At 46.9% G+C, this 57,671-nt stretch carries 53 protein-coding genes (1 of these 53 running past the window's edge); 20 read left to right on the top strand and 33 right to left on the bottom strand.

Annotation, left to right across the window (positions count from 1 at the left end; translation table 11 throughout):
• From ACWYU8_RS20230 to ACWYU8_RS20220, 3 genes are all read left to right on the top strand, one after another.
• Positions 1–191 carry the 3' portion of a serine/threonine protein kinase gene (locus ACWYU8_RS20230; protein ID WP_457521565.1) on the top strand. The gene continues 796 nt to the left of window position 1, outside the view, so 191 of the gene's 987 nt are visible here — the last part of the coding sequence; the start codon falls outside the window, past its left edge; it ends in the stop codon at positions 189–191.
• 35 nt (positions 192–226) lie between these two features.
• A complete protein-coding gene (locus tag ACWYU8_RS20225) occupies positions 227–829 on the top strand; it encodes a thiol:disulfide interchange protein DsbA/DsbL (RefSeq protein WP_457521544.1) in 603 nt (200 codons plus the stop codon).
• A gap of 127 nt (positions 830–956) precedes the next feature.
• Positions 957–1,913, top strand: coding sequence for a DUF2860 domain-containing protein (locus ACWYU8_RS20220; RefSeq protein ID WP_457521543.1), 957 nt, complete (start codon positions 957–959; stop codon positions 1,911–1,913).
• 28 nt (positions 1,914–1,941) lie between these two features.
• Here the strand turns inward: ACWYU8_RS20220 and ACWYU8_RS20215 are convergent, their stop codons facing one another.
• Positions 1,942–3,465 carry a YifB family Mg chelatase-like AAA ATPase gene (locus tag ACWYU8_RS20215; protein ID WP_457521542.1) on the bottom strand — a complete coding sequence of 508 codons (1,524 nt, stop codon included), beginning with the start codon at positions 3,463–3,465 and terminating at the stop codon, positions 1,942–1,944.
• A 468-nt stretch (positions 3,466–3,933) separates the two neighbouring features.
• Between ACWYU8_RS20215 and ilvG the strand changes: the two genes are divergently transcribed.
• The 4 genes from ilvG to ilvA all read left to right on the top strand — a co-directional run bounded on the left by ilvG (position 3,934) and on the right by ilvA (position 9,503).
• Positions 3,934–5,580, top strand: a complete 1,647-nt coding sequence (ilvG, locus tag ACWYU8_RS20210; protein WP_457521541.1) for an acetolactate synthase 2 catalytic subunit — start codon at positions 3,934–3,936, stop codon at positions 5,578–5,580.
• 11 nt (positions 5,581–5,591) lie between these two features.
• Positions 5,592–5,876: an acetolactate synthase 2 small subunit gene (ilvM, locus tag ACWYU8_RS20205; RefSeq protein WP_457521540.1), complete on the top strand. Its 285-nt coding sequence runs from the start codon at positions 5,592–5,594 to the stop codon at positions 5,874–5,876.
• A gap of 235 nt (positions 5,877–6,111) precedes the next feature.
• Entirely contained in the window at positions 6,112–7,953 is a 1,842-nt protein-coding gene (ilvD, locus tag ACWYU8_RS20200; RefSeq protein WP_444496094.1) for a dihydroxy-acid dehydratase, read from the top strand.
• 2 nt (positions 7,954–7,955) lie between these two features.
• Complete coding sequence (gene ilvA / locus ACWYU8_RS20195) at positions 7,956–9,503, top strand: threonine ammonia-lyase, biosynthetic (RefSeq protein WP_457521539.1); 1,548 nt, start codon at positions 7,956–7,958, stop codon at positions 9,501–9,503.
• Positions 9,504–9,541: 38 nt separating this feature from the next.
• Here the strand turns inward: ilvA and punR are convergent, their stop codons facing one another.
• Positions 9,542–10,444: a DNA-binding transcriptional activator PunR gene (gene punR, locus ACWYU8_RS20190; RefSeq protein WP_457521538.1), complete on the bottom strand. Its 903-nt coding sequence runs from the start codon at positions 10,442–10,444 to the stop codon at positions 9,542–9,544.
• Between the two features lie 153 nt (positions 10,445–10,597).
• On the opposite strand from punR, the gene punC reads away from it, so the two are divergent.
• On the top strand, positions 10,598–11,803 hold the full coding sequence (gene punC, locus ACWYU8_RS20185) for a purine nucleoside transporter PunC (protein ID WP_457521537.1): 1,206 nt from the start codon (positions 10,598–10,600) through the stop codon (positions 11,801–11,803).
• Between the two features lie 59 nt (positions 11,804–11,862).
• On the opposite strand, the gene glmU is transcribed toward punC, so the two are convergent.
• The 23 genes from glmU to ACWYU8_RS20070 form a co-directional block, all read right to left on the bottom strand.
• Complete coding sequence (gene glmU / locus ACWYU8_RS20180) at positions 11,863–13,224, bottom strand: bifunctional UDP-N-acetylglucosamine diphosphorylase/glucosamine-1-phosphate N-acetyltransferase GlmU (RefSeq protein ID WP_457521536.1); 1,362 nt, start codon at positions 13,222–13,224, stop codon at positions 11,863–11,865.
• 149 nt (positions 13,225–13,373) lie between these two features.
• On the bottom strand, positions 13,374–13,796 hold the full coding sequence (locus ACWYU8_RS20175) for a F0F1 ATP synthase subunit epsilon (RefSeq protein ID WP_457521535.1): 423 nt from the start codon (positions 13,794–13,796) through the stop codon (positions 13,374–13,376).
• A gap of 18 nt (positions 13,797–13,814) precedes the next feature.
• Positions 13,815–15,218 (bottom strand): F0F1 ATP synthase subunit beta, encoded by a 1,404-nt coding sequence (gene atpD / locus ACWYU8_RS20170; protein WP_457521534.1) that lies wholly within the window; start codon positions 15,216–15,218, stop codon positions 13,815–13,817.
• Between the two features lie 35 nt (positions 15,219–15,253).
• Positions 15,254–16,120, bottom strand: coding sequence for a F0F1 ATP synthase subunit gamma (gene atpG, locus ACWYU8_RS20165; protein ID WP_457521533.1), 867 nt, complete (start codon positions 16,118–16,120; stop codon positions 15,254–15,256).
• Positions 16,121–16,164: 44 nt separating this feature from the next.
• Positions 16,165–17,706: a F0F1 ATP synthase subunit alpha gene (gene atpA, locus ACWYU8_RS20160; protein ID WP_457521532.1), complete on the bottom strand. Its 1,542-nt coding sequence runs from the start codon at positions 17,704–17,706 to the stop codon at positions 16,165–16,167.
• Between the two features lie 13 nt (positions 17,707–17,719).
• Complete coding sequence (gene atpH, locus ACWYU8_RS20155; RefSeq protein WP_457521531.1) at positions 17,720–18,253, bottom strand: F0F1 ATP synthase subunit delta; 534 nt, start codon at positions 18,251–18,253, stop codon at positions 17,720–17,722.
• 14 nt (positions 18,254–18,267) lie between these two features.
• Entirely contained in the window at positions 18,268–18,738 is a 471-nt protein-coding gene (atpF, locus tag ACWYU8_RS20150; RefSeq protein ID WP_457521530.1) for a F0F1 ATP synthase subunit B, read from the bottom strand.
• A 71-nt stretch (positions 18,739–18,809) separates the two neighbouring features.
• Positions 18,810–19,064 carry a F0F1 ATP synthase subunit C gene (atpE, locus tag ACWYU8_RS20145; RefSeq protein ID WP_002540812.1) on the bottom strand — a complete coding sequence of 85 codons (255 nt, stop codon included), beginning with the start codon at positions 19,062–19,064 and terminating at the stop codon, positions 18,810–18,812.
• Between the two features lie 55 nt (positions 19,065–19,119).
• Entirely contained in the window at positions 19,120–19,932 is an 813-nt protein-coding gene (gene atpB / locus ACWYU8_RS20140) for a F0F1 ATP synthase subunit A (RefSeq protein WP_014233417.1), read from the bottom strand.
• 8 nt (positions 19,933–19,940) lie between these two features.
• Complete coding sequence (locus ACWYU8_RS20135; protein WP_444496083.1) at positions 19,941–20,330, bottom strand: F0F1 ATP synthase subunit I; 390 nt, start codon at positions 20,328–20,330, stop codon at positions 19,941–19,943.
• 189 nt (positions 20,331–20,519) lie between these two features.
• Positions 20,520–21,401, bottom strand: coding sequence for a ParB/RepB/Spo0J family partition protein (locus ACWYU8_RS20130; protein ID WP_457521529.1), 882 nt, complete (start codon positions 21,399–21,401; stop codon positions 20,520–20,522).
• A gap of 24 nt (positions 21,402–21,425) precedes the next feature.
• Positions 21,426–22,199, bottom strand: coding sequence for a ParA family protein (locus tag ACWYU8_RS20125; RefSeq protein WP_444496081.1), 774 nt, complete (start codon positions 22,197–22,199; stop codon positions 21,426–21,428).
• 10 nt (positions 22,200–22,209) lie between these two features.
• Positions 22,210–22,845, bottom strand: coding sequence for a 16S rRNA (guanine(527)-N(7))-methyltransferase RsmG (gene rsmG / locus ACWYU8_RS20120; RefSeq protein WP_457521528.1), 636 nt, complete (start codon positions 22,843–22,845; stop codon positions 22,210–22,212).
• On the bottom strand, positions 22,845–24,740 hold the full coding sequence (mnmG, locus tag ACWYU8_RS20115; protein WP_457521527.1) for a tRNA uridine-5-carboxymethylaminomethyl(34) synthesis enzyme MnmG: 1,896 nt from the start codon (positions 24,738–24,740) through the stop codon (positions 22,845–22,847). The genes rsmG and mnmG overlap by 1 nt, the downstream gene beginning before the upstream one ends.
• A 477-nt stretch (positions 24,741–25,217) precedes the next feature.
• Complete coding sequence (mioC, locus tag ACWYU8_RS20110; RefSeq protein WP_457521526.1) at positions 25,218–25,652, bottom strand: FMN-binding protein MioC; 435 nt, start codon at positions 25,650–25,652, stop codon at positions 25,218–25,220.
• Between the two features lie 102 nt (positions 25,653–25,754).
• Positions 25,755–27,116, bottom strand: coding sequence for a tRNA uridine-5-carboxymethylaminomethyl(34) synthesis GTPase MnmE (gene mnmE, locus ACWYU8_RS20105; RefSeq protein WP_457521525.1), 1,362 nt, complete (start codon positions 27,114–27,116; stop codon positions 25,755–25,757).
• Between the two features lie 382 nt (positions 27,117–27,498).
• Positions 27,499–29,121 carry a membrane protein insertase YidC gene (gene yidC, locus ACWYU8_RS20100; protein WP_457521524.1) on the bottom strand — a complete coding sequence of 541 codons (1,623 nt, stop codon included), beginning with the start codon at positions 29,119–29,121 and terminating at the stop codon, positions 27,499–27,501.
• A gap of 2 nt (positions 29,122–29,123) precedes the next feature.
• Complete coding sequence (gene yidD / locus ACWYU8_RS20095; protein WP_005378822.1) at positions 29,124–29,381, bottom strand: membrane protein insertion efficiency factor YidD; 258 nt, start codon at positions 29,379–29,381, stop codon at positions 29,124–29,126.
• Positions 29,348–29,671, bottom strand: coding sequence for a ribonuclease P protein component (rnpA, locus tag ACWYU8_RS20090; protein WP_020333575.1), 324 nt, complete (start codon positions 29,669–29,671; stop codon positions 29,348–29,350). Before rnpA ends, yidD begins: the two co-directional genes overlap by 34 nt.
• Positions 29,672–29,717: 46 nt before the next feature.
• Positions 29,718–29,852, bottom strand: a complete 135-nt coding sequence (gene rpmH, locus ACWYU8_RS20085) for a 50S ribosomal protein L34 (protein ID WP_005378825.1) — start codon at positions 29,850–29,852, stop codon at positions 29,718–29,720.
• A 242-nt stretch (positions 29,853–30,094) separates the two neighbouring features.
• Positions 30,095–30,832, bottom strand: a complete 738-nt coding sequence (locus tag ACWYU8_RS20080; protein WP_457521523.1) for an amino acid ABC transporter ATP-binding protein — start codon at positions 30,830–30,832, stop codon at positions 30,095–30,097.
• Positions 30,829–31,500, bottom strand: a complete 672-nt coding sequence (locus ACWYU8_RS20075; RefSeq protein ID WP_014230420.1) for an amino acid ABC transporter permease — start codon at positions 31,498–31,500, stop codon at positions 30,829–30,831. Before ACWYU8_RS20075 ends, ACWYU8_RS20080 begins: the two co-directional genes overlap by 4 nt.
• A gap of 112 nt (positions 31,501–31,612) precedes the next feature.
• The gene (locus tag ACWYU8_RS20070; protein WP_014230421.1) at positions 31,613–32,359 is read right to left on the bottom strand and encodes an amino acid ABC transporter substrate-binding protein; all 747 of its coding nucleotides are present in this window, start codon (positions 32,357–32,359) and stop codon (positions 31,613–31,615) included.
• Between the two features lie 427 nt (positions 32,360–32,786).
• Here ACWYU8_RS20070 and dnaA point away from each other — a divergent pair, with 427 nt between their 5' ends.
• The 5 genes from dnaA to ACWYU8_RS20045 all read left to right on the top strand — a co-directional run bounded on the left by dnaA (position 32,787) and on the right by ACWYU8_RS20045 (position 39,886).
• Positions 32,787–34,193: a chromosomal replication initiator protein DnaA gene (gene dnaA, locus ACWYU8_RS20065; RefSeq protein ID WP_457521522.1), complete on the top strand. Its 1,407-nt coding sequence runs from the start codon at positions 32,787–32,789 to the stop codon at positions 34,191–34,193.
• Between the two features lie 63 nt (positions 34,194–34,256).
• The gene (gene dnaN, locus ACWYU8_RS20060; protein WP_457521521.1) at positions 34,257–35,357 is read left to right on the top strand and encodes a DNA polymerase III subunit beta; all 1,101 of its coding nucleotides are present in this window, start codon (positions 34,257–34,259) and stop codon (positions 35,355–35,357) included.
• A 9-nt stretch (positions 35,358–35,366) separates the two neighbouring features.
• A complete protein-coding gene (gene recF / locus ACWYU8_RS20055) occupies positions 35,367–36,446 on the top strand; it encodes a DNA replication/repair protein RecF (protein ID WP_457521520.1) in 1,080 nt (359 codons plus the stop codon).
• Positions 36,447–36,459: 13 nt separating this feature from the next.
• A complete protein-coding gene (gyrB, locus tag ACWYU8_RS20050) occupies positions 36,460–38,877 on the top strand; it encodes a DNA topoisomerase (ATP-hydrolyzing) subunit B (protein ID WP_457521519.1) in 2,418 nt (805 codons plus the stop codon).
• 571 nt (positions 38,878–39,448) lie between these two features.
• Positions 39,449–39,886, top strand: a complete 438-nt coding sequence (locus ACWYU8_RS20045; RefSeq protein ID WP_457521518.1) for an Hsp20 family protein — start codon at positions 39,449–39,451, stop codon at positions 39,884–39,886.
• A gap of 88 nt (positions 39,887–39,974) precedes the next feature.
• Here ACWYU8_RS20045 and ACWYU8_RS20040 read toward each other — a convergent pair whose 3' ends face one another.
• The 4 genes from ACWYU8_RS20040 to glyQ all read right to left on the bottom strand — a co-directional run bounded on the left by ACWYU8_RS20040 (position 39,975) and on the right by glyQ (position 46,769).
• Positions 39,975–41,228, bottom strand: coding sequence for a valine--pyruvate transaminase (locus ACWYU8_RS20040; RefSeq protein ID WP_457521517.1), 1,254 nt, complete (start codon positions 41,226–41,228; stop codon positions 39,975–39,977).
• A gap of 228 nt (positions 41,229–41,456) precedes the next feature.
• Positions 41,457–43,541 carry an alpha-amylase gene (locus tag ACWYU8_RS20035; RefSeq protein ID WP_457521516.1) on the bottom strand — a complete coding sequence of 695 codons (2,085 nt, stop codon included), beginning with the start codon at positions 43,539–43,541 and terminating at the stop codon, positions 41,457–41,459.
• Positions 43,542–43,767: 226 nt separating this feature from the next.
• Positions 43,768–45,834: a glycine--tRNA ligase subunit beta gene (gene glyS / locus ACWYU8_RS20030; RefSeq protein ID WP_457521515.1), complete on the bottom strand. Its 2,067-nt coding sequence runs from the start codon at positions 45,832–45,834 to the stop codon at positions 43,768–43,770.
• Between the two features lie 14 nt (positions 45,835–45,848).
• Positions 45,849–46,769, bottom strand: a complete 921-nt coding sequence (gene glyQ / locus ACWYU8_RS20025; protein ID WP_457521514.1) for a glycine--tRNA ligase subunit alpha — start codon at positions 46,767–46,769, stop codon at positions 45,849–45,851.
• A 483-nt stretch (positions 46,770–47,252) separates the two neighbouring features.
• Between glyQ and ACWYU8_RS20020 the strand changes: the two genes are divergently transcribed.
• Both ACWYU8_RS20020 and ACWYU8_RS20015 read left to right on the top strand, forming a co-directional pair.
• On the top strand, positions 47,253–47,807 hold the full coding sequence (locus ACWYU8_RS20020; RefSeq protein WP_457521513.1) for a TMEM165/GDT1 family protein: 555 nt from the start codon (positions 47,253–47,255) through the stop codon (positions 47,805–47,807).
• A 209-nt stretch (positions 47,808–48,016) separates the two neighbouring features.
• Positions 48,017–48,277 (top strand): hypothetical protein, encoded by a 261-nt coding sequence (locus tag ACWYU8_RS20015; protein ID WP_457521512.1) that lies wholly within the window; start codon positions 48,017–48,019, stop codon positions 48,275–48,277.
• A 33-nt stretch (positions 48,278–48,310) separates the two neighbouring features.
• On the opposite strand, the gene tusA is transcribed toward ACWYU8_RS20015, so the two are convergent.
• On the bottom strand, positions 48,311–48,559 hold the full coding sequence (gene tusA, locus ACWYU8_RS20010) for a sulfurtransferase TusA (protein ID WP_457521511.1): 249 nt from the start codon (positions 48,557–48,559) through the stop codon (positions 48,311–48,313).
• A gap of 140 nt (positions 48,560–48,699) precedes the next feature.
• On the opposite strand from tusA, the gene ACWYU8_RS20005 reads away from it, so the two are divergent.
• Together ACWYU8_RS20005 and ACWYU8_RS20000 are read left to right on the top strand one after the other, a co-directional pair.
• A complete protein-coding gene (locus ACWYU8_RS20005; protein ID WP_457521510.1) occupies positions 48,700–48,882 on the top strand; it encodes a hypothetical protein in 183 nt (60 codons plus the stop codon).
• 164 nt (positions 48,883–49,046) lie between these two features.
• A complete protein-coding gene (locus tag ACWYU8_RS20000) occupies positions 49,047–49,988 on the top strand; it encodes a LysR family transcriptional regulator (RefSeq protein WP_457521509.1) in 942 nt (313 codons plus the stop codon).
• 44 nt (positions 49,989–50,032) lie between these two features.
• On the opposite strand, the gene acuI is transcribed toward ACWYU8_RS20000, so the two are convergent.
• The 3 genes from acuI to fadB form a co-directional block, all read right to left on the bottom strand.
• Positions 50,033–51,013, bottom strand: a complete 981-nt coding sequence (gene acuI, locus ACWYU8_RS19995) for an acrylyl-CoA reductase (NADPH) (RefSeq protein ID WP_457521508.1) — start codon at positions 51,011–51,013, stop codon at positions 50,033–50,035.
• A gap of 257 nt (positions 51,014–51,270) precedes the next feature.
• Positions 51,271–52,446 carry an acetyl-CoA C-acyltransferase FadA gene (fadA, locus tag ACWYU8_RS19990; protein ID WP_457521507.1) on the bottom strand — a complete coding sequence of 392 codons (1,176 nt, stop codon included), beginning with the start codon at positions 52,444–52,446 and terminating at the stop codon, positions 51,271–51,273.
• Between the two features lie 15 nt (positions 52,447–52,461).
• Positions 52,462–54,633, bottom strand: a complete 2,172-nt coding sequence (gene fadB / locus ACWYU8_RS19985) for a fatty acid oxidation complex subunit alpha FadB (RefSeq protein WP_457521506.1) — start codon at positions 54,631–54,633, stop codon at positions 52,462–52,464.
• A 273-nt stretch (positions 54,634–54,906) separates the two neighbouring features.
• On the opposite strand from fadB, the gene ACWYU8_RS19980 reads away from it, so the two are divergent.
• The 3 genes from ACWYU8_RS19980 to hemG are packed head-to-tail and all read left to right on the top strand — an operon-like array spanning position 54,907 to position 57,571.
• A complete protein-coding gene (locus tag ACWYU8_RS19980) occupies positions 54,907–55,530 on the top strand; it encodes a YigZ family protein (RefSeq protein WP_457521505.1) in 624 nt (207 codons plus the stop codon).
• A gap of 46 nt (positions 55,531–55,576) precedes the next feature.
• Complete coding sequence (locus ACWYU8_RS19975; RefSeq protein WP_457521504.1) at positions 55,577–57,034, top strand: TrkH family potassium uptake protein; 1,458 nt, start codon at positions 55,577–55,579, stop codon at positions 57,032–57,034.
• Positions 57,035–57,043: 9 nt separating this feature from the next.
• Positions 57,044–57,571, top strand: a complete 528-nt coding sequence (gene hemG, locus ACWYU8_RS19970; protein ID WP_457521503.1) for a menaquinone-dependent protoporphyrinogen IX dehydrogenase — start codon at positions 57,044–57,046, stop codon at positions 57,569–57,571.
• Positions 57,572–57,671 lie beyond the last annotated feature (100 nt).

Genomic DNA, 57,671 nt, shown 5'->3' with positions numbered 1-57,671 from the left:
TTGAGCCACTTCGCGGTCTACGAATGGTGCATTACATGGCATGGTTAGCAAAACGTTGGCATGACCCTGCATTTCCGTTGGCATTCCCATGGTTTAATGAGCCAAAATACTGGGAGGGTCAGGTCCTTGCATTTAAAGAGCAGATTGCTAACTTGGAAGAAGCGCCCCTTTCTTTAATGCCTCAATGGTAAAGTCAGCCAAATAATTAAAAAATGGAGATATTTAGATGAAAAAGCTGTTCGCACTGTTTTCTATGCTGATGCTGAGCCTCTCGGCACAGGCAGCGCAATTCAAAGAAGGTGAACATTACAAGGTATTGGATCTAGAGGCATCGAATAAGCCTGTCGTCACTGAGTTTTTCTCATTCTACTGCCCTCACTGTAATTCGTTTGAACCAATCATTCAGCAACTTAAGCAAAAGCTGCCTGAAGGTGTGAAGCTGCAAAAAAACCATGTGTCTTTCATGGGCGGCAACATGGGTCCTTCAATGAGCAAAGCATTTGCAACCATGGTAGCACTTAAGATTGAAGACAAAATGGTTCCGGTGATGTTTAACCGTATCCACAATCTGCGTAAAGCGCCACGCGATGATGCAGAATTGCGTCAAATCTTCTTAGATGAAGGGGTGGATGCCAACAAATTTGACTCAGCATTTAAAGGTTTTGCCGTCGATTCCATGGTTCGCCGTATGGACAAACAGTTTGAAGACAGCGGCCTGACGGGCGTTCCGGCTGTGATTGTAAACAACAAGTACCTAGTGCAAGCACAGAGCATCAAAACGATGGATGAGTATTTTGCTCTGGTAAACTACTTACTCGAACTTAAGTAATTCTGTCTAAATCATAATAAAGGGGAGCTTCATCAGTTCCCCTTTGTTTTATCTGCGAATCTATTGCTATAACTTATATCAATCCCCCTCGGTTTGAACAATTCATTCACTAATAAGGAGATTTTGAATGATACCCAGGCTCACCCTATTAACTTTGGCCCTTGTCGTAAGTTCAGCTCAGGCTCAGCTTGCAGAAACCGCTGGGTTCAGCGGAGAGATTGCACTTAACGCGGCATTTGTTACGTCAGAATCTAACTTTAACACCGATAACAGCAAAACCATCGATTCGCTGGATAAAAGTGGTGACAGCGATAGCTCGGTTGTCGCTGCTCCTCTGGGTAACATCGCTTATACCTTCGGCAAGCAACTCAACCAACAAGTGTATGCGGGTACGACCCGTTCAGATATCGCCATAGGCACACTTGCTTTTCAGTTAGGTTATCAATACCAATTACCGTCAGGCACGATACTCGATGTATCTTACCTGCCAACCATATTACAAGGAGAAACCTGGCGTAATCCGTATCAGGTAGGCGTGGCTCGACGCACAACCGATGAAGGTGGTAACGCTTATCGCTTCCAGCTTAAAGGGTTGGTTGATGAAAACTTTAACCTCGACCTTGCCTATGCCGACAAAGAAATTGATAACGAAGAAGTCACCGATCGCACGCTGGCTCGCGATGCGGATATTTACTACGTCAAAGGTGATTACCGAATTTCACTCGATAGTACATCTATACTGCAACCCGCGATTACATACATCAACCAAGATGCCGATGGTAAAGCCGAATCCTTTGACTCATATGGGTTTGAGCTGAGCTGGTTTAAGTTTATCAATCGCCACCGCCTTGCTCTCACCGCCGATTACACACTCCAGGACTATCAATCTAAAAGCCAGACTTTTAGCAAAAAACGCAGTAACGACATTATTGGTCTGTTCGCCGCATATGAATACCGCAATGTATTTGACTGGCAAAACTGGTCGTTTATTTCGTTCGCAGCTTATAGCCAAACTGACTCAAATATCACCTTCTACGACGAGAAGGAATACCTATTCTCGTTGGGTTTCAGCTATCGCTTTTAGCCCGCTCTTTGAGAGGCTGATGACTTGATTACACAGCCTGAGCAGTCAGCTGTTTCAGTAATCGGTCCATCGCGCGATATCCGAGCGCTTCCGCCAGATGGGAGCGCTCTATTTGACCGGCGTCTTCAAGATCCGCAATAGTACGTGCGACTTTAATAATGCGATGATAGGCGCGAATAGATAAACCAAGCCGGTGCAAAGCCGTCTCGAGAAACTCGGCATCACTCTTTTGTAGTGGGCAAAACGTTTCGATCTCACGGCTGCCAAGCAGAGCATTTACCTTCCCGCTGCGATTTAACATCCGCACACGAGCATGATTGACCCGCTCCTTAACGACTAAGGTAGGCTCACCTCGATCACCACCTTCTGACAGCGTTCCCTTTGGCAACGCAGGAATTTCTAGCGACATATCGAATCGGTCGAGCAACGGTCCCGATAAGCGCCCCAAATAGCGTAAAATGGCTTGTGGGTTAGTACGAGCTTGATTCCCTTCATAGTAGCCTGTTGGACTGGGGTTAAGTGCACCCACCAGCTGGAAGCGGGCCGGAAAGCGGGTTTTACCCTGAGCCCGAGAGATGATGATCTCCCCAGATTCGAGGGGTTCGCGCAGCGAGTCCAGTACTTTTCGGTCAAACTCCGGCATTTCATCCAGAAACAACAATCCGTTGTGAGCCAGTGAGATTTCACCCGGTCTGGGTATCGAACCACCACCAACCAACGCCGCCATCGAACTGGAGTGATGCGGAGAACGAAATGGTCTTGATTTCCAGTTATGCTCGTTAATATCACTCTGAGTCAGAGACGCCACCGACGCTGTTTCCATCGCTTCTTCGTCACTCATTTCCGGTAACAAATCACACAATCGCGAGGCTAGCATGGTTTTTCCTGTACCGGGTGGGCCTAAAAACAGCAGATTGTGGTTTCCAGCCGCCGCTATCTCCAACGCCCTTTTTCCCTGTTGTTGACCGATGATGTCCTGCAAATCTCGGCCATTAGAGTCCGGCGCAATCCACTTCGGAGCCTGATAAAGATTAAGTCGATGTTGGCCGCATAACTCAGCGCAAACCTCCAATAAAGATTGCGCTGACCTATGCTGTTCTTTTCCCACCAGCGCAGCCTGATCACCATTCGCATGCGGAACCACCAAATGGCGCTGAGTTTTGTTCGCAGCCAAAGCCGCAGGCAGCACACCTTTTACTGGTCTTAACCCTCCAGATAACGCTAACTCACCAACAAATTCATAGTTTTTGAGCTTATCTGTCGCTATTTGCTCCGACGCCGCCAAAATCCCTAATGCAATAGGAAGGTCAAAGCGTCCCCCCTCTTTAGGTAAATCAGCCGGAGCCAAATTGACGGTAATTCGCTTTGCCGGGAACTGAAAGTTAGAATTAATGATCGCACTGCGTACCCGATCTTTGGATTCTTTTACGGTGGTTTCCGGCAGCCCAACCAGAGTAAAACCCGGCATGCCATTACTGATATGCACTTCCACACTAACTGCCGGCGCTTCAACCCCGACACTTGCCCGACTATGAATGATTGCCAGCCCCATATTCGCCTCGAATTATTGAACAGTATATAAACAAATGTTTTTCTAAGTAGTTATGTTATATACCGCGTCTAAATTGAGAGTTAATGTGAAAAAAGAATGACTTTTTGCTTGTCATGCAGAGGATTTGTGTGATACCACTAGTGACGCAAACAATTTCGTAGAACATTACACAACGCTTTTTAACTAAATTACGAAAGAACGACAGACAGATGAATCTATTCGCTTACATTAACTCACTGCTAGCCCTGATTATCGTGGTCATTATTGGCACCACGCGGGGTATTGTGGGCGAAAGATAACCACAAATTACAAGAAACCCCCGCACTGAAAAGTCCGGGGGTTTTTTTACAACTACAAGTTGTCATCTGTCTAACCCTTGGACAGTTTAACGGGAAGAATGGGAGTGCACATAATGTGCAATACACATGGTGATAGCTACGAGCCACAACGTAGCAAAGGAGGTTTACGATGACTGGTGCACAACTTGTCGTAGCCGCTTTAAGACAGCAAGGCATCAAGACCGTGTTTGGTTATCCTGGTGGAGCCATCATGCCAATCTACGATGCCTTGTATGACGGAGGTGTAGAACACATCTTATGCCGTCATGAACAAGGGGCTGCTATGGCCGCCATCGGAATGGCACGCTCAACTCAAGATGTTGCCGTTTGTATGGCAACTTCCGGCCCTGGCGCCACCAACCTAGTTACCGGCCTTGCCGATGCATTTCTTGATTCAGTTCCTCTGGTTGCCATTACAGGTCAGGTTGCCAGCTCTCATATCGGTACTGACGCTTTCCAGGAAATGGATGTGATTGGTATGTCACTAGCCTGTACGAAACACAGCTACCTGGTGACTGAGATTGAAGATCTTGCTCCTACCCTAGCAGAAGCGTTTGAAGTCGCAAAAACGGGGCGTCCGGGTCCAGTCATTGTCGATATCGCCAAAGATGTTCAGCTTGCAAAAGCACCAACAGAATTACTGCCTCCATACGTTGCACCAGCAATCGAAGATGTCAGCACTGAAGACATCCAACGCGCACAAGAAGTACTGGCAGCGTCTACTCGTCCAGTGCTCTATGTTGGTGGCGGTGTTCAGCTTGCAAAAGCAACCCATGCAGTACGAGAGTTCTTACGCCTGAATCCAATGCCAGCGGTAAGCACTCTGAAAGGTCTCGGCACGATTGAACGTCATGACCCTCACTACCTGGGTATGTTGGGCATGCACGGCACTAAAGCCGCCAACCTTGTCGTTCAGGAAGCGGATCTATTAATCGTAGTGGGTGCGCGATTTGATGACCGCGTGACAGGCAAACTTGATACATTTGCACCAAACGCGAAAGTGATTCACATCGATATCGATGCAGCAGAAATTCACAAGCTGCGCCACGCTAACGCACCGCTACGTGGTGATATCAATACCATTCTTCCTCAGCTAGAACTGACCCAAGACATCTCTCCATGGGTTCACCACAGTGAAAGTTTACGCAGCGGCTTCAAGTGGCGCTACGACCATCCTGGCGAACTTATCTATGCTCCACTGTTACTTAAGCAGTTATCTGACATGATGCCGGATAGCGCCATGGTTTCAACAGACGTAGGTCAGCACCAGATGTGGGCAGCGCAGCATATCCAGCCACGTGATCCACAAAACTTCATCACCTCAGCAGGTCTGGGCACTATGGGTTTTGGTCTGCCAGCTGCAATGGGCGCAGCAGTCGCGCGTCCGGATGATCAGTCTATCCTTATCTCTGGTGACGGCTCATTCATGATGAACGTGCAGGAGTTAGGTACACTCAAGCGCCGCCAAATCCCGGTGAAGATTGTTCTTCTTAACAACCAACGTCTTGGCATGGTACGCCAGTGGCAGTCCCTGTTCTTCGATGGTCGACACAGCGAAACCATCCTTGATGACAACCCAGATTTCGTGATGCTGGCAAAAGCATTCGATATTCCGGGAAAAACCATCACTAAGAAAGAAGAAGTGGAACCCGCACTTAAAGAGATGTTAGAAAGCAAAACCGCTTATATGCTTCACGTTTTAATCGACGAAGAAGAAAACGTGTGGCCGTTGGTGCCACCTGGCGCATCAAACAGTGATATGTTGGAAAATACGTAGGAGACACTCACATGGACAGATATTTACTCGACATCAAAGCCGATGACAAACCGGTGCTGTTAGAGCGTGTTTTACGTGTGATTCGTCACCGCGGCTTTGTGATCAAACAAGTGGCAGCGACTCAGAACCACGAAAGTAGAGTAGCCAGCGTAGAGATCATCGTCGACAGCGATCGACCTATCTCCTTTTTGATCAACCAAATTGAAAAGTTATGGGATGTTCGTAAAGTTGAGGTTCTAAAAATCCGCAACGATGAACTGCCAAATCATAACTTGCAACAACACGTAAATGCGTAAGGATGGCAGCGCTGACTATCGGATTTATTTGCTTTTTTTATAACGAAAACGGTAGTTGAAACCAAAGCTGTACCTGATGTAACCATCGAATTAAATGGAACTGGGCGGCGCCAAACGCGGCCCACTCATTAAACTACTGCAAGAGGCCTACGATGGCCTATTTAACAGCGCTACAGAAAAAAGTGGGCTGATTAGACTGTGTGTACCCAGAGCAGAAGTAAGAAGGAATTAAGAAATGCCAAAATATAGATCAGCAACCACCACACATGGTCGTAACATGGCGGGAGCTCGTGCGCTATGGCGCGCAACAGGCGTAAAAGAAGAAGATTTCGGTAAGCCAATCATCGCCGTAGTGAACTCGTTTACTCAATTTGTACCGGGCCACGTACACCTGAAAGATTTAGGCCAACTTGTTGCTAAAGAGATTGAAGCTGCAGGTGGTATTGCAAAAGAATTTAACACCATCGCCGTAGATGATGGTATCGCAATGGGTCACGGAGGCATGCTTTACTCTCTACCTTCACGTGAGCTGATTGCTGACTCAGTGGAATACATGGTTAACGCTCACTGTGCAGATGCCATGGTGTGTATCTCTAACTGTGACAAAATCACTCCGGGGATGCTGATGGCGTCAATGCGCCTTAACATCCCGGTTATCTTCGTTTCTGGCGGCCCAATGGAAGCGGGTAAAACCAAGCTATCTGATCAGATCATCAAACTCGACTTGGTTGACGCAATGATCCAAGGTGCGGATCCAAAAGTATCTGATGAGCAAAGCGAACAGATCGAACGCTCAGCGTGTCCGACTTGTGGCTCGTGTTCAGGTATGTTTACCGCAAACTCAATGAACTGTCTGACCGAAGCTCTGGGTCTGTCTCAACCTGGTAACGGTTCTCTGCTTGCAACTCACGCGGACCGTAAAGAGTTGTTCGTCAACGCAGGTAAACGCATCGTTGAACTAACTAAGCGTTACTACGAGCAAGACGACGAAACAGCCCTACCACGTAATATCGCGACCAAAGCCGCGTTTGAAAACGCGATGGCACTCGATATCGCCATGGGTGGCTCAACCAACACGGTTCTGCACCTGCTAGCCGCTGCTCAAGAAGGTGAAGTCGATTTCGACATGACGGACATCGACCGTATGTCTCGTCAGGTGCCGCATCTATGTAAAGTTGCCCCATCTACACAGAAATACCACATGGAAGACGTCCACCGCGCTGGTGGTGTCATTGGTATTCTTGGTGAGCTGAACCGCGCGGGGCTTTTAAATAACCAGTCCAAGACAGTTCTGGGCCTTAATTGGGAAGAGCAACTAGCACAATACGACATCATGCTGACCGATTCGGAAGAAGTGAAAAAATTCTACCGTGCAGGTCCTGCAGGCATCCGTACCACTCAGGCGTTCTCACAAGATTGTCGCTGGGATACATTGGATGATGACCGCGCAGAAGGCTGTATTCGTACCAAAGAGAATGCCTTTAGCCAAGACGGTGGTCTTGCAGTACTTAAAGGTAATATCGCGCTGGATGGCTGTATCGTTAAAACCGCAGGTGTGGACGCAAGCATCCTCAAATTTACCGGCCCGGCAATCGTGTTTGAAAGTCAGGAAGATGCAGTAGATGGCATTCTTGGTGGCAAAGTGAAAGCGGGTGATGTCGTCGTGATTCGTTACGAAGGACCAAAAGGCGGCCCGGGTATGCAAGAGATGCTCTACCCAACCACTTACCTGAAATCGATGGGTCTGGGTAAGGAATGTGCGCTACTGACTGATGGCCGCTTCTCTGGTGGTACATCAGGTTTGTCTATCGGCCACGCTTCTCCGGAAGCTGCAAACGGTGGTGCGATTGGTTTGGTGAAGAACGGTGACTTGATTGCTATTGATATCCCTAATCGCAGTATCTCACTTGAGGTTTCTGAACAAGAACTTGCAGAGCGGCGTGCAAAACAAGATGAACTTGGCTGGAAACCTGCAGACCGTCAACGTAAAGTTTCTCTTGCACTTAAAGCGTACGCCAGCATGGCAACCAGTGCTGACAAAGGTGCAGTACGAGACAAATCTAAGCTAGAGGGCTAGCAATGATGGAATCTCAACCCGAAAAGAAAGTGAATCAAACTGGCGCAGACTATCTGCGTCAGATCCTGCGTGCGCCAGTTTATGAGGTCGCTACGGTCACACCGCTACAAGATATGCCCCGCCTTTCTTCAAGGATTGGCAATAACGTGCAGATCAAACGTGAAGACCGTCAGCCAGTTCACTCATTCAAGCTGCGCGGCGCTTACAACATGGTGGCAAGCTTATCTGAAGAGCAAAAAGCGGCGGGCGTGATTGCGGCTTCGGCAGGTAACCATGCGCAAGGCATGGCACTTTCAGGCTCCAAGCTAGGCATCAAAACCACCATCGTGATGCCAAAGACAACGCCAGATATCAAAGTGGATGCGGTGCGAAGCTTTGGTGGTAATGTCGTGCTGCATGGCAACAACTTTGATGAAGCCAAGGCCGAAGCAGAACGTCTGGCTGAAGAATGCGGCTATACGTTTGTGCCTCCCTTTGATCACCCGTTAGTGATTGCGGGTCAGGGCACCATTGGCATGGAGATGCTGCAGCAAAATGGTCACCTTGATTACATCTTTGTACCGGTTGGCGGTGGTGGCTTAGCTGCGGGCGTAGCGGTACTGGTTAAGCAACTGATGCCGGAAATCAAAGTAATTGCTGTCGAACCTGAAGACTCTTCATGTTTGAAAGCGGCCTTAGATGCAGGTGAACCAGTGGTGCTGGATCAGGTCAGTATGTTTGCAGATGGTGTGGCTGTAAAACGCATCGGTGAGGAAACATTCCGTCTCTGTCAGAAATACATTGATGGTCATGTAGCCGTATCAAGCGATGAAATTTGTGCTGCAGTCAAAGACATCTTTGAAGATACTCGTGCAATTGCGGAACCATCCGGCGCTTTAGCTTTGGCGGGACTGAAAAAATTTGCCGAAAAGAATCAGCTTAAAGGCAAAAACCTCAGTACGGTGTTGTCTGGTGCCAACACCAACTTCCACGGCTTACGCTATGTCTCCGAACGTTGTGAACTTGGTGAAAAACGTGAAGGCTTATTGGCCGTTACGATTCCAGAACGCCAAGGTGCTTTCTTTGAGTTTTGTAACCTGATTGGCGGCCGTGCAGTCACTGAGTTTAACTACCGTTACAATGATGACGAACTGGCGAACATCTTTGTCGGTGTTCGACTTCAAGGTGGTCAGGAAGAGCTGGAACACATTATTCGCGATCTGCGTGAAGGTGGCTATCCAGTGGTGGACTTATCCGACGATGAAATGGCGAAGCTACACATTCGCTATATGATCGGTGGCAAACCATCGAAAAAACTGAAAGAGCGTTTGTATAGCTTTGAGTTTCCAGAATATCCGGGAGCGCTGCTGAAATTCCTGAGCACACTCGGTACTCACTGGAACATCAGTCTGTTTAACTACCGCAACCATGGTGCAGATTACGGACGTGTTCTGTGTGGTTTCGAGTTAGATGAAAGCGATTTAGCCCAGTTTTCTGCACATTTACGTGAACTAGGCTATCAGTGCAAAGACGAAACGGATAACCCATCCTACAAGTTCTTCTTATCGTAACTGCTTTAAAAAACACCTCGCAAACGTGAGGTGTTTTTTTATGACTGAAGCCAGTCCTGATGTAATTGATGAGACGATCCTAAATAATCGACCATCCATTGGATCAACTTATGGCTTTCATCTTTACGCCACACCAAACAGCATCGACTTAGTGGCTTGTCGTCCGCCAGCACTTTCTCCACCAGTACACCTTCATTGATCAATGGTGTCGCAATATGACGCGGCATGTACCCCACACCTACCCCATTTTTCAGACACTCAATCGCGGCATACCAGTTAGGCAGTAATAAGCGGCGCTGCTTAGCATAGTGACCGGTATGACGCTTGGGTAATACACTAGACGTATCATCCAGACAGATAGCAGGAAACTGGCTGACAAACGCTTCGGTTAATATCTGCTGACGCACGCAGGGATGCGCTGGCGACATGACAAATGCCCAGTCCAGCGTCCCCATGTCTCTGACTTCGAAATCACCGCCAACAGGAATGGCACTCGTCGCACCAACCACGATATCTGCCCGCCCCTGGGCAATCGCTTCCCACGAGCCATTAAACACTTCCATATTGATCTGCAATTCGGCAAATTCAAACTCACGATAAAAGTCTTCCACCAGAGGCTTTAGCTTTTCCAATTTCACAACGTTATCCAACGTCAGCTTCAGGGTTGTTTGCCAGCCATGTGCTGCACGGCGTGTCTGTGCTTTCACCTCTTCCATTTGGCGTAACAAAGCGCGCGCTTCTGCCATAAATAGCTCCCCAGCAGGGGTTAGCTCGACCTTTCTTGGCAAGCGGCGAAACAGCACTACATCCAAATCTTGCTCGACCTGACGCACACCATAACTGATTGCTGAAGGCACTTTGTGCAGAACTTCAGCCGCCGCAGTAAAACTGCCTAACCGGGCAACGGTATCGAGCATTTCTAACGAAGATTTGGAAAACATCACCATTAACCTTTCAAATTTTTTGATTGATAACCAATAATTTTAACGTTTTATTTTTTATAAATCGAAAAATAGAATGAAAAGGTAAATAAATCAGGGTTGGCGCCAACTGATATTGATTAAAAAGTAATTAAATAATTTGATTGGTTAATAATGAAAATATCAAAACTACAACTCGTTTATCTTGCAGTGTTATCAATGCTTGGCTTCATCGCCACAGACATGTACCTGCCAGCATTTAAAGCAATGGAAGCAGACTTTGCGACAGGGCCGGAACAAATCGCCCTGTCTTTGACCGTATTTTTAGGCGGGATGGCATTTGGTCAGCTTATGTGGGGGCTGGCTTCAGATAAGTTTGGTCATCGAAATACTCTGGCTGCGGGTTTAGTCGTATTTACTCTTGCTTCATTCGGTCTGGCGTTCTGCGATCAAGTATGGCAATTACTGACTCTCCGATTTGTTCAGGCGATCGGTGTATGCGCACCTGCTGTGATCTGGCAAGCAATGGTCATTAAACGTTACTCCAGCAGCAGTCAGCAGATTTTCGCCACCATCATGCCGCTGGTCGCTCTGTCTCCTGCTCTTGCTCCTCAATTAGGAGTGTTACTTGCAGACAACTTTGGCTGGCACAGTATTTTTATCGTGTTAACGCTGGTGGGCGTACTACTTGTCGCCGCAACCATGATGCAAACAGACGAAAAAGCGGAGCTAAAGCAAACCAGCATCTCATCTGATATAAAAACTCTGCTGGGGTCGAAAACTTACCTCGGTAACGTGATTATGTTTGCCACCGCATCAGCGGCTTTCTTTGCTTACCTAACCGGTATGCCGGAAATCATGGCTCAACTGGGCTACGAAGCGAAGGACATCGGCCTGAGCTTTATCCCCCAAACCATCGCCTTTATGACAGGTGGCTACCTGGGCAAAGTGGGAGTACGCAAATATGGCGATAAAAACGTTTTACGCCAGCTGATCGGTTTGTTTAGCGTTGCGGCGCTAATGGTGTTCGTCGCATCACAATGGACATTAACCTCTATATGGCCAATTCTGGCACCTTTCTGCCTTATCGCGGTCGCAAACGGTGCGCTTTATCCCATCGTGGTCAACCGAGCTCTGGAAAGTGCTCAGCAAAGCCCGGCGACAGCAGCGGGTTTGCAAAATAGCCTGCAGATCTGTGTCAGCAGTCTGGCCAGCGCTTTCGTTGCCGCGATGGCCAGTCAGGCTCAGTCAATCACTGGTATCGCGATTGTCATCTGCATGGGCGGTTTATGGATTGGCTATATTTTGTCGAACAGAGAGTTGGTCAAGCACTTTGCCACCCCAGACAATGCTCGCGTTGTTAGCGAAGAAGAGAGTTAAATACAACAAAGCCGCTCACTGTGAGCGGCTTTGATTCAATTTATCAACAAAAGCGTGAGTTATTTCTTTTTAACTGGACGCTGCCAACCAGTAATTCTGCGTTCTTTCGCGCGAGTAATTACTAACTCACCTTCGGCTACATCTTTGGTTAGTGTCGTACCTGCGCCAATGGTTGCGCCGTCCGCGATAGTCACAGGTGCCACCAGCTGACTGTCCGAGCCAACGAAAACGTCATTGCCGATCACGGTTTTGAACTTGTTCGCACCGTCGTAGTTACACGTAATCGTGCCAGCGCCAATGTTAGTGCGTTGACCAATTTCAGCGTCGCCCAGATAAGTCAGGTGGTTAGCTTTAGAACCTGCACCGATACGAGCATTCTTCACTTCGACAAAGTTACCGACGTGAGAGTCGTTACGCATATCAGCACCAGGACGCAGACGAGTAAATGGACCCACGGTACAATCCTCTCCAACAGTCGCACCTTCAATCACGCTGTATGGACGCACGATGGTGTTGTCATCAATCTCACAATCTTTCAACACACAGCCAGCACCGATAACGACGTTATCACCCAATGAAACAGAACCTTCGATGATGACGTTGACATCAATTTCGCAGTCCATACCACATTGCAGCTCACCACGTAGATCAAAACGAGTCGGATCGCGCAGCATTACGCCCTGCTCCAGCAGCTTTTGCGCTTGCATGGATTGGAATGCACGCTCCAAACGAGCAAGCTGAGCACGGTCATTGACGCCTTCAACTTCAATCGCATTAACTGGGTGCACCGCTTCTACCGCACGACCTTCGTCATGTGCTGCTGCGATGATGTCAGTCAGGTAGTATTCGCCCTGCGCATTGTTGTTGTTAAGACCCGACAACCAGCGTTTCAGATCACCGCCTGTTGCGACCATTACACCAGTGTTGATTTCTTTAATCAGCTTTTGCTCTTCACTCGCATCTTTCTGCTCAACGATAGCCACTACCGGGCCATTCTTACGCACGATACGTCCATAACCGGTTGGGTTATCCAGAACAACCGTCAGTAGTGCGATACCACCTGTTGGCTGCGCATCAAGCAGGCTCTCGATGGTTTCCGCAGAAATCAGTGGTACATCCCCGTACAGGATAAGGACTTTTTCATCATCCTCGAATTGAGCTGAAGCCTGATCAACCGCATGACCTGTCCCTAACTGCTCGGCTTGCAGTACCCAGCTAACGGACTCCTCGGCAAGCACTTGCTGCATTTGATCGCCACCATGTCCATACACCAGATGAATGTTTTGCGCACCCAGACCTGTACATGTATCGATCACATGTTTTGCCATTGGCTTGCCTGCCAAAGTGTGTAGCACTTTAGGCATGTTCGAGTACATACGGGTTCCTTTTCCCGCAGCAAGAATTACAGCACTGAATTTCATTAATAACCTATTGACGTTCTTTATGTAGTTGGCAGATATTTTAGACAGCTTGAAGGGATAAGTTAATGGCGAGAAGTCAATTTCCAATGAAAAATAATCAAAAAGGCGACCATTTGGCCGCCTTTTTCATGCAACGTTGCTAATTGAGCTTAGCGACGCTTTTTAGTCAGCTCGATAACTCGTAGCTGAGCAATGGCTTTAGCCAGTTCACTGGCCGCTTGTGCGAAGTCCATGTCGCCATGCTTATTCTGGATATTCTCCTCAGCACGACGCTTAGCTTCTTCTGCCTTCGCTGCGTCTAGATCTTCACCACGAATCGCAGTATCAGCGAGTACTGTAGCAGTACCCGGCTGAACTTCGACCATACCACCAGAGACATAAATGAACTCTTCGTGGCCGTGCTGTTTCACAATACGCACCATACCAGGCTGAATAGCGGTCAGAAGCGGAGTATGGCCATGGAAAATACCAAGCTCACCTTCGCTACCGGTCACCTGAAACGTTTCTACACGACCAGAGAAAATACGTTTCTCAGCGCTTACTACGTCTAGGTGAAAGGTTATTGGTGCCATATCGCCTCCTAGTTAGCCTTATAGCTTCTTAGCATTCTCAATAGCATCATCGATGCTACCGCAGTACATAAATGCCTGCTCTGGAATGTCGTCGTATTCACCAGCTAGTAGACCTTTAAAGCCACGTAGAGTCTCTTTAAGAGGTACGTAAACGCCTGGGTCACCTGTAAATACTTCCGCTACGTGGTAAGGCTGAGTTAGGAAACGCTCAATCTTACGTGCACGAGATACAACTTGCTTATCTGATTCAGACAGCTCGTCCATACCTAGAATCGCAATGATGTCTTTCAGCTCTTTGTAACGCTGAAGTGTCTGCTGAACGCCACGAGCGATGTCGTAGTGCTCTTGACCTACTACTAGCGGGTCTAGCTGACGAGACGTTGAATCTAGTGGGTCGATCGCTGGGTATAGACCCATTGCTGCGATGTTACGGTTAAGTACAACCGTTGCATCCAAGTGCGCGAACGTTGTTGCTGGAGACGGGTCAGTCAAGTCATCCGCAGGTACGTATACCGCCTGTACAGACGTGATAGAACCTTGCTTAGTTGACGTGATACGCTCCTGTAGTACACCCATCTCTTCTGCAAGAGTTGGCTGGTAACCTACCGCAGAAGGCATACGACCTAGAAGTGCTGATACCTCAGTACCTGCAAGCGTGTAACGGTAGATGTTATCAACGAACAGAAGTACGTCACGACCTTCGTCACGGAAACGTTCTGCCATTGTTAGACCAGTCAGTGCAACACGTAGACGGTTGCCTGGTGGCTCGTTCATCTGACCGTAAACCATCGCTACTTTAGATTCTTCAGGCTTCTCAACGTTTACAACGCCCGCTTCCTGCATCTCAAAGTAGAAATCGTTACCTTCACGAGTACGCTCACCAACACCAGCAAATACTGATAGACCTGAGTGTTGAAGTGCGATGTTGTTGATAAGTTCCATCATGTTAACGGTCTTACCTACACCTGCACCACCGAATAGACCGATTTTACCACCCTTCGCGAATGGACAAACCAAGTCGATTACTTTAACACCAGTTTCTAGTAGAGCTGTTTCGTTTGATTGCTCTTCGTAGCTTGGTGCTTCACGGTGAATAGAGTAAGTCTCTTCTGCACCGATTTCACCACGCTCGTCAATCGCGTCACCTAGAACGTTCATGATACGACCTAGGGTCTTAGTACCTACTGGTACTGAAATTGGAGCGCCAGTATTTACTACTTCAACTCCACGACGTAAACCATCAGAGCTACCCATTACGATACAACGAACTACGCCACCGCCTAGCTGTTGTTGAACTTCAAGAACTAGACGCTCTTTTGAGTCCGTTACGTTTAGAGCGTCATATACACTAGGTACATCGCTCTGTGGGAACTCTACGTCGACTACCGCACCGATGATCTGTACGATCTTACCTGTAGCCATCGTTAATCCTCTAAACTATTTCGTTTTACCTAAGCTTAAACCGCAGATGCACCACCAACGATTTCTGACAGTTCTTGTGTGATCGCAGCCTGACGGGCTTTGTTGTACACAAGTTCTAGATCTTCAATCAAGTTGGTTGCGTTATCCGTTGCAGCCTTCATCGCAATCATTCGAGCCGCTTGCTCACAAGCAAGGTTCTCAACCACACCTTGGTATACCTGAGACTCTACGTAACGCACTAGTAGCGTATCCAGTAGAGGTTTTGGCTCAGGCTCATAGATGTAGTCCCATGAGTGCTCACGCTGCATTTCTTTGCTGTCCGATTTAGGCAAAGGTAGCAATTGATCGATCGTTGGTTGCTGAACCATAGTGTTCACAAACTTGTTGAACACTACGTATAGACGGTCCAGTTCACCTTCATCGTATTTCTTTAGCATTACGCCAACAGAACCGATTAGGTCTTCCAGGCTTGGATTATCACCAAGACCAGAAACCTGTGCCGCAACTTTTGCGCCACCATGTTTAAAGAAAGCTGTTGCTTTCGAGCCAATTACTGCCAGCTCAATTTCAGCACCTTTCTCTTTCCATGTTTTCATATCTGTAACGGCTTTTTTGAACACGTTGATGTTCAAACCACCACACAGACCACGGTCTGTCGAAACGATGATGTAACCAACACGTTTAGCTTCACGCTCTTCTAGGTACGGATGACGGTACTCTAGATTTGCATTAGCCACGTGACCGATCACTTTACGCATTGTTTCAGCGTATGGACGAGAAGCTTCCATTGCATCTTGAGAACGACGCATTTTTGAAGCTGCTACCATTTCCATCGCTTTCGTAATTTTCTGCGTGCTTTTAACACTACCGATTTTATTACGTATCTCTTTTGCGCCGGCCATCGTTACTCTCCGTTAGTTGGTGACAGAGACTGCCACCGACCTAATTACCAAGTTTGGGTTGCTTTGAAGTCGTCAGTCAGTTTCTTCAACTGAGCTTCGATTTCATCGTTGTAAGCACCAGACTTGTCGATCTCAGCTGCTAGTTCAGCGTATTGACCGCGAGCGTACGATAGTAAAGCCGCCTCGAAATCTAGAACTTTGCTTAGTTCTACATTATCAAGGTAACCGCGCTCTGCTGCGAAGATAGTTAGCGCTTGGTCAAATACAGACATTGGAGCGTACTGCTTCTGCTTCATTAGTTCTGTAACTTTTTGACCATGGTCTAGCTGTTTCTTCGTAGCTTCATCAAGATCAGAAGAGAACTGAGCAAATGCTGCTAGTTCGCGGTATGCAGCTAGTGCTGTACGGATACCACCTGATAGCTTCTTGATGATTTTCGTCTGAGCCGAACCACCTACACGAGATACTGAGATACCTGGGTCAACCGCTGGACGTACACCTGCGTTGAATAGCTCAGTTTGTAGGAAGATCTGACCATCGGTAATCGAGATTACGTTAGTCGGTACGAATGCTGAAACATCACCTGCTTGAGTTTCGATGATAGGAAGAGCAGTCAAAGAACCAGTCTTACCTTTCACTTCACCGTTAGTGAAACGCTCTACGTACTCTTCGCTTACACGAGCTGCACGCTCTAGTAAACGAGAGTGGAGGTAGAATACGTCACCCGGGAATGCCTCACGGCCTGGTGGACGTTTAAGTAGTAGAGAGATCTGACGGTAAGCTACCGCTTGTTTAGATAGATCATCGTAAACAATCAGTGCGTCTTCGCCGCGATCGCGGAAGTATTCACCCATCGCACAACCTGCGTATGGCGCCAGGTATTGAAGCGCTGCAGATTCAGAAGCAGATGCAACAACAACGATAGTGTTAGCTAGCGCGCCGTGCTCTTCTAGTTTGCGAACTACGTTAGCGATAGTCGATGCTTTCTGACCGATTGCTACGTAGATTGAGAAAATACCAGAGTTTTTCTGGTTGATAATCGCGTCGATCGCCATTGCTGTTTTACCAGTCTGACGGTCACCGATTACTAGCTCACGCTGACCACGACCGATTGGGATCATTGAGTCAACTGATTTGTAACCAGTTTGTACAGGTTGGTCTACCGATTTACGGTCGATTACACCTGGTGCGATTACTTCTACAGGCGAAGTCATTTTCGCTTCGATTGGACCTTTACCATCGATAGGCTCACCTAGCGTGTTTACTACGCGGCCTAGTAGTTCTGGACCAACTGGCACTTCAAGAATGCGGCCAGTACCTGTAACTTTCATGCCTTCCTTAAGGTCAGCATATGGGCCCATTACTACCGCACCAACCGAGTCACGCTCAAGGTTAAGTGCTAGTGCATAACGGCCACCCGGTAATTCAATCATTTCACCTTGCATCACGTCCGCTAGGCCGTGGATGCGGATGATACCATCGCTTACCGATACGATAGTACCCTCGTTGCGAGCTTCACTAACAATATCGAAAGATTCGATACGTTGTTTGATCAGATCGCTGATTTCCGTGGAATTAAGTTGCATGCTCCAATCCCCATTAAGACTGCAATGCATCGCTCAGGCGGTTCAAACGACCACGCGCTGAGTCATCGATGACTAGGTCTCCGGCTCGAATAATAACCCCACCAAGTAGGGTCTCATCTACACTGCAATTCAGCTTCACTTTACGTTCAAGACGTGCTTCAAGTTTGCTGCCAATATTTGCAAGTTGTTCATCAGAAAGTTCAGATGCTGAAATCACTTCAACATCGATTTCTTTCTCATGCTCTTTCTTCAGAATGAAGAATTGCTCACAAACATCAGGAAGGGCCGTTAAACGACCATTCTCAGCCATAACCTTCAGAAGGTTTTGACCGCTTGCATCAACTTGGTCACCACAAACTGCAACAAAAATCTCTGCCATTTTTTCAGCAGAGAATGAGCTGGTTAGTAGCTCACTCATTTGTTCGTTTTTGGCAACTTCAGCAGCAAAAGACAGCATTTGACCCCATTGGGCTAGTTGGTCTTTTTCTACCGCAAAGTCGAAAGCTGCTTTAGCATAGGGGCGTGCGATTGTAGTCAAATCAGACATATGCGCCCCCAGACTTAAAGTTTTGCAGTAATGTTGTCGAGAATATCTTTTTGCGCTTCTTTATCGATAGTACGCTCAAGGATTTTCTCAGCACCAGCTACAGCCAGAGTAGCAACTTGTTTGCGCAGCTCATCGCGCGCACGATTACGTTCTGCTACAAGTTCTGCTTCCGCTTGCGTTAGGATTTTCTGGCGTTCTGCCTGAGCTTCCTCGCGAGCTTCTTCTAGAATTTGAGACTTACGTTTGTTCGCTTGCTCAATGATCTCAGTTGCTGTGCGCTTCGCTTCTTTCAATTGATCAGAAGCGTTGGCTTGTGCTAGATCCAAGTCTTTCGCAGCACGTTCAGCTGCTTGAAGACCATCAGCGATTTTCTTCTGACGTTCTTCAATCGCTTGCATCAATGGCGGCCATACATACTTCATGCAGAACCACACAAATAGTGCGAACGATATTGCTTGACCTAGCAGAGTTGCGTTTATGTTCACAACAGCTACCCCTCTATTTGGACTTAGTGTTAATCAGTGACAAGCCAGAGCTCGCCCCGAGTTAAAGGTGATTAACCTAGTTGACCAACGAATGGGTTTGCGAATGTGAATAGTAGCGCGATTACGATACCGATCATTGGAACCGCATCAAGTAGACCTGCGATGATGAACATCTTAACTTGTAGCATAGGAGCCATTTCTGGTTGACGTGCTGCACCTTCAAGGAATTTACCACCTAGCAGTGCGAAACCAATCGCTGTACCAAGAGAAGCAAGACCGACGATAATACCTACGGCGATTGCAGAAAAGCTCAGTAAAGTTTCCATTACTATCTCCAATTTATAGTTGTTGGCTTAGTGCCCAAATAAAAAGCTAAAAAAATTAATGATCAGGATCTTCGTGTGCCATTGACAGGTAAACAATTGTCAACATCATGAATACGAAGGCTTGAATCGTAATAACCAAGATATGGAAGATTGCCCACGGTAGTGAACCCATCCATTGTAAGTACCATGGTAGCATTGCCGCACAAAGAATGAATACAACCTCACCCGCGAACATGTTACCGAATAGACGCATACCAAGTGATAGAGGTTTCGCAAGTAGCGATACCACTTCAATCAGTAGGTTAAACGGAATCATCAGTGGGTGATTGAATGGATGTAGTGCAAGTTCTTTTGCGAATCCACCTAGACCTTTCACTTTGATGCTGTAGAAAATCATCAATGCAAACACGCCTAGAGCCATAGCCATGGTGATATTCACATCAGCAGACGGTACGACCTTAAGGTAAGGAATACCAAGCCAATGTTCTGCTGGGTATGGTAAGAAGTCGATCGGGACTAAGTCCATCACGTTCATCAAAAATACCCAACAAAAGATAGTCAGTGCTAAAGGCGCGATCAGTGGGTTGCGTCCATGGAACGTATCTTTGACGTTATCAGCGACAAATTCTACGATCATTTCTACAGCACACTGAAGCTTACCCGGTACACCCGCTGTTGTTCTCTTCGCTACTTTGTAAAAGATTCCGAGGAAAATTAAACCAGTAAACCAAGAAAAAAACAGGCTATCGATATGTACGTTCCAGAAACTTGTCTCCTCCGCAACTAAACCTAACTTGTATAACGATAGGTTAGAAAGGTGGTGGGCAATGTAACCGGACGATGTTAGCGCTTCACCTGGCGCAGCCATAACTCATCCTATTTTTTGTTGTTAATGAATAGCACTGGTGCAAAGATATTAATACCTAGTACCAGCAAATAGGTTAGTTTGAGGGGAACAAGTTCCACCTGCATATACATGTAGGCAACATAGAACAGTGCAACCGTGATGAGAATTTTCAGTACTTCACCCGTATAGAAAGAAGCAGCGATGCGCTTGGCAGCGCGAGCTCCACTAAACATGAAAGCACATAACGCGAATACTGCATTGGCGATGACAAAAATGCCCCCACCAATCAACGCTGAAAGTCCCCAATCAGGATTTACGGCCACCGCCATTCCTGCAGCCACAAAAATAACCGCGCCAGACTCGATCATTAACAATTGCCTTGCAAGCTCTCGTCCTGGTCTAGCTAACGCAGCTACCATGTATTCGTACCTCTAGTATTATCCACTTCGCACTAAACTCTCTGTGCAGGGAAATTGGCGAAAATTATACGTTCAGTCCAACCGAATGCAATTAAATTGCATCAAAAACTTACAGTTTTGTTTACAAAACGACAACTTTCGCACAAAATTCGAATTATTCAGTTAATTGACCTAAATCAATTATCTCATTTAGGCTTCCAGCTTGGCAATAAGTTGGTCCAATTTGTGAGGCTCATCAATACTTATCGTCAATTTAGCTTTTCCGTTAGCAGAACGAACCAAAGAAACTTTAGCGTCAAGCATTTGGCTTAATTTATGCGACATTTGCTCGGCTTCGGTATCTTCTTGTTGCGCTTTTTGCTCATTCTGTGGGGCTAGGCACTTTTTTACTAACTGTTCGGTTTGACGGACAGTCATTTGCTTCTTCGCAACTTGCAGAGCCACTTCGATTTGCTGCTCACCTTCCAGTGCTAATAGTGCTCGCGCGTGGCCCATCTCCAGCTTTTTCTGCGCAACCAGACTTTTCACTTCAAGCTCAAGCTGATTCAAACGCAGCAAGTTGCTCACCGTCGTTCTTGACTTACCAATCACATCCGCGACTTGTTGGTGCGTTAAGACAAACTCGTCTTGCAGACGCTCAAGAGCCTGAGCCTCTTCAATGACATTGAGATCTTCACGTTGGATGTTTTCAATCAACGCCATAGCAATCGCTGCGCGATCTTCAACCTTTTTCACTAAACAAGGGACACGCTTAAGTCCAGCTTGCTTTGCCGCGCGCCAACGACGCTCACCTGCGATGATTTCAAACTGGCCACTTTCGACCTGACGCACCACGATAGGCTGAATTATGCCCTGAGATTGAATCGAGGCGGCCAGTTCTTCAAGCGCTTCTGGCGCCATATCTTTACGCGGTTGGTAGATACCCGGTTGCAATTGACCAATCGCTAAGTCAGTTAACTCACCGTCAGCCGATAGAGCTTGGCTTTGCGATGCAATGTGCTGTTTTTCTCGGGCAAATGAACTGGTCGACAACAACGCATCCAGTCCTTTTCCTAGACCACGCTTAGACATGGGATTGAATTCCTTAGGTTAGAGTTAAACTGGAAGCTCTTCACGGCGTAGCATTTCTCCCGCTAGGGCAAGGTACGCTTTAGCACCCGCAGAGTACTTATCGTAGTACATAGCAGGTTTACCGTGACTTGGCGCTTCAGCCAAACGTACGTTACGCGGGATAACCGTGCGATACACTTTGGTACCAAAGTGCTTTTTAAGTTGGTCAGAGACTTCGTTCGATAAGCGGTTACGCGGATCGTACATAGTCCGCAGTAAACCTTCAATTTTGAGGTTTTCATTAACCACGGCAGCTAATTTGCTGATCGTATCCATCAGAGCAGTTAAACCTTCTAACGCAAAGTATTCACATTGCATTGGCACCAGCACTGAGTCGGCTGCAGCCATAGCATTGATTGTAAGAAGGTTTAGAGAAGGGGGACAATCGATAAAGATGAAATCATAGTTATCACGAACTGACGCTAAGGCATTTTTCAGACGAACTTCGCGAGCAAACACTTCCATCAGTTTGATTTCTGCTGCCGTCACATCACCGTTTGCAGCGATAAGATCGTACTTACCGCTCGTTTCGGTACACACAACTTGGTCAAACGGCGCTTCTTCAACAAGAAGATCATATGCAGTGGCATCAACCATATACTTATCAACACCACTGGCCATCGTAGCATTGCCTTGAGGATCGAGATCGATAACCAAAACTTTGCGCTTTGTTGCCGCCATCGAAGCCGCTAAGTTAATGCACGTTGTTGTTTTGCCGACCCCACCTTTCTGGTTGGCGATTGCTACAATTTTACCCACGATTACCTCGCTAATTATCCTTGCGCGATAAGATTACTAGATGACGATCCCCTTCTAACTCAGGAACCATCAAAGATATGACCTCGGTCACATAGCACCACTCAGGAAGCTGATCTATTTCATCTTTAGGGAGCTGACCTTTCAATGCAAGAAATAATCCATTTTCCTGATTAGGCAGATGATGACACCATTCAACCATATCTGTCATTGAAGCAAAAGCACGACTTAGAACGCCATCAAACTTTTCTTCAGACTGAAATTCTTCAACGCGACTCTGAATTGGTGTCACATTGTTCAGCCCTAAAGCATGTACGACTTGCTTGATGAAGCGAATACGCTTACCTAAGCTATCGAGCAAGAAGAAGGTCTTGTCAGGATTCATGATGGCCAGTGGAATCCCAGGCAAACCCGGGCCAGTACCAACATCGATAAATCGTTCACCTTGCAAGTGAGTACTAACCACTATGCTATCAAGGATATGTTTCACTAACATCTCAAGCGGATCGCGTACCGAGGTTAAATTGTAAGCTTTGTTCCACTTGTCGAGCAGTTCGACGTATCCAACCAACTGCTCGCGTTGTTTGTCTGAAACCTCTAAGTCGGTCTGAGCAATCAGTGCGTCTAACTTGGTTCGTAGTGCACTCATTACTCTTCCTCACCTTTTTTGAGCAAACCGTGCTTCTTCAGATGCACCAGAAGAATCGAAATCGCCGCAGGCGTAATACCTGAAATGCGAGAGGCAATACCAATGCTCTCAGGTTTGGCTTCGCTCAGCTTCGCGACCACTTCGTTCGATAAGCCTTTTACGTCTTTGTAATCCAAATCCGCAGGTAGCTTAGTGTGTTCATGGCGAAGCGATTTTTCGATCTCTTCTTGCTGACGCTTAATGTAACCGTCGTATTTCACCTGGATTTCAACTTGCTCAGCGGCTTGTTGATCGTCCATTGCTGGCGCGAATGCATCCAATTGAGTTAACTGAGAATAGGTGATCTCTGGACGACGTAGCAGATCCTCACCACTGGCTTCGCGTGCCATTGGGGTTTTAAGCAATTGGTTTAATTCGTCGATACCCGCCGAGTTTGGATTCACCCATGTCGCTTTCAGACGCGCACGTTCGGTTTCCATGTTATCGATTTTTTGGTTGAAACGGGCCCAACGAACGTCATCCACAAGTCCAAGCTCACGCGCTTTTTCTGTCAAACGTAAATCAGCATTGTCTTCTCGAAGTAACAAACGGTACTCGGCGCGAGAGGTAAACATACGGTACGGCTCTTTAGTACCCATTGTTGACAGATCATCAATCAATACGCCCATGTAAGCCTGATCACGACGTGGGCTCCAGCCTTCTTTGTCCTGACTGTACAAACTTGCGTTCAGACCTGCCATCAGACCTTGAGCGGCCGCTTCTTCGTAACCGGTTGTGCCGTTAATCTGGCCAGCAAAGAACAAACCATGAATAAACTTGGTTTCGTAAGTCTGTTTCAGATCTCGTGGGTCAAAGAAGTCGTACTCAATCGCATAACCTGGACGCACGATGTGCGCGTTCTCAAAGCCCTTCATTGAGCGAACGATTTGTACCTGTACGTCAAATGGCAAGCTGGTGGAGATACCATTTGGATACAGTTCGTTGGTTGTTAAACCTTCTGGCTCAATAAAAATCTGGTGACTGTTCTTATCGGCAAAACGCATTACTTTGTCTTCAATAGACGGGCAGTAACGCGGACCAATACCTTCGATAACGCCAGCATACATCGGGCTACGATCGAGGTTATTGCGGATCACATCATGTGTTTTTTCATTTGTATGAGTAATGAAACATGGGATCTGACGCGGGTGCTGCTCGCGCTTGCCCAAGAATGAAAACACAGGCGTTGGATTATCACCATGTTGCTCTTCCAGCACAGACAAATTGACTGAGCGAGCATCAATACGTGGTGGTGTACCGGTTTTCAGGCGATCAACCCGGAACGGAAGTTCACGAAGACGATCCGCAAGTGCGATCGATGGAGGATCACCTGCACGGCCACCAGAAGAACTCTCCATTCCAATGTGGATCTTACCACCCAGGAAAGTACCTACAGTAAGGACCACGGCTTTAGCATGGAATTTCAGACCCATCTGAGTCACAACACCGAACACGCGATCCTGGTCAACAATCAGATCGTCGACAGATTGTTGGAATAACGTCAGGTTAGGTGCATTTTCTAATGCGCTGCGAACATACGCTTTGTAAAGGGCACGATCAGCCTGAGCTCGTGTCGCTCGTACTGCTGGTCCTTTAGAAGCATTAAGTGTGCGGAACTGAATACCCGCATGGTCAATGGCTTGCGCCATCAGACCGCCCATTGCATCCACTTCTTTTACCAAGTGACCTTTACCGATACCACCAATCGCCGGATTACAAGACATCTGGCCTAATGTATCGATGTTATGGGTAAGGAGAAGAGTTTTTTGTCCTGTACGTGCAGATGCGAGTGCGGCTTCCGTTCCTGCATGTCCGCCACCAACAACAATGACGTCAAAGTTTTCGTGATAAAGCATGAACCGACCTCAGGTATTCAAAGGATTTATTGGACAGATAAAGGAGCAGCATTTTACCTGCTTTATGCCAGAGAGAAAATCGTTTTCTCGTTTTATCCGTTTTAAGCTTCAAGATAAATATATATAAGATCTATATATATGATCTTTTATTAGATCTATTATTAGGATCGCTCCCTCCTGTGGATAACCTAAAAATGATCAACAAGATCATGGATCTTCTTTGGATCATATCTTGTGATCTTGCTTGGATCTGATCGAGGATTAGCTGGGATCAAAATGGGTAGTTATACACAGGGGAAGAAAACGATCAAAGTTATTATTGGGATAACTAAAGGAAAATCACTGGATCTTATATTACTTATCCACAGACTTATTGAGTGATTTTTAACCATTTAAGAAAAAAATAACAGGGAAACTTATTCACAGTATGGTTAGCAGAGCCGCAAAGCGACTCTGTAAGAGGTGGAGACGTTAAGGTTAGAATCGCTCGATATGCTCTTTTAGCCATTCTTCCGCGGCATCTTCCGCTACTGTGTGGCTAAGGATATCAATCTTCAGGCAGTCAGCAATCGGTGTTGCACCGATGTCTTCCAGCAAATCATACGCATGTTGGCCAGCGGCACAGAAGGTATCATAGCTTGAGTCACCAATCGCAATCACCGCAAACTTCACGTCCGCCATCTTTGGTGGTGTATTCTGTAGTGCCGCGATAAATGGCTGAATGTTATCTGGGTATTCACCAGCTCCGTGTGTTGAAGTGATGATCAACCAAGTACCTTTATTGTCTATTGACGCTAGCTCTGGCTGATTGTGGATTGTGGTTTCAAATCCCTTTTCTATGAGCAGATCACTCAGGTGATCCCCGACGTATTCCGCGCCACCCAGGGTACTGCCTGTAATAATGTGGATCATTTGTCTTCCTTATAGCCATACCTGCGCTCGAACAAAGCGTTGTTGAGCGAGAGTACAAAAAGAAACGCGGTGGCAAGCTTAAACTTAACACCGCGCGTTATATTATTTGCCGATACAGAATGAAGAGAAGATGCGGCCGAGCAGATCGTCTGAGCTGAACTCTCCGGTAATCTCGTTCAGATGTTGCTGAGTGATGCGTAGCTCCTCCGCGAGTATCTCACCAGCCATATACCCTTCAAGCTGCTCCTGACCGATTTGCAAGTGCTGAGCTGCGCGTTCTAACGCATCCAGATGGCGACGTCGGGCCATAAAGCCACCTTCGGTGTTACCAGAGAAACCCATGCACTCTTTCAGATGCGCGCGCAGAGCATCGACGCCAGCGCCAGTTTTTGCAGATAACCGGATCAAAGTGGGGTTATTCACATGACAGATCCCCATCTCTTCACTAGTTTGATCCGCTTTGTTACGGATCACTGTCATGCCAATATTGTCTGGCAGGCGATCAACAAAGTCAGGCCAGATGTCTTTCGGATCGGTGGCATCGGTTGTGGTGCCATCCACCATAAACAGCACGCGGTCGGCTTGTTCTATTTCCTCCCAGGCGCGTTCGATACCAATTTTTTCTACTTCATCGGAAGCATCACGCAGGCCAGCAGTGTCGATGATGTGTAGAGGCATTCCATCAATATGAATGTGCTCTCTTAGTACGTCACGTGTGGTACCCGCAATATCAGTCACGATAGCAGACTCTTTGCCAGACAGAGCGTTCAGTAGGCTGGATTTACCCGCGTTAGGACGACCAGCGATAACCACCTTCATACCTTCACGCAGAATTGCGCCCTGGCTTGCTTCACGGCGCACAGCATCGAGATTGTCGATAATCGTCTGTAGATCGCCAGCAACTTTGCCGTCGGCGAGAAAATCAATTTCTTCTTCCGGGAAGTCGATGGCGGCTTCCACGTAGATACGCAGATGAATCAGTGACTCCACCAGCGTCTGAATACGTTGAGAGAACTGGCCTTGCAGTGATTGCAGGGCAGATTTCGCTGCTTCTTCTGAGCTGGCATCGATCAGGTCAGCAATGGCTTCTGCTTGAGTCAGATCCATTTTGTCGTTGAGGAACGCGCGTTCTGAGAATTCACCTGGACGCGCGGCGCGTACACCTGCAATCCCCAGAATGCGTTTAATCAGCATATCCATAACCACTGGGCCACCGTGGCCTTGCAGCTCCAGGACATCTTCACCGGTGAACGAGTGCGGGTTAGGGAAGTACAGAGCGATACCTTCATCTAGCACGGTGCCATTTTCCGCCTGGAATGGCAGATATTCTGCGTAGCGAGGTTTGAGTGTTTTACCCGTCACTTCCTCTGCCACCAAATTGGCCTTGGGGCCGGAAACACGAATAATGCCGACACCGCCACGACCAGGTGCGGTCGCTTGAGCGACAATCGTATCTGTAGTCATAATCTTGCCTTTTGAGCTGGGCTCAGCTGAGCCATAACCATTTGTTAGCTGAATTGTATACCCAAATAACTTCAAGGTGCTAGATTCAGCGAGAATGACTTGGTTCACAGACGCGGCAACGATTTGAAGATCTGGTGGTTCTAAATCAAAAATCGTTAACAAAGGATGTGGGCCAAGGCAACTCGCCCTTCGGGAGCATGTCACTGACACGATTTCTGTGTCAAATAACTTGGAAAGAGCTCGCTATTACGCTGCGTTATTTTCCTTGAACTCGAGCCAGTGACAATGCTCTGAACACTGCATCTTGAAGTCATTTGGGTATAAGTAGCCAAAAACAAAAAGGCGACCTTTTGGCCGCCTTTTTCAATCAATTTCCAAAGGATTACTTAGTGTGTAAGCCTTTTTTCTCCAATCCTTTGTAGATCAGAGTTTGCTGGATAAGCGTAACGATGTTCGACACCAACCAGTACAGAACCAGACCTGATGGGAAGAACAAGAAGAAGAAGGTAAACATAACCGGCATGAAGGTCATGATCTTCTGCTGCATTGGATCCGTTACTGTTGTTGGGCTCATCTTCTGGATCATGAACATTGAAGCACCCATCAGTAGTGGCAGGATGTAGTATGGGTCCTGCGCTGAAAGGTCATGAATCCAACCGAAGAATGGGGAGTGACGTAGCTCAACGGATTCCATCAGTGCCCAGTATAGCGAGATAAAGATTGGCATCTGTAGGACAAGAGGTAGACAGCCACCAAGTGGGTTTACTTTCTCTTTCTTGTACAGTTCCATCATTTCCTGGCTCATACGCTGGCGGTCATCGCCGATACGTTCACGCATTGCTTGCAGCTTAGGCTGTAGCATGCGCATTTTTGCCATAGATGTGTATTGAGCTTTTGTTAGTGGGTACATTGCACCACGAACCACGAAGGTCAACAGGATGATTGCCACACCCCAGTTAGACACGAAGCCGTGAATCATAGACAGTAGCCAGTGTAGTGGCTTCGCGATGAACCATAGCCAGCCGTAATCCACAACAAGGTCTAGGTTCGGCGCAACGGCTTCCATTTGATCCTGAAGTTTTGGACCAACCCATAGTGTTGCTTCAAACTTCGCTTGGTCACCATTTGCGATGGTTTTGTTCGGCATACGTACGCCGATATCGCCCATATTACCGATTACACGAGTGTAAAGATTTGTACCAGGTTCGTTACGTGGAATCCAGGCAGCAGCGAAGTAGTGTTGGATCATTGCTGCCCAACCTTGGCCGTCTGCTAGGTTGATAGACAGGTTACGATCCTGCATATCATCAAAGCTGTATTTTTTGTAACGCGTGTCTTCTGTAGAGAAAGCACCGCCGCGGTATGTTGGCATCGTGATGCTGCCGCCATCGTCCATTAGGTTTTGACGCAGGTGAGCGTACATACCAAATGTTGCGTTGTTACCTGAGTTGTTAACTACATCGTACTCAACGTTAAGTGCGTAGCTGCCGCGCTTAAAGATGTAAGTCTTCGTGTACTCAAGGCCGTTTGCTGTGAAAGTCATTGGAACGCGCAGTTCGTCCTGACCATCAGCAAGCGTAAAGCTGTCTGCACTTACATTGTAGTAAGGGCGGTTAGTGCTGCTAAGATCGATACCTTGTGGACCCACAAGGCCGCTTTGCGCGATGAACTGGTGACCTTGAGTGTCTTTTAGCAGAACAAACGGGTCAGCAGAATCAAGTTCAGCAGAATATTGATTTAGGTCGGCATGTACCACATCGCCACCAACGGTGTCGATCGACAGAGTTAAAACATCAGTCGTTACTGTGATAGTTTTTGCAGAAGCTTGCTGGTGTCCTGGAGCTGGGTCTAGATCATCAGCAAAAGATGGTGCAGGTAGACTGCTGTTTGATTGAGCCTGTTCAACTGCTTGAGGTTCTGGATTCTTCGCTACTTGCCATTGTTGAAACAGCAAAAAAGAAACCAGGGCCAAACCGATGAGCAGGATATTACGTTGAGAATCCATCGTTAGTTATCTCTGTCTTGTTTTTGGACTGGTGGAACGGGGTCATACCCCCCTTCATTCAAAGGGTGGCATTTTAATAGACGTTTGCCTGATAACCAACATCCTTTTACAAAACCGTGAGCTCTCAAAGCTTCTAGCGCGTAAGTGGAACAAGTTGGTGTGAACCGGCAACGAGGACCAATCAAAGGGCTGATAAACCAGCGATACAGATAAACGAGCCCAATGGCTATCCACGTGAAGGGCGAGACAGGCGTTGCCATAGCTTATCAAACAATTTAAATAATTCCTCATTGCTTAAATCTTGCGCGCTTTTCTTCGCGATCACAACAAAATCTTTGTTTGGAAGCTGATGTTGCTTATTACGGAAGCTTTCACGAGCCAGGCGCTTAAATCGGTTACGACCGACGGCAGTTTTAATCTGCTTTTTCGGAACAGCCAGACCTAATCGTGGATGAGAAAGAGTGTTATTGCGAGCAATGATGGTGAAATGAGGCGAGCCAGCACGATGAGCCTGCTGGAAGACGTTTTGATAATGCTCGGGAGTTAACAAACGTAACTCCCGATTAAACGCGTACGTGTTCAAAATAAACTAGCGATTATTTTGATAGGCGCGCACGGCCTTTTGCACGACGTGCGTTGATAACTTTACGACCGTTCTTAGTTGCCATGCGAGCACGGAAGCCGTGAGTACGCTTGCGCTTTAGAACTGTAGGTTGAAAAGTGCGTTTCATGATAATTACCTTTACTGATCAGTAGTTTTAGGTTCTTGTTAAACCCGGCGTGGGCACATGCTTTCTTTATATAAAGAAGCTCTTTACATAGAGAAGGCAACCGACGCCTCTCAACAAAGAGGCGGAATTGTAATCACACTCACATTGTGTGTCAATGACTCAATGCGTATGAAATTCCGGCCGGGCGATTATACGTAGTGTGAGCAAAATCTCAAGGATCAATCGATCCTGATGTTTGATCGTTACTCTATCCCAACTTGGTTAAGGAATTTTTTCAAACGAGGATCTTGTGGATTATCGAATATATCCTGTGGAGAACCTTGTTCAACGATATTGCCTTCGGCCATGAAGATCACTCTGTCGGCGACTTCTTTGGCAAATTGCATTTCGTGCGTGACCACCAGCATGGTTTGATGCTGGTTGGCTAACTTCTTCATTAGAGACAATACTTCGCCGACCCATTCCGGATCGAGTGCTGAAGTTGGCTCATCGAACAGCAGCAGTTCTGGCTGTAATGCCATCGCGCGACCAATACCCACACGCTGCTGTTGACCTCCAGATAGCGCAGCAGGGTAGCTGTCGCCTTTTTCCCCGAGGCCAATATCGTCCAGAATCTGCTGAGCACGTTGAAGTGCCTGGCCTTTTTTCCAGCCTCGAACGGTAACCAGACCCTCGGCAATATTCTGGCGCGCTGTCATATGAGCAAACAGCGCATAGTTTTGGAAGACGAAACCCGTTCGGCGGCGTAAAGCCAGCACTTCGGCTTTGGTGTGCTTATTTACATCTACCGACACATCATCAATAGTGATGCGCCCTTCGTCAGCTTGTTCTAAAAAGTTAACTGTGCGTAATAAGGTGGATTTACCGGTACCACTGGAGCCAATGATAACGATGATTTCACCTTGTTTGATGTCGATATCGATGCCTTTCAGCACTTCAGTATCACCAAAGCGCTTATGAATATTCTCTAATTTAATCATCGAACGTACGCCTTATTAAGTTTTGCTTCAGCCCAAATTTGAACGCGGGTCAGAATCACTACCACGCCCCAGTAAATCAGAGCGACGGCAAGGAAAGCTTCAAAGAATCGGAAGCTGGATGATGCTTCCATCTGCGCTTTAGCCATGATTTCTGCTACGCCCAGCGTAAAGGCGAGGGAGGTCGATTTAATCATATCGATGAAGTAGTTCATCAGAGATGGCAGCGCAACACGTGTCGCTTGCGGCAGGATGACCCGACGCATCGCCTGAGTGGTCGTCATGCCTACCGATAAGCTCGCTTCCATCTGGCTGCGATCAATACCGATGATTGCCGCTCGAATACTCTCTGCCATGTAGGCGGCAAAGTGGAGGGTTAAACCGATCACGGCCGCAGAGAAAGCGTCGAGGCCAACCATAAATGGAAAGATTTGCGGTAAGCCGTAATAAAGCAGGAACAGCTGAACTAAAAGTGGGGTTCCTCGGAAAAAGCTGATGTACAGCTGGCTCAATTGATCGAGTACTGGAACCTTAAAAACGCGGATATTGGCTAAAATGATGGAAAGAATCAGTGAGAACACTAATCCCCATGTTGCCATTTCCATGGTTGTGCCAAGATATTTGAGCAATATCGGCAACAGTTCCAACATGTAATTAAAATCAAATCCCATTCGGCATACCTGAACGCTAGAGAAAAGAAAAGGTGGAAAACTATGTTCCACCTTCACGTAAATTTATAGAGGTGAGGAGGGTATCTCTCCTCACCTTATATTTCAAAGTGTTTTATTTGGTAATGTCGGCACCAAACCACTTCACGGAAATCTTCTCAACGGTACCGTCTGCACGCATTTCTGCAAGTGCTTTGTTAACTTCAGCTTGTAGCTTTTGACCTTTTTCGTTGTTTACGAACGGCCAAGCGTTTTGAATGGTTTCAAATGGTTCGCCAGCTAATTCTAGTGGAAGACCGGTTTTCTTGATCAGCTCTAGTGCTGACAGACGATCCATAACAAAAGCGTCAGAACGACCTAATGCAACATCGTGCTCGATACCTGTATCGTACGTCTTGATGTTGATTTTGCCGTCTTTATCGTACTTACGAAGAAGCTGCTCAAAGTTCGAACCCAGGTTTACTGCTACGGTTTTGCCAGCCAGATCATCGATGCCTTTGATGCTGTCGTTGCCTTTACGTACGGTGATTTGTGCACCGTCAACCACGTATGGGTCAGCAAACAGGTATTTTGCCTTACGTTCTTCTGTCATGGTGATCTGGTTTGAGATCGTATCGATTCGACCCGTTTCTAACAGACCAAACAAACCAGAAAAGTTCGCAGTGACGTATTCGATCTTGTAATCGTTGCGCTTACCGATCTCGTCCCACATATCGACTTCAAAGCCCTGTAGCTTATCTTGCTTAACAAACGTGAACGGGAAGTAACGGCCTGACATACCGACTTTGACTTCTGTTGCTGCTTGAACTGTTGCTGCAGATAGTGCGATAGCCGCTACAGCAACCTTAATCCAGTTTTTCATCTTAAATCTCCACAATTTTATGGTTAGATATACTACTGTTATTTTTCTCAATTAAATAATAACCAAGAGCAATAGTCTAGATCTGGGCGTAATAAGTTAACAATTGTTTCAAATACTAATAAGTTTATTCACAGGTCTGGTGAAATACGATCTCAATAGGGAAATAAGATCGAAAAAATCGCGCTTGGAAATAAAATAATACACAGAGTTATCACCAATTCCTTGATCGGAGGGATTTTGCCCAAAAGTGGATCAATGTGTGGGCAAGTTTGGGGCAAGGTGTGTTGATCTCATCAAGTTTGGCGAAATAATTGTGAATAACTTAGATCTTATTCACTGGATCCTCGATCAAGTGCTGGCGATCTTGGTTATCAACAGGTAAAATTGCCAGTCTTTTCCGACAATCCAATTACTCAGTGGGGGCACCGTGTCATCTTCGCTTTGGCTGCAATGTTTGCAGCAGCTTCAAGAAGAGCTACCAGCAACAGAATTCAGCATGTGGGTTCGTCCGCTACAAGCGGAGCTCAATGACAATACTCTCACTCTATTCGCGCCAAACCGTTTCGTGTTGGACTGGGTACGTGACAAGTATCTGAACAGCATTACTCGTTTACTGCAGGTTTATTGCGGTAATGACATCCCTAACTTACGTTTTGAAGTAGGTAGCCGTCCGGTTTCTGCGCCTAAACCGGCACCGACGCGTACGCCAGCGGATGTGGCTGCTGAATCGTCTGCCCCTGCTCAGTTACAGGCTCGTAAGCCAGTGCATAAAACCTGGGATGATGATGCTCAGGCGATCGCGGACATTAATCACCGCTCGAACGTGAACCCAAAACACAAGTTCAACAACTTTGTAGAAGGTAAGTCGAACCAGTTGGGTTTGGCTGCGGCACGTCAGGTATCGGATAACCCGGGCGCAGCATACAACCCATTGTTCCTATATGGGGGCACTGGTCTGGGTAAAACTCACCTTCTGCATGCAGTAGGTAACGCGATTGTGGATAACAACCCGAACGCGAAAGTGGTGTACATGCACTCTGAACGTTTCGTACAGGACATGGTTAAGGCACTGCAAAACAATGCGATCGAAGAGTTCAAGCGCTACTACCGCAGTGTGGATGCGTTGCTTATCGATGATATCCAATTCTTTGCTAACAAAGAGCGTTCGCAGGAAGAGTTCTTCCATACCTTCAACGCGTTATTGGAAGGCAACCAACAGATCATCCTGACTTCTGACCGTTATCCAAAAGAGATCAGCGGCGTAGAAGATCGTCTGAAATCTCGTTTCGGCTGGGGTCTGACTGTTGCGATCGAACCACCTGAGCTGGAAACTCGCGTAGCGATTTTGATGAAGAAGGCCGAAGATCACCAAATTCACCTTGCGGATGAAGTGGCGTTCTTTATTGCTAAGCGTCTGCGTTCAAACGTTCGTGAGCTGGAAGGCGCGCTAAACCGTGTCATCGCGAATGCTAACTTCACCGGTCGTCCAATCACGATTGATTTTGTACGTGAAGCACTGCGCGATCTACTAGCGCTGCAAGAAAAGCTGGTCACCATCGACAATATTCAGAAAACGGTGGCGGAATACTACAAAATTAAAGTTGCAGATTTACTGTCTAAGCGTCGTTCTCGCTCTGTTGCGCGTCCTCGTCAGTTGGCGATGGCACTGGCAAAAGAGCTGACTAACCACAGCTTGCCAGAAATTGGCGATGCGTTTGGTGGTCGTGACCACACCACGGTACTGCATGCATGTCGCAAGATTGAGCAGCTGCGTGAAGAGAGCCACGATATTAAGGAAGATTACTCTAACTTGATTCGCACCCTGTCGTCTTAATCGGTTAGAATAACAGTATTCTAAGCAAATCATTTATTGAGCTGACAGCGTAAAGAGCCAAGCATGAAATTTACTATTGAACGTAGTCATTTAATCAAACCGCTACAACAGGTTTCGGGCGCTTTGGGTGGCCGGCCAACCCTGCCTATTTTGGGTAACCTACTGATAAAAGTAGAAGAGAACGTGCTATCGATGACCGCAACCGATCTGGAAGTGGAACTGGTTAGCAAAGTGACTCTGGAAGGGGATTTTGAAGCGGGCAGCATTACCGTTCCTTCGCGTAAGTTTCTCGACATCTGCCGCGGTTTACCTGACGATGCGATCATTACCTTCGTATTAGAAGGTGATCGCGTACAAGTTCGTTCTGGCCGCAGCCGATTCTCATTAGCTACGCTACCTGCGAATGACTTTCCGAACATCGAAGATTGGCAAAGTGAAGTTGAAGTGTCACTGAGCCAAGCGGAATTGCGCACATTGATTGACAAGACTCAGTTCTCGATGGCAAATCAGGACGTGCGTTACTACCTCAACGGTATGTTGTTTGAAATTGATGGTACAACGTTACGTAGCGTTGCCACCGATGGCCACCGTATGGCGGTATCACAAACCGAACTGGGCGCAGATTTCGCGCAAAAGCAAATCATTGTGCCACGTAAAGGTGTCCAGGAACTCGTTAAGCTCATGGATGCACCTGAGCAGCCTGTCGTTTTGCAAATTGGTAACTCTAATGTGCGCGCTGAAGTGAACAACTTTATCTTCACTTCTAAGCTTGTTGATGGCCGTTTCCCTGACTATCGCCGCGTATTGCCACAAAATACCAACAAAACCTTAATCGCAAGCTGTGACGAGTTACGTCAGGCATTTTCACGTGCTGCGATTTTATCCAATGAAAAGTTCCGTGGCGTGCGAGTCAATCTGGCAGATACGGAAATGCGCATTACAGCCAACAACCCAGAACAAGAAGAAGCTGAAGAGATGCTGGACGTCAGCTTTGATGGTGAACCGATCGAAATCGGCTTCAACGTCAGCTACGTTCTGGATGTGCTGAATACGCTACGTTGTGAAAATGTGCGCGTGTCGATGTCGGATGCCAATGCAAGTGCGCTTATTGAAAATGCTGACGATGACAGTGCCATGTACGTGGTGATGCCAATTCGTCTATAAGCGAACAGAATGCCTCTTTCTCGTCTTATTATTCAGCAGTTTCGAAACATTAAAGCCTGTGATATTCAGTTATCAGCAGGCTTTAACTTTCTTATCGGTCCGAACGGCAGCGGTAAAACCAGTGTCTTAGAAGCGGTATATTTGCTTGGACATGGCCGCTCGTTTAAAAGCACTCTGACTGGTCGAGTGATCCAAAATGAGTGCGATGAACTGTTTGTTCATGGACGTTTTTTGAACTCTGATCAATTTGAGCTACCAATAGGCATTAATAAGCAGCGCGATGGCTCGACAGAGGTTAAAATAGGCGGCCAATCCGGACAAAAATTAGCGCAGCTGGCACAAGTGTTACCACTGCAGTTGATACATCCGGAAGGGTTTGATTTACTTACCGATGGACCAAAACATCGGCGCGCATTTATCGATTGGGGCGTGTTCCACACCGAGCCCGCTTTTTATGATGCGTGGGGACGTTTTAAGCGTCTTAATAAGCAGAGAAACGCGTTACTGAAAACCGCCACCAGCTATCGAGAGCTCAGCTACTGGGATCAGGAGATGGCGAGATTGGCGGAAAACATAAGCCAGTGGCGAGCGCTGTACATCGAACAGATGAAAACGGTCGCAGAATCCATCTGTCAGACATTTTTGCCAGAATTTGAGATCCAATTAAAGTATTATCGTGGTTGGGATAAAGATACCCCATACCAAGAGATACTAGAGAAGAATTTCGAGCGTGATCAGGCATTGGGTTACACCTTTAGTGGCCCAAATAAAGCGGATTTGCGCATTAAAGTGAACGGAACACCCGTTGAGGATGTTCTGTCACGCGGTCAATTAAAACTCATGGTGTGTGCATTGCGAGTAGCGCAAGGGCAGCATCTGACAGAGATGACCGGTAAACAATGCATTTACCTAATTGACGACTTTGCGTCGGAATTAGACAGCCAACGTCGTAAGCGTCTTGCAGAGTGCTTGAAAGAGACGGGCGCACAAGTATTTGTAAGCTCTATCACTGAAAACCAAATCGCCGACATGTTGGACGAACATGGTAAATTGTTTCATGTGGAACATGGCAGGATAGAGTCAAACTAGAAGAGAGAAACTCATGTCTGAAAATTACGATTCATCGAGTATTAAGGTACTGAAGGGTCTGGATGCGGTACGTAAGCGTCCAGGTATGTACATCGGCGATACGGACGACGGCACCGGTCTTCACCACATGGTTTTCGAAGTGGTGGATAACTCAATTGATGAAGCGTTGGCAGGTCACTGTAAAGACATCGTTGTGACAATTCATGAGGACAACTCGGTTTCCGTTAGCGATGATGGTCGTGGCATTCCAACTGAAATGCACGCAGAAGAAAAAGTATCAGCGGCAGAAGTTATCATGACGGTACTTCATGCTGGTGGTAAGTTCGACGACAACTCCTACAAAGTCTCTGGTGGTCTGCACGGAGTGGGTGTTTCTGTAGTAAACGCACTGTCTGAAAAAGTCGAACTGACGATTAATCGTGGTGGTCATATCCATAGCCAGACTTACCGTCATGGAGAACCTCAGGCACCACTGGCTGTTGTGGGTGATACTGATAAAACTGGTACGAAAATTCGCTTCTGGCCAAGCGCTGAGACGTTCACTAACACCGAATTCCATTACGATATTCTGGCAAAACGTCTGCGTGAACTGTCGTTCCTTAACTCTGGCGTCTCTATCAAGCTGTTTGACGAGCGTGAAGAAGACAAGCATGACCACTTTATGTACGAAGGTGGTATTCAAGCCTTCGTTCAACACCTGAACACCAACAAAACACCGATCATCGAGAAAATCTTCCACTTCAATCTTGAGCGTGAAGACGGGATTTCAGTTGAAGTTGCTATGCAATGGAATGATGGTTTCCAGGAAAACATCTACTGTTTTACCAACAACATCCCACAACGTGATGGTGGTACTCACCTGGCGGGCTTCCGTGCAGCGCTGACGCGTACACTGAATACCTTTATGGATAAAGAAGGATTCTCGAAGAAAGCGAAAACTGCGACGTCAGGTGATGACGCGCGTGAAGGTTTGACTGCAGTCGTATCTGTAAAAGTGCCAGATCCAAAATTCTCAAGCCAGACCAAAGACAAACTGGTTTCATCTGAAGTGAAGTCGGCGGTTGAATCTTCAATGGGTGAGAAGCTGTCTGAGTTCCTGGTTGAAAACCCGTCTGAAGCGAAAATGGTTTGTTCGAAAATCATCGACGCGGCACGTGCTCGTGAAGCGGCTCGTAAAGCACGTGAAATGACTCGTCGTAAAGGCGCATTAGACCTTGCTGGTCTTCCAGGTAAACTTGCAGACTGTCAGGAAAAAGATCCGGCACTCTCTGAACTCTACATAGTGGAGGGTGACTCTGCGGGCGGTAGTGCTAAGCAGGGGCGTAACCGTAAGAATCAGGCAATCCTGCCGCTAAAAGGTAAGATCCTGAACGTAGAGAAAGCGCGTTTCGATAAGATGCTGTCTTCTCAGGAAGTTGCAACGCTTATCACGGCACTGGGTTGTGGTATCGGTCGTGACGAATACAATCCGGACAAACTGCGTTACCACAACATCATCATCATGACCGATGCGGACGTCGATGGTTCTCACATCCGTACGCTACTGTTGACATTCTTCTACCGTCAAATGCCAGAGCTGATTGAGCGCGGCTACGTGTACATCGCTCAGCCACCACTGTACAAAGTGAAGAAAGGCAAACAAGAACAGTACATCAAAGATGAAGATGCGATGAACCAATACCAGGTGTCATTAGCATTAGACAATGCATCGCTACACGTAAACGCAGAAGCACCAGCTCTTGCGGGTGAAGCGTTGGAAAAACTGGTTCAGCAATACAACGCGGGCGTAAAACTGGCGGATCGTATGAGTCGTCGTTACCCAAGTGCACTGATGCATGAGCTAGTTTACACGCCTCGTCTGACAGCAGAACTGTGTCATGACGCAGCAGCGGTAGAAGCTTGGACTAAGCAGTTAGTTGAGCAACTTAACGCGAAAGAAGTGGGTGCAAGTCAGTACAGCTTCGAAGTAGAGCAGCATGCTGAGCTAGCTCTAAATCTGCCGAAGATTATTGTGCGTACTCACGGTGTGACCCACAAGCATGTTCTTAGCATCGATTTCCTAAATTCGAAAGAGTACAGCAAACTGGCGGATCTCTCTGAAGCGTTAGATGGCCTGATTGAAGAAGGTGCATACATCAAGCGTGGTGAGCGTACTCAGCCAGTCTCTAGCTTTGCAATTGCGCTAGATTGGCTGATTAAAGAATCTCGTCGTGGTCTAAGCCTGCAGCGCTACAAAGGTCTTGGTGAGATGAACCCGGATCAGCTATGGGAAACCACCATGGATCCTGAAACTCGCCGCATGATGCAAGTAACGATTGAAGATGCAGTAGGTGCAGATCAGTTGTTTACAACGCTAATGGGTGATCAAGTTGAGCCGCGTCGTAACTTCATCGAAGAGAACGCACTGAAGGTTGCTAACCTAGACGTGTAGTCGAAAACTCGCAACTCATTGTGATTAAAAACGTCATCTCGAAAGAGGTGGCGTTTTTGTTTTTGGAAAAGGTCCTAGGGGGCTAGGTCCTAGGTTCTAGAAGTGTTTGCGGTAAGTTCATTTAGAAGAGCAAACTTAGGTGCTTGCTGTTTTGGAGGACAGAATACGGAGCGCTTCGCTTACGGAAGGGGTGAACATATTCAGTATTCAGTATTCGTGTTTTTCCCTAGGACCTAGGATTCTAGAACCTCAAAATCCATAAATAATTTTCTTTTTAACCCTTGAAAGCACATTTCCAGACCTTATATCTAGAAATGAAGAGGTTAGCTGGCTTGCTAGAGACTAGAAGTTCAGCCCTCTGCAATCGCTAAAACCCGATCGCTCAGAAGAGGATACGTGGTCTTAGCAACAAAATTTAACCCTAAAGATTCCACATCATGTCTCCGTGCTGAAGATAACAGCCAGCGGAATGATAAGAATCGCTTAGCTCTGCGCTGGTTTTTGCATAACCTCGTTTTTTAGATGACCGTCATCTGGGCTAAGACTATTGCTTGAATAAGAGGATAGATTTATGCGCAATGTAGATTTCTCACCACTATACCGTAATGCTATTGGCTTCGACCGTCTGCTAAACCTGATGGAAGCGGGCTCTGCGAAGAACTCTTCCGGCGGTTACCCTCCATACAATATCGAACAAAAAGATGAGCACAACTTCCGTATTACTATGGCTGTTGCGGGCTTTGCTGAAGAACATCTGGATCTGACCCAAAACGAAAACATGCTGATTGTGAAGGGTGAGCGTCAAGCGGAAGAAGGTAAAAACTACGTTTATCAAGGTATTGCAGAACGCGATTTTGAGCGTAAATTCCAGCTAGCGGACTACGTGAAAGTGACTGGCGCGTCGATGGAAAACGGCCTGCTACATATTGATTTGGTTCGTGAAATTCCGCAAGCGATGCAACCACGTAAAATTGCTATCGGCGGTGGCAACCTGCTGGAAAACAATTAATCCGCAAGTTACTGCACTATAGAGTGAGAAAGAGCGCCTTCCGTAATGGAAAAGGCGCTCTTTTTAATTCGTTCTTTTGAAATTTTATCTATTTAACTTCGCGGTACGCCTTCTCAACTTCTTCTGCGATAATCGCGATGCCTTTCTGCATCATCTCGTCATCTTGAACGTAGTTCATGCGCAGGCATTGATGAGCATGATCCCATTCATCTTCCTGACCGATAAAGAAGTATTCGCCCGGAACAATCAATACCCCACGCGCTTTCAGGCGTTGGTACAATTCCATCGTAGTGATAGGGAGTTCATCAAACCATAGCCATAAGAAGATTGCACCTTCAGGCTTATGAATACGGAAACGTTGGTCGGTAATAGCTTGTTGCAAAAGCTCTACGGCGCGTTGCGACTTCTGTTTGTAGAAGGGCTTAATGACATCTGAACTCAGTTTAAGTAGATCGCCATTGCCAATGATATGGTTGGCTATAGCAGGGCCCACGCTGCCTGGTGCTAAGCTGATAATACCATTCATATTGGTCAGAGCCTGAGTGATTGCTTCACTGGCAATCACAATGCCACAGCGTACGCCCGGTAATCCTAGTTTAGATAGGCTCATGCACAGAATCGTATTGTCATTCCAGAAGGGTTCAACATCTTCAAAAATGATGTTCGGGAACGGCAGGCCGTAGGCATTATCGATGATCAGCGGGATGTTGTTTTCACGCGCCAGCTTATCTAATTTACGAATTTCTTCGTCAGTTAACACGTTTCCTGTCGGGTTGGTTGGGCGCGACGCACAGATAGCAGCGATGGAGTCATCAACTTTTAGCTGTTCGAAGTCAACGTGGTATTTAAACAGACCATTGTCGAGTAACTCAATTTCTGGGTGGTAAGAGATAAAAATATCTTCATCAATACCCGCATCCCCGTAACCAATGTACTCTGGCGCGATAGGCAGCAATACCTTTTTATGCGAACCATCAGGTTGTTGGCCAGCGAGCAGGTTAAATAGGTAGAAGAAACCGCTTTGGCTGCCATTAGTCAGACTAATGTTCTTTTCGCTGATGTCCCATCCGTAAGTTTCGCGGAAGAGCTGAGCCAGCGCTTTGATAAACGCATCTTTACCCTGAGGTCCGTCATAGTTGGTCAGTGCAGAAATAAGCTCCCCGCTGGCGAGCATTTCCTCACAGGCTTGGTGAAAGTAATCGAGCATGGCAGGAATGGCGGCTGGATTGCCTCCGCCGAGCATGATGGCACCTGGCGTACGCAGACCATCATTCAAATCATCCATTAACTGTGTGATACCTGAATACTGATTAAATTTTTCGCCAAACTTTGAGTACTGCATGTTTACTTATACCTAATTCATTGTGATTGCTTTGTATGTAATCGTACTGATTGAGCATCAGCTTATAGTGTAATCGTTGACCTTACCCTAATGTTATTCCGACGCAAAGTGTGAATTAGCTCGAAGAAGAAAAAAGTGTCTGTTCAGACCAGATGAATGGATTATAAAGCGAAAAGAGGATTAAAAAGGGAAGCCTACGCTTCCCTTGCTGGTGGAGAGATGGATATGCTACTCGCCAGTATAGACGATGAGCACCTTATCATCTTGATATTGACGCTCGAAGGCGTAGTAACCTTCCTGATTACGCGTGATGTGCTGACCTTGTGCCACTGCTGGATGGCGTTTGCGGAACTCGCCCAGTTTTTGCCAGTGCTGCAGTAAGTCTTCACGTTCGCCATGAATCTTATCCCATGGCATGTCTGAACGGGTACCTTGATGGGTATCAGAGCCGGTATGACCAAAGTCGCGGGCAACTTCATCTCCGTAGTAGATTTGCACCGCGCCTGGTGTCAGCATTAACGCGTTTGCTGCGCGCGCCTGATCATCGAAACTGCGGCTACGTGCAGACCAGAACAGTTGAGTATCGTGAGAAGATAGGTAACTCAACACGTTGAACTGCGGGTCGTTATTGATTTGCTCCGCGTAACGTCGGTAATCACTATCGAGGCTCGCAAAACACTTCAAAGCTTTCGGTGCCACGTCTGTTTGGAATTCAAAGTTGATAATTGAATCAAAGCCGTTATCGAAGTATGGGCTTTTCACCACGCTGTGTGCCCAGACTTCGCCTGTCATCCAGAATGGTAAATCGTCCAGCGCTTTATCCGGGTTGTTTTGCTTCCACTCTGCCAGAGCTTGTGTGGTACTGGTCTTCAATTCTGACCACGCTTCCATTTCCACGTGTTTCGCGGTATCGACGCGGAATCCATCAATGCCGTAATCACGTACCCAATCGGATAACCAGGTGATCAAGTGCTCACGTGGGGTTTTCTGCTCATCGCGAGCGCTGGTGTCTTTATTACGGAAGAAATTTGGCAAGCCGGTTTTCTGGGTCGACTCGGTTTTCAGATCCGGTAAGTAGTTCAGAGACATGGTGATGTCGTTGTACCCAGGTGCATCGTAATTGCCGATGTCGGTTCGAATCCAGGCTTTGCCCCACCATTTTTCCCACGCTTCACCGTCACTGTACTTGATGTAATCGTTGAAGCTATGCCAACTCTGGCCCGATTTTGGTTGCCAGTCTGTCCATTTTTCACCAAGTACTTTTTTTGCTTCCTGCTCATCAAGATAAAGCTGACCAAAGCCAAATTCCTGCATGTCGGCTAAGGTTGCATAGCCGGTATGGTTCATTACCACGTCCCAAACAATGCGGATGCCTTTTTTGTGCGCGGTATCGATGAAAGTACGCAGCTCTTCTTTCGTGCCCATGTTGGCGTCAAGTTTGGTCCAGTCCTGATGATAGTAACCGTGATAGCCATAGTGTTTGAAGTCACCTTTATCACCGCCGCCTACCCAGCCATGAATTTGCTCCAGTGGTGAGGTTATCCAGATGGCATTCACGCCCAGTGATTCAATATAATCGAGTTTTTTGGTCAGGCCCGCTAAGTCGCCACCGTGGAAGGTCCCGATCTCGTATTGGCCGTCTTTACTGCGACCATAGCTGTTGTCATTGTTCGCGTTACCATTGTAAAAGCGATCCGTCATGACGAAGTAAACCGTCGCGTTATCCCAACTGAATGGTTTGTCAGCTTGCTGGTCTACTTTTTCTAACAGCAGCAGGCCCTGACTCATCGGTCCCGGCTGAAGAGTTACAGTGCCGTTCGTTACTGTGATCTCTTGGCCGGAAAGTGCATCCCGAACCAAGGTGCCATCACTGAAGGTCTCGCCCACATTAATGGTTTTTGCTGTATCTGTGGCGACAGGGCAAGAGTAAGCCAAACTTTGAGATTGTTGTGGCTTGATCTTCACTGTGAGCTCGTTGGTCTTTGGGTTCAGCGTAAACTGGTAAGTATTGGCTTTGAAAATGTGCAGCGGCATATTAGCGTCAGTTGCACAGTAATCCATTTTTAATGGCGTATTGAATTTGATCCGGCTTTCTTCCGCCAGTGCGAAGCTACTGCCACAGCTCTGCTTGCTGTCGGCGATAGTAAAGGTGTAATTGCCTTTCTCCAGTTTTTGCTCCGCAATAAGTAAGCCTTGCGCATTCTGTTCAAACACGGCTTTGTCTTCACCGACGCTCAGTACAATGGCATTTTCTGGTATTTGGCTACAGGCACTGAGCAGACCGATAGAGAGTGCGAGAATTGTTTTTTTCATTGTTTCCTTCCCCCGAATAAACAGCCCATTTATAACAAAAAGGTACCTCTACAATCCGAGCGGTGTACCAACAAGTTAAACGTCTCTCACCCTACAAATTTTTGTCTTGTTCACAAAATGAATAATAAACTTCTCTAACATCAGAATGTTGGCAACAAAAAAGGGGAAGCATCCGCTTCCCCTTTGGTTTTCTTGTGATTTATTCTTCAGCTTGTAATCAGGTGACTTACTTTTGAAGAAGAGATATGTCGGCAACCTGTAGGAACAGGTTACGTAGGTTATTCAATAACGTCAGACGGTTCTTCTTAAGTGCTTCATCGTCTGCCATTACCATTACGTTATCGAAGAACGCATCTACTGGCTCGCGCAGGTCAGCAAGTTTGCTTAGGGCTTCTTGGTAGTTACCGGTCGCAAAAGCTGGCTCAAGTGCTTCAGTCATCACTTCAACGTTTTCTGCCAGTGCTTTCTCTGCGTCTTCCTGTAGAAGCGCTAGGTCGATCTCTTGTGCTAGTTCACCGTCGAATTTAGCCAGAATGTTGCCAACACGTTTATTCGCTGCTGCCAGAGATTCTGCCGCTTCTAGCGCACGGAAATGAGATACTGCTTTCACGCGTTGATCGAAGTCTGCTGGTTTGGTTGGGTGACGAGCCAAAACTGCCTGAATGATGTCTACGCTGAAGCCTTCATCTTGGTACCAGGCACGGAAGCGGCCAAGCATAAACTCAATGACTTCTTGCTCAACATTGTGGTTGGTCAGCTTATCACCGAACAGCATTTTCGCTTCTCGTACTAAATCAACCAGATCAACGTTGTAACCGTACTCAACGATAATACGCAGTACACCTAGTGATGCACGACGAAGTGCAAATGGGTCGCTGCCTTTAGGAGCCTGACCGATACCAAAGATACCAACGATAGTATCAAGTTTATCTGCCATCGCTACCGCAGTTGATACGCCGTCAGTTGGTAAATCGTCACCAGCGAAACGCGGCATGTACTGCTCGTTTAGTGCAACTGCAACCGCTTCGTCTTCACCGTCATGGCGCGCGTAGTGCATGCCCATCACACCTTGTGTGTCGGTAAATTCGAATACCATAGAAGTCATCAGGTCACACTTCGCCAGTAGGCCAGCGCGGGTTGATTTTTCTACGTCGGCACCGATTTGTTTCGCGATGTAGCCTGCTAGCGCCGCGATACGGTCGGTTTTATCTTTGATCGTGCCAAGCTGCTTCTGGAAGATAGCGTTTTCCAGTTCAGGAAGGCGGTCAATCAGAGGACGTTTGCGGTCTGTATTGAAGAAGAACTCTGCATCAGCAAGACGCGGACGTACTACCTTTTCGTTGCCTTCGATGACGTAACGAGGTTCTTTCGATTCAATGTTCGACACGAAGATGAAGTTAGGCAGTAGTTTTTTATCTGCTGAGTAAACAGGGAAGTATTTTTGGTCACCTTTCATGGTGTAAACCAAGGCTTCCGCTGGTACTTTCAGGAACTCTTCTTCGAATTTCGCGGTAAGTACCACAGGCCATTCAACCAGAGAGGTCACTTCTTCTACCAGGTCATCTTCCAGATCCGCGATACCACCAACTGCCGCCGCTGCTTTTTGAGCGTCTGCAAGGATAATGGCTTTACGCGCTTCGTAATCTGCCAGAACTTTACCGCGCTCTTCAAGAATTGCAGGGTATTGATCAGCAGAATCGATAGTGAACTCTTTTTCACCCATGAAGCGGTGACCACGGATAGTACGGTCAGACTGTACGCCAAGGATTTCGCCTTCGATAAGATCTGCACCCATCAGCATGGTCAGCGTTTTTACCGGACGGATAAACTGAGTCGTTTTGTTACCCCAGCGCATTGGTTTTGCGATAGGCAGGTTTGCCAGTGCTTTTGCCGCTAGCTCTGAAACGATATCAGAAGTTGGCTGACCTTTAACTTCTTGATTAAACAGCAGCCATTCGCCTTTGTCAGTCACCACGCGATCGGCTTGGTCAACAGTGATACCACAACCGCGTGCCCAGCCTTGAGCCGCTTTCGTTGGGTTACCTTCCGCGTCGAATGCAGCAGAAACAGCAGGGCCACGCTTTTCAACGATTTTATCTGACTGGCTTTCTGCCAACGCTGCCACTTTTAGTGCCAGACGACGAGGTGCTGCGAACCATTTTACGCCTTCGTGAGTAAGCTCTGCGCCTTTTAGTTCGGCTTCGAAGTTTGCTGCAAATGCTTCAGCCAGAGTACGAAGTTGCGTTGGTGGTAGCTCTTCTGTACCCAGCTCGATTAGAAATTCTTTTGCCATGTTTCTCTCTTCCCTTACGCGTTTTCTTCTTTCTTGCACATTGGGAAGCCAAGAGCTTCACGTGATGCGTAGTATGCTTCTGCCACAGACTTAGTCAGGTTACGGATACGCAGGATGTAGCGTTGACGCTCAGTGACTGAGATCGCTTTACGTGCGTCCAGTAGGTTAAATGCGTGACCTGCTTTTAGGATGCGCTCGTAAGCCGGCAGTGGAAGAGGTTTTTCAAGCGCGACAAGCTGTTGACACTCTTTCTCGCATTGCTCAAAGAAACCGAATAGGAAATCAACGTCAGCGTGTTCGAAGTTATATGTTGATTGCTCAACTTCGTTTTGATGGTAGATATCACCGTAAGTGACTTTGCTTCCGTCTGGCGCGATGTTCCAGATTAGGTCGTAAACAGAATCTACTTCCTGGATGTACATAGCTAGACGCTCGATACCGTAAGTGATTTCACCCGTTACAGGTTTACACTCAAGGCCGCCAACTTGCTGGAAGTACGTAAACTGAGTTACTTCCATGCCGTTTAGCCACACTTCCCAGCCCAGACCCCATGCACCCAGCGTTGGGTTTTCCCAGTTGTCTTCTACGAAACGAATGTCGTGTACAAGTGGGTCAATACCAAGAATTTCAAGAGAACCAAGGTACAACTCCTGGATATTGTCTGGCGATGGTTTTAGCGCTACTTGGAATTGGTAGTAGTGCTGAAGACGGTTAGGGTTTTCACCATAACGGCCATCAGTAGGACGACGTGAAGGTTGTACATAAGCTGTCGACATTGGCTCTGGGCCAATTGCTCGCAGACAGGTCATTGGGTGGGAGGTACCCGCACCAACTTCCATATCGAGTGGTTGAACAATCGTACAACCATTTTGAGCCCAATAATCCTGCAGCGCGAGGATCATTCCCTGGAAGGTTTTGATATCGTATTTTTGCATAAGTCAGGTTCGCGCGATTCTCTTGTTACTCGTTAATTCGCTGTCTATGCCGAGTTTTACAACTCTAACAAGGGCGATAAGGAGTAATTACGGTTGAATAAATTAACGATCAAGTATACCCAGATATTGAGCATGGGAGTAGCGATAATCTTGATTAATTCGTGGGCGATTTTCTACTTTGATGGATTTTTACCGAGTTATCTGCGGTTTTTTTCCTAATAGGGAGTTTTCGTCTGATTTGATGCTTGAGATACGTAACAAGGTTGGCTAGAATTGCGTCTGTCTTTGGGGAGTAGCTTACCTGATGAATGTTCGATTCATCCGGTTCGTTCGTCAACATAATTGGTGCAAAATCACCATGGCGCTCGAGACTCGAAGCCCTTCGAGTTTAGCAAGACCTTAGACAAATCATCACGAACCGGGGCGGGGCGTGAGGTTTGTCTACGGTTAAATATAATAATCCCAGCCCCAAAAGAGCATGTCGTGAGCGTTTTAGCTATTTCAATTACTACTGTCGCGTTAGCAGAAATTGGCGATAAGACCCAATTGCTATCGTTGTTACTTGCCAGTCGATACCGTAAGCCGGTTCCTATCATTGCAGCAATCTTTTTAGCCACTATTGCTAACCACGCTTTGGCTGCATGGTTAGGTGTTGTGGTGGCCGATTACCTGTCTCCTGAAGTTTTAAAATGGGTGCTGGTGGTCAGCTTCGCTGCCATGGCGGCTTGGGTTCTTATCCCTGATAAACTTGATGACGATGAAGAAATCTCCAACCGGGGCCCATTCATTGCCAGCTTTATTGCCTTTTTTGTCGCTGAGATCGGTGACAAAACCCAAATCGCAACCTCAATTCTCGGTGCGCAGTACGCTGATGCCTTGAGTTGGGTGGTGTTAGGTACGACGATTGGTATGTTGCTGGCGAATGTCCCTGTAGTTCTGATTGGTAAGCTGTCAGCGGACAAAATGCCTCTGGGGCTTATTCGTAAAGTGACCGCCTTTTTATTCGTGTTATTGGCGGTTGGTGCTGCATTCTTCTAATTTACGTTCGAGGACAAAGCAAACTATAGAGGGAGCTTTGTTCACGAAATGTCGATGAAAATGGTGCTAATTATCAACAAGTAGCGAAATCGTGGCTTATTTCAAACTCTGGCTTAAAATCGTTCAGTAGCGTGACGAGAGGCATATTAGTGTCATACTTGTCATGGTAGTTTGTATATTGATGTGAATGATAGCGAGAGGGCAAGTTTATGCTTACACGTTACATGGGGATGACCCCAAAAAGTCAGAGTTATTTATTCACTTTTGGTTTGGCGCTGTGCTTGTTGGCATTGGCGCTGACCGATATGTGGTTACCGATTGTGGCGGGAACTTTCGTTCTTACCGGTTTAACGGTAGAAGCGTGGATTCGGGTTGCTCATATCATACCGATGCATGAAGAAATGCGGGCAATGAAGAAACAGATCAACAAGCTACAGTCAGAACTTCGCACCTTAGAATATGACGAATAAACAAACGGCAGCCCAAAAGGCTGCCGTTTTTGATTATTCCAACCCTTTCTTGATCAGATATTGATAGGGCAGTTGCTCTGTTTGTTCTGCAATCAACTGGTGATCCATAAAACGGCAGAAACTCGGAATATCTCGAGTTGTTGATGGATCGTCCGCTTTTACCAGCAATATTTCACCATCTTGCATGTTGCGAATTGTCTTCCTGACCATCATCACTGGCTCCGGGCAGCGCAGTCCTTCTGCTTCTAATGTCTTGGTTGCCAGTTCAGGATTAAAGCTCATAGTGTGATTCTCGTAGCTAACTTGGTGATGAATTTTACGTTCGTGGAAAAAATATTCAATAACCACTTGGCAAAATGTTATTTTTGATTTACCTTAAATTAACAAATTGGTAACAAGTGGTATGAAAGGGGCGATAAACGATGCTGACAGCGTTAGACAGACTTACGATTTACTCAGTTCTGTGTTTTATCTCTTTCTGTGGATTAGTACTCAGAGCTCCAGCTGAAACATCACTACTGCCTCTTGTAGGCGTGATTGCGACGATTATTGGTATTTGGATTGAGGTGCATCAATGGTTAGATGCATCCGAGCAAGAAAATTAGATCTGCTCTTTCAATCAAAATACATAGCAACTTTCACCAGCTTATTACCAAGCACTTCATTCCGACACTATCCCCATTTTTTCTTGGGCTTCCCCGCTGAAAGGCGGGATTTTTTTTGCCTGAAGAGTACAATTCATTAAACCCCTTCATCATATATGGTCATTGTGGAATTAGAAGACATATATCGCCGAGATTTGAATTTGTTGGTCGCACTGCGTGTTCTGATCGAAGAAAACAGTGTTAGTAAGGCGGCAAACCGTCTGAATTTGAGCCAGTCGGCGATGAGTCGAGTGCTTGGTCGACTGCGTGATTTGCTGGGTGATCCGCTTTTTACGCGGGAGGGACAGCATTTGATCCCAACACAGAAAGCGCTGGAAATTGATCGCTCGTTGGGCGAACCATTAGAGTCGTTACGACAACTGCTTTCTCCGGTTGAATTCGAACCGTTGCAATGTGATCAGACATTCACGATTGCAACAACAGACTACGCGATGCAGACCATATTGCCGTTTGCCTTGCCGCGTATTTATCAGGAAGCGCCCAATGTGTCGTTCCATTTTCTGCCCTTGCAGCACGACAGGCTGTCAGTTCAACTGACATATGAAGGTGCCGATCTTGCTATTTGTCGACCTACCGGTCCTGTAGAGCCACTGCGTAGTGAAATATTAGGCCGCGTAGGAGTGCTGTGTTTGTTATCGAAACAACACACTCTGGCGGCTAAAGAGATGAGTCTGGATGGTTACCTAAGTTTTCCTCACGCAATGATTGCCATCAGTGATGGTGTCAATGCACTTATAGAGCAGGCTTTGATCGATAAGCCTGCGCGTAAAATGGTCTTGCGTGCTTATCATTTGGAAGCGGCACTGGCGATTGTTGACACCCTGCCTATCATTATCACGGTTCCGGCTGACCTGGCGTATTTAGTGGCTGAACGCTATGACCTGATAGTTAAACCTTTGCCGTTTGAATTTACTCCGTTTGACTACTCGATGATCTGGCATGCGCGCTGTGAGCATTCACCTGCTCAGGAATGGTTGAGAGGCATAGTTAAAGAAGAATGCGGGCGTTTGATTGCCAAGCGTATCGAAGATATGGGACTGGGTTGATCTAAAAAGAGCCAGCAATGCTGACTCTTTTGTAATTGTAGTGCTTAAAGTTTGATAACTACTCGTCCGGTGACCTGGCCGTTAGTGATGTCTTCTGCGTACTTTGGCGCTTCTGCCAGTTCGGCTTCGGTACAAGCTTGCTCAAAGTAGCTATCAGGTAATATCTCAACCAGCTTTTCCCATGCCGCGATGCGTTTTTCAGTCGGGCACATCACGGAGTCCACACCTTGCAGACGCACATTACGCAGGATAAATGGCATTACCGTTGTTGGCAGGTCAAAACCACCCGCTAGGCCACATGCGGCGACTGCGCTGTTGTAGTCCATCTGTGCCAATACTTTTGCCAGCACTTTGCTGCCGACAGTATCTACGGCACCCGCCCAGATTTGCCTTTCAAGCGGGCGAGCCGGTTCTTCAAATTCAACGCGGTCGATAATGCGACTTGCGCCCAGTTTTTCTAATAACGGGCCGTTTTGTTCTACACGTCCTGTTACGGCTGCTACTTTGTAACCTAGTTGAGCCAGAAGTGTTACCGCCACTGATCCCACACCACCACTTGCGCCAGTGACAAGGATTTCGCCCGCTTCTGGTTTGATGTCTGCATCAAGCAGTGCTTGAACACACAGCATAGCGGTGAAACCTGCGGTACCGACCATCATGGCTTTTTTGCTGTCTAACCCTTTTGGTAGTGGTACTAACCAATCTGCTTTTAAACGAGCACGTTGCGCCATACCACCCCAGTGATGTTCACCTACGCCCCAGCCTGTAAGGACTACTTTGTCGCCAGCTTGGTAACGTGCATCTTCAGAGCTTACCACTGTACCTGCCAGATCAATGCCCGGAACCATTGGGAAATGACGGATGATTTTACCTTTACCTGTGATAGCTAAACCGTCTTTGTAGTTTAACGATGAATAGTCAACGTCAATCAGAACGTCACCTTCCGGCAGTTGAGATTCATCCATTTGTTCGATGTTGGCGATAGTACGTTTGTCTTCTTGGTTTAGAACTAGAGCATTAAACATGAGGTTCTCCGAGTGAGCGGTAGTGTGGCTGAGACGCCACAGCAGCAAGATATTAACTGCCTCTAAGTGTATGTCTTGTTTGATTATGAATAAAATGAAAGTTCATCATTTAATCTATGCGTTTTGTGCATCTATTGCTTACAACTTAAAAATAAAAGGGCGACATAGGATGTCGCCCTTAAGTCTAATACTAAATTTCTTTAGCATTAGTGCATTTCATCAGGTTGCCGAGTGGATCACTATGGGTCTTCAAATACCTAAGGTCTTTCAAAAACAGTAGCGATACCCTGACCAAGACCGATACACATGGTTGCAAGCCCGTATTTCGCGTCTTTTGCTTCCATCAGGTTGATCAATGTTGTTGAGATGCGAGAGCCTGAACAGCCTAGCGGATGGCCAAGAGCGATTGCACCACCATTCAGGTTCACTTTTTCATCCATCACATCAAGCAGACCCAGGTCTTTAGCACATGGCAGAGACTGCGCCGCGAACGCTTCGTTTAGCTCGACTACGTCCATATCTTCGATAGACAATCCCGCGCGTTTCAGTGCTTTTTGTGTCGCTGGTACCGGACCGTAACCCATGATGGAAGGATCGCAGCCTGCGATTGCCATGCCTTTGATGCGTGCGCGGATCTTCAAGCCAAGCTCGTTTGCTTTCTCTTCACTCATGATCAGCATTGCCGATGCGCCATCTGAAAGTGCAGAAGACGTACCTGCGGTAACGGTGCCATTTGCTGGATCGAATACCGGACGAAGTTGAGACAGGCCTTCCACTGTTGTTTCTGGACGAATGACTTCATCGTAGTCGAGAGTAAATAATGTGCCGTCTGCCGCGTGACCTTCTGTTGGCAGGATTTCGTTCTTAAAGCGACCTTCCAGAGTTGCAGCTTGAGCACGAGCATGGGAGCGTGCAGCAAACTCGTCTTGTTGCTCGCGGCTGATACCGTGTAGTTTACCCAGCATTTCTGCCGTTAAGCCCATCATGCCTGCTGCTTTTGCTACGTTTTTTGCCATGCCAGGGTGGAAGTCCACGCCGTGGTTCATAGGTACGTGCCCCATGTGCTCAACGCCACCAATCAGACAGATTTCAGCGTCACCTGTCATAATGGCACGCGTACCGTCATGCAGTGCCTGCATTGATGAGCCACACAGACGGTTTACGGTAACGGCACCAATTTCAATTGGCAGGCCAGCCAGCAGTGCTGCGTTACGTGCAACGTTAAAACCTTGTTCCAGAGTTTGTTGTACACAGCCCCAGTAGATGTCTTCTATCTCACTTGGGTTTACTTGTGGGTTGCGTGCCAGAATGCCTTTCATCAGGTGTGCAGAAAGGTCTTCAGCACGAGTATTACGGAAAGCGCCACCTTTAGAGCGACCCATTGGGGTACGTAGACAATCTACTACGACAACATTTCTTGTTTGATTAGTCATTTTGGGAATCCCTCCTTAGATAGAACCTTGCTGCTGTGCGCCGTAGAAGCTTTCGCCTTTAGCCGCCATATCAATCAGCATTTGCGGTACTTGGTACATCGCGCCTAACTCTGCGTATTGTTTTGCCATTTCGATGTATTCAGCAATTCCAACGCTGTCTAGGTAGCGGAACGCACCGCCGCGGAATGGAGGGAAGCCCAGACCGTAAACCAGAGCCATATCCGCTTCTTGAGGCGTGGCGATAATGCCTTCCTGCAGACACAGTACCACTTCGTTGATCATAGGAATCATCATACGTTGAATGATGGTCTGCTCGTCGAAGTCTTGTTTATCCGCACATACGTCAGCCAATAATGGCAAGATTTCTTCAGAGAAGGTCTTCTTCGGTTTGCCTTTTTTATCAACTGAATAGCTGTAGAAGCCACTGCCATTTTTCTGGCCAAATTTGTTGGCTTCAAACAACGAATCAATCGCGTCGCGGCCTTGTTTGCCCATGCGTTCTGGGAAGCCTTCAGCCATCACCGCTTGTGCGTGGTGAGCGGTATCAATACCGACGACGTCAAGCAGGTACGCCGGACCCATCGGCCAGCCAAACTTACGTTCCATGACTTTATCAATTTGAGTGAAGTCCGCACCGTCACGAAGTAACATGCTGAAACCACCGAAGTATGGGAACAGTACGCGATTAACGAAGAATCCAGGGCAATCATTCACTACGATTGGCGATTTACCCATTTTCGCTGCGTAAGCCACAACACGGTTGATGGTTTCATCCGACGTTTTTTCGCCACGGATGATCTCAACCAATGGCATACGATGTACCGGGTTGAAGAAGTGCATACCACAGAAGTTTTCTGGGCGTTTTAGTGACTGAGCCAACAGGTTGATTGGAATGGTTGATGTGTTTGACGTGATAACCGTATCTTCGCCAACGTTTTGCTCGACTTCGCTTAGTACTGCTGCCTTCACTTTCGGGTTTTCAACCACTGCTTCAACAATCACATCTGAGTTTTCGATGCCAGCGTAGTGCAGGCTTGGTGTGATAGAAGCAAGGATGCCAGCCATCTTGAAGCCGTCCAGACGACCAGTCTCGAGACGCTTGTTAAGCAGTTTAGACGCTTCGTTCATGCCCAGATCCAATGAGGCTTGAGCGATGTCTTTCATCAGTACAGGCACACCTTTCAGTGCTGATTGGTAAGCGATACCGCCACCCATAATACCTGCACCAAGTACTGCAGCACGTTTAGTGTCTTTATTTGCTGATTTCGCGGCTTTTTTAGCGATGCCTTTGATGTATTGGTCGTTGAGGAACAGGCCAACCAGAGATTTTGCTTCTTCTGATTTTGCCAGCTTAACGAAGTGTTTGCGTTCAACATCCAGCGCTTCATTACGTGCGAAGCGTGCCCCTTCTTCAATAGTAATGACAGAAGTCATTGGTGCTGGGTAGTGTGGACCTGCTTTTTGTGCCACCAGGCCTTTCGCCATCGTGAAGCTCATCATCGACTCAAGCTTGCTTAGCGTCAGTGGTGATGTCTTTTGTTTACGACGTGCTTGCCAGTCAAGTTTCTCATTGATTGCAGAAGTCAGTGTCTGCAGAGCGGATTCATATAGAGATTCTGCTTCTACCACCGCATCTAACAGGCCAAGACTCAATGCTTCGTCAGCACGGCAAGCTTTACCTTGAGTGATGATTTCCATTGCATTATCCGCACCGATAACACGAGGCAGACGTACACAACCGCCAAATCCAGGCATGATACCAAGCTTGGTTTCTGGTAGACCAATGCTGGTGGTTTTATCACCGATACGCATGTCTGTAGCTAACACACATTCACAACCACCACCAAGAGCGTGGCCCTTAATTACTGAGATAGTTGGGACTGGCAGGTCTTCAAGTTTGTTGAAAATGCTGTTAGCAAATTGGAGCCACTGATCCAGCTCTGCATCTGTTTTCGCAAACAGACCTAAGAATTCGGTGATGTCCGCGCCTACAATGAACGCGTCTTTATCTGAAGTAAGCATTAAGCCTTTCAGACCTTGGTGTGCAATAAGTGCATCAAGGGCTTTATCCAGCGACTCAAGTGTCTCTAGATCGAGCTTATTTACGGATTTTGGTGAGCAGAAAGTAAGCTCTGCAATACCATTCTGTATTTCCTTTACCTGTAGGGTTTCGGCTTGGTAAATCATTGTCTATCTCCATGACATACAATCTGGGATTGTCTGTATACCTATTTAAATGGTGCTACCTTCCTCGTAAAAATAGCCTCGGAAAATAGGTATCGAGGAAGTGTTTTATTGTAATTCTGGCTTGACCATTGATGTTAGTTTTGATCGGCGAATGTTTAATTTCAATACATTTTTCAAACAAGTGTTTAACATTGTGCGCTGGGACAGATCTTGTGCGACTCGTCAATCACTCTCGTGATAAACTTCAGATAAAGAGACAAGTGACCTAATTCTATGAATGACCAGCCTTATTTAGTACCAGCGGAACCTACTCAGTTTGAAGAAGAGATCAAAAAGAGTGTGTTTATTACTTATCTTGCTCATACGCCTAGTATTGAAGCGGCCAAAACGTTTGTGGAGCAAATAAAAGCAAAGCATGCGGACGCGAGACATAATTGCTGGGGGTTTGTTGCGGGAAGGCCTGAAGATTCGATGAAATGGGGTTTTAGCGACGATGGTGAACCATCAGGTACTGCGGGCAAGCCTATTCTGGCACAGTTGTCTGGATCTGGAGTTGGGGAAATTACTGCCGTTGTCACTCGTTATTCTGGTGGAATCAAGTTAGGCACAGGCGGTCTGGTCAAGGCTTATGGTGGTGGTGTTCAACAAGCGCTCAAGCAGCTTCAAACTATTGAGAAAAAAATCACCACAAAACTCAGACTAGCGTTAGACTATGGATTCATGCCTATCGCACAATCTGTTATGCCTCAGTTTGGGGCGGTGGAAGTTGATGCTGAATACAGTGATCAGGTCGTGCTGGTGGTAGAAATCGAACTTCGTGAAGTGAGCGGATTTACCCAAGCTATCATCAATAAAAGTGGGGCAAAGGCAATTGTTACCCCGCTAGACGGAAAATAATGAAAAAGAGTAAGCGACAGGGACAGCTTCGCTAGTCAATCAATCCATGCAATTTCGTTCAATTATTCGAATCGTCGGGCTATTGCTCGCGCTTTTTAGTGTCACAATGCTCGCGCCCGCACTCGTCGCGCTTACTTATCGAGATGGTGCGGGTGTCTCTTTTGTCACGACCTTTTTTGTTCTGCTGCTTTGCGGAGCCGTTTGCTGGTTTCCAAACCGTAGGCATAAGCATGAGCTAAAAGCGCGTGACGGATTCCTTATCGTAGTCTTATTCTGGACAGTATTGGGTAGTGCGGGCTCCATTCCTTTTTTGATCGCTGATAATCCTAATATATCGGTTACGGACGCTTTTTTTGAGTCATTTTCCGCTTTGACGACCACTGGTGCGACGGTGATTGTTGGTCTGGATGAATTACCCAAAGCGATCTTGTTCTATCGCCAGCTACTCCAGTGGTTCGGTGGTATGGGGATCATCGTATTAGCGGTTGCGATTCTGCCCGTGCTAGGTATCGGTGGTATGCAGTTGTATCGAGCTGAAATCCCGGGGCCAGTAAAAGATACCAAAATGACACCACGTATTGCCGAGACGGCCAAGGCGCTCTGGTATATCTACTTAAGCCTGACGATTGCATGCGCGATGGCGTTTTGGTTGGCGGGTATGACACCGTTTGATGCAATCAGCCACAGTTTTTCGACCATCGCGATTGGCGGGTTTTCAACTCACGATGCGAGCATGGGGTACTTCGATAGTTACGCAATCAATCTCATCACGGTCGTGTTTTTGCTGATTTCCGCATGTAACTTTACCTTGCACTTTGCGGCATTCTCATCTGGTGGTGTGCATCCGAAATACTACTGGAAAGATCCCGAGTTTCGCGCCTTCATCTTTATACAGGTGCTGCTGTTTGTAGTCTGCTTCTTATTATTACTTAAGCACCACTCATACACGTCCACTTATGATGCTTTCGACCAAGCGTTGTTCCAAAGTGTCTCCATTTCTACGACCGCTGGGTTTACAACAACTGGCTTTTCCGACTGGCCATTGTTCTTACCTGTGCTTCTGTTGTTCTCATCTTTTATTGGTGGATGCGCTGGTTCGACTGGTGGTGGAATGAAAGTAATCCGTATTTTACTGCTCACGTTACAAGGGGCGCGTGAGCTTAAACGTCTGGTTCACCCGCGTGCGGTCTACACCATTAAAGTTGGTGGTACTGCGCTACCACAACGAATTGTTGATGCCGTTTGGGGGTTTTTCTCTGCGTATGCATTAGTTTTCGTTGTGTGTATGTTGGGTCTAATTGCAACTGGTATGGACGAACTGAGTGCATTCTCGGCTGTCGCTGCAACATTGAATAACCTTGGCCCAGGGTTAGGCGAAGTGGCGGTGCATTTTGGTAATGTGAATGACAAAGCAAAATGGGTACTGATTGTCTCAATGTTGTTTGGTCGTCTGGAAGTCTTTACCTTACTCATTCTACTCACGCCGACGTTTTGGCGTAGTTAAGGGGAAATCGTGGCAAAAGCGTTGTTCTTATATTCTTCCCGTGAAGGGCAAACAAAGAAAATCTTCCACTATATAGAAGAGAAGTTGACGGACTTCGATTGTGATTTAGTGGATCTACATAATGTAGACACTATTGATTTCGAACCCTATGACAAAGTGCTGGTTGGTGCTTCTATTCGTTATGGGCATTTGAATAAGAAGTTGTACCAATTTATTGAACGCCACCTTAATCAACTGGAAAAGCATAAAGTTGCTTTCTTCTGTGTGAACCTAACGGCACGTAAAGAAGACCAAGGTAAAGATACGCCAGAAGGCAGTGCGTATATTCGTAAGTTCTTGATGAAATCACCCTGGAAACCAGAGTTAATAGGCGTGTTTGCTGGCGCCCTTTATTATCCACGCTACGGATGGTTCGACAAAATGATGATTAAGTTCATCATGTCGATGACAGGTGGAGAAACGGATACAACGAAAGAGGTGGAATACACCAACTGGGAAAAAGTGACTCTTTTCACGGATAAATTCAAAGAACTGTAGAAATAACGTGCTCTTTTAGGTGTTTTTGATGCTATTTCATTCGAATGATAGAAAATTCAAAAAAAACCTGAAAAAGGGCTTGCCAATGTGATCGCAATCT

It is taken from the genome of Vibrio limimangrovi (assembly GCF_054064025.1).
The sequence above is the reverse complement of the archived record's forward strand: the minus strand, read 5'-3'. Positions and strand labels throughout refer to the sequence as shown.

Bases quoted from the DNA above. Each gene is read 5' to 3' on its own strand.
- tusA (WP_457521511.1), bottom strand. From the start codon at position 48,559: ATGAGCTTTAATCCTGAACTGGCAACCAAGACATTAGAAGCAGAAGGA.
- glyQ (WP_457521514.1), bottom strand. From the start codon at position 46,769: ATGCAAAAATACGATATCAAAACCTTCCAGGGAATGATCCTCGCGCTG.
- ACWYU8_RS20045 (WP_457521518.1), top strand. From the start codon at position 39,449: ATGCGCAATGTAGATTTCTCACCACTATACCGTAATGCTATTGGCTTC.
- acuI (WP_457521508.1), bottom strand. From the start codon at position 51,013: ATGTTTAATGCTCTAGTTCTAAACCAAGAAGACAAACGTACTATCGCC.
- atpE (WP_002540812.1), bottom strand. From the start codon at position 19,064: ATGGAAACTTTACTGAGCTTTTCTGCAATCGCCGTAGGTATTATCGTC.
- ACWYU8_RS19980 (WP_457521505.1), top strand. From the start codon at position 54,907: ATGAATGACCAGCCTTATTTAGTACCAGCGGAACCTACTCAGTTTGAA.
- ACWYU8_RS20075 (WP_014230420.1), bottom strand. From the start codon at position 31,500: ATGGGATTTGATTTTAATTACATGTTGGAACTGTTGCCGATATTGCTC.
- glmU (WP_457521536.1), bottom strand. From the start codon at position 13,224: ATGAAATTCAGTGCTGTAATTCTTGCTGCGGGAAAAGGAACCCGTATG.
- ACWYU8_RS20035 (WP_457521516.1), bottom strand. From the start codon at position 43,541: ATGAAAAAAACAATTCTCGCACTCTCTATCGGTCTGCTCAGTGCCTGT.
- ilvD (WP_444496094.1), top strand. From the start codon at position 6,112: ATGCCAAAATATAGATCAGCAACCACCACACATGGTCGTAACATGGCG.
- punC (WP_457521537.1), top strand. From the start codon at position 10,598: ATGAAAATATCAAAACTACAACTCGTTTATCTTGCAGTGTTATCAATG.
- ACWYU8_RS20015 (WP_457521512.1), top strand. From the start codon at position 48,017: ATGCTTACACGTTACATGGGGATGACCCCAAAAAGTCAGAGTTATTTA.
- ACWYU8_RS19975 (WP_457521504.1), top strand. From the start codon at position 55,577: ATGCAATTTCGTTCAATTATTCGAATCGTCGGGCTATTGCTCGCGCTT.
- ACWYU8_RS20215 (WP_457521542.1), bottom strand. From the start codon at position 3,465: ATGGGGCTGGCAATCATTCATAGTCGGGCAAGTGTCGGGGTTGAAGCG.
- punR (WP_457521538.1), bottom strand. From the start codon at position 10,444: ATGTTTTCCAAATCTTCGTTAGAAATGCTCGATACCGTTGCCCGGTTA.
- mnmG (WP_457521527.1), bottom strand. From the start codon at position 24,740: ATGCTTTATCACGAAAACTTTGACGTCATTGTTGTTGGTGGCGGACAT.
- fadA (WP_457521507.1), bottom strand. From the start codon at position 52,446: ATGACTAATCAAACAAGAAATGTTGTCGTAGTAGATTGTCTACGTACC.
- ACWYU8_RS20135 (WP_444496083.1), bottom strand. From the start codon at position 20,330: ATGGTAGCTGCGTTAGCTAGACCAGGACGAGAGCTTGCAAGGCAATTG.
- ilvA (WP_457521539.1), top strand. From the start codon at position 7,956: ATGATGGAATCTCAACCCGAAAAGAAAGTGAATCAAACTGGCGCAGAC.
- ACWYU8_RS20005 (WP_457521510.1), top strand. From the start codon at position 48,700: ATGCTGACAGCGTTAGACAGACTTACGATTTACTCAGTTCTGTGTTTT.
- yidD (WP_005378822.1), bottom strand. From the start codon at position 29,381: ATGGCAACGCCTGTCTCGCCCTTCACGTGGATAGCCATTGGGCTCGTT.
- ACWYU8_RS20080 (WP_457521523.1), bottom strand. From the start codon at position 30,832: ATGATTAAATTAGAGAATATTCATAAGCGCTTTGGTGATACTGAAGTG.
- dnaN (WP_457521521.1), top strand. From the start codon at position 34,257: ATGAAATTTACTATTGAACGTAGTCATTTAATCAAACCGCTACAACAG.
- atpH (WP_457521531.1), bottom strand. From the start codon at position 18,253: ATGTCTGATTTGACTACAATCGCACGCCCCTATGCTAAAGCAGCTTTC.
- yidC (WP_457521524.1), bottom strand. From the start codon at position 29,121: ATGGATTCTCAACGTAATATCCTGCTCATCGGTTTGGCCCTGGTTTCT.
- atpB (WP_014233417.1), bottom strand. From the start codon at position 19,932: ATGGCTGCGCCAGGTGAAGCGCTAACATCGTCCGGTTACATTGCCCAC.
- rsmG (WP_457521528.1), bottom strand. From the start codon at position 22,845: ATGAGTGCACTACGAACCAAGTTAGACGCACTGATTGCTCAGACCGAC.
- recF (WP_457521520.1), top strand. From the start codon at position 35,367: ATGCCTCTTTCTCGTCTTATTATTCAGCAGTTTCGAAACATTAAAGCC.
- ACWYU8_RS20130 (WP_457521529.1), bottom strand. From the start codon at position 21,401: ATGTCTAAGCGTGGTCTAGGAAAAGGACTGGATGCGTTGTTGTCGACC.
- atpA (WP_457521532.1), bottom strand. From the start codon at position 17,706: ATGCAACTTAATTCCACGGAAATCAGCGATCTGATCAAACAACGTATC.
- atpG (WP_457521533.1), bottom strand. From the start codon at position 16,120: ATGGCCGGCGCAAAAGAGATACGTAATAAAATCGGTAGTGTTAAAAGC.
- ACWYU8_RS20040 (WP_457521517.1), bottom strand. From the start codon at position 41,228: ATGCAGTACTCAAAGTTTGGCGAAAAATTTAATCAGTATTCAGGTATC.
- mioC (WP_457521526.1), bottom strand. From the start codon at position 25,652: ATGATCCACATTATTACAGGCAGTACCCTGGGTGGCGCGGAATACGTC.
- gyrB (WP_457521519.1), top strand. From the start codon at position 36,460: ATGTCTGAAAATTACGATTCATCGAGTATTAAGGTACTGAAGGGTCTG.
- glyS (WP_457521515.1), bottom strand. From the start codon at position 45,834: ATGGCAAAAGAATTTCTAATCGAGCTGGGTACAGAAGAGCTACCACCA.
- ilvG (WP_457521541.1), top strand. From the start codon at position 3,934: ATGACTGGTGCACAACTTGTCGTAGCCGCTTTAAGACAGCAAGGCATC.
- ACWYU8_RS20070 (WP_014230421.1), bottom strand. From the start codon at position 32,359: ATGAAAAACTGGATTAAGGTTGCTGTAGCGGCTATCGCACTATCTGCA.
- ilvM (WP_457521540.1), top strand. From the start codon at position 5,592: ATGGACAGATATTTACTCGACATCAAAGCCGATGACAAACCGGTGCTG.
- fadB (WP_457521506.1), bottom strand. From the start codon at position 54,633: ATGATTTACCAAGCCGAAACCCTACAGGTAAAGGAAATACAGAATGGT.
- ACWYU8_RS20225 (WP_457521544.1), top strand. From the start codon at position 227: ATGAAAAAGCTGTTCGCACTGTTTTCTATGCTGATGCTGAGCCTCTCG.
- ACWYU8_RS20220 (WP_457521543.1), top strand. From the start codon at position 957: ATGATACCCAGGCTCACCCTATTAACTTTGGCCCTTGTCGTAAGTTCA.
- mnmE (WP_457521525.1), bottom strand. From the start codon at position 27,116: ATGACTACAGATACGATTGTCGCTCAAGCGACCGCACCTGGTCGTGGC.
- ACWYU8_RS20175 (WP_457521535.1), bottom strand. From the start codon at position 13,796: ATGGCACCAATAACCTTTCACCTAGACGTAGTAAGCGCTGAGAAACGT.
- atpD (WP_457521534.1), bottom strand. From the start codon at position 15,218: ATGGCTACAGGTAAGATCGTACAGATCATCGGTGCGGTAGTCGACGTA.
- rpmH (WP_005378825.1), bottom strand. From the start codon at position 29,852: ATGAAACGCACTTTTCAACCTACAGTTCTAAAGCGCAAGCGTACTCAC.